The organism is Novosphingobium sp. SG751A (assembly GCF_013149295.1).
In the GTDB taxonomy this organism is placed as follows: domain Bacteria; phylum Pseudomonadota; class Alphaproteobacteria; order Sphingomonadales; family Sphingomonadaceae; genus Novosphingobium.
Window position 1 is genome coordinate 1 of sequence record NZ_JABGCB010000006.1, and the last position, 57,028, is coordinate 57,028.

At 62.7% G+C, this 57,028-nt stretch carries 49 protein-coding genes and 1 pseudogene (1 of these 50 cut by a window edge); 20 read left to right on the forward strand and 30 right to left on the reverse strand.

Going from position 1 to position 57,028, the window contains the following annotated elements; genetic code table 11:
- Positions 1–238: pseudogene (locus FHW96_RS26710) on the forward strand (hypothetical protein); the annotation flags it as partial.
- A 163-nt stretch (positions 239–401) separates the two neighbouring features.
- Here FHW96_RS26710 and FHW96_RS09265 read toward each other — a convergent pair.
- The gene (locus FHW96_RS09265; protein WP_172340283.1) at positions 402–1,238 is read right to left on the reverse strand and encodes a nitroreductase family protein; all 837 of its coding nucleotides are present in this window, start codon (positions 1,236–1,238) and stop codon (positions 402–404) included.
- Between the two features lie 222 nt (positions 1,239–1,460).
- Here FHW96_RS09265 and FHW96_RS09270 point away from each other — a divergent pair, with 222 nt between their 5' ends.
- Genes FHW96_RS09270 through FHW96_RS09280 form a run of 3 tightly spaced genes read left to right on the forward strand, consistent with a single transcriptional unit; the run spans position 1,461 to position 4,728 of the window.
- Positions 1,461–2,795 (forward strand): LLM class flavin-dependent oxidoreductase, encoded by a 1,335-nt coding sequence (locus tag FHW96_RS09270; protein ID WP_172340284.1) that lies wholly within the window; start codon positions 1,461–1,463, stop codon positions 2,793–2,795.
- On the forward strand, positions 2,792–4,369 hold the full coding sequence (locus FHW96_RS09275) for an FAD-binding protein (protein ID WP_371815679.1): 1,578 nt from the start codon (positions 2,792–2,794) through the stop codon (positions 4,367–4,369). The genes FHW96_RS09270 and FHW96_RS09275 overlap by 4 nt, the downstream gene beginning before the upstream one ends.
- Positions 4,366–4,728: a ferredoxin family protein gene (locus tag FHW96_RS09280; RefSeq protein ID WP_172340285.1), complete on the forward strand. Its 363-nt coding sequence runs from the start codon at positions 4,366–4,368 to the stop codon at positions 4,726–4,728. The genes FHW96_RS09275 and FHW96_RS09280 overlap by 4 nt, the downstream gene beginning before the upstream one ends.
- Before the next feature lie 44 nt (positions 4,729–4,772).
- Here the strand turns inward: FHW96_RS09280 and FHW96_RS09285 are convergent, their stop codons facing one another.
- From FHW96_RS09285 to FHW96_RS09315, 7 genes are read right to left on the reverse strand one after another with little or no spacing between them, the layout of a single operon-like run.
- Positions 4,773–5,741 carry an ABC transporter substrate-binding protein gene (locus tag FHW96_RS09285; protein ID WP_172340286.1) on the reverse strand — a complete coding sequence of 323 codons (969 nt, stop codon included), beginning with the start codon at positions 5,739–5,741 and terminating at the stop codon, positions 4,773–4,775.
- Positions 5,738–7,072: an LLM class flavin-dependent oxidoreductase gene (locus tag FHW96_RS09290; protein ID WP_172340287.1), complete on the reverse strand. Its 1,335-nt coding sequence runs from the start codon at positions 7,070–7,072 to the stop codon at positions 5,738–5,740. The genes FHW96_RS09285 and FHW96_RS09290 overlap by 4 nt, the downstream gene beginning before the upstream one ends.
- A 35-nt stretch (positions 7,073–7,107) precedes the next feature.
- Positions 7,108–8,214 (reverse strand): LLM class flavin-dependent oxidoreductase, encoded by a 1,107-nt coding sequence (locus FHW96_RS09295; RefSeq protein ID WP_172340288.1) that lies wholly within the window; start codon positions 8,212–8,214, stop codon positions 7,108–7,110.
- A 17-nt stretch (positions 8,215–8,231) separates the two neighbouring features.
- On the reverse strand, positions 8,232–9,464 hold the full coding sequence (locus FHW96_RS09300; RefSeq protein WP_172340289.1) for a rhodanese-like domain-containing protein: 1,233 nt from the start codon (positions 9,462–9,464) through the stop codon (positions 8,232–8,234).
- Complete coding sequence (locus FHW96_RS09305) at positions 9,461–10,069, reverse strand: cysteine dioxygenase (protein ID WP_172340290.1); 609 nt, start codon at positions 10,067–10,069, stop codon at positions 9,461–9,463. The genes FHW96_RS09300 and FHW96_RS09305 overlap by 4 nt, the downstream gene beginning before the upstream one ends.
- On the reverse strand, positions 10,066–10,866 hold the full coding sequence (locus FHW96_RS09310; RefSeq protein WP_172340291.1) for an ABC transporter ATP-binding protein: 801 nt from the start codon (positions 10,864–10,866) through the stop codon (positions 10,066–10,068). The genes FHW96_RS09305 and FHW96_RS09310 overlap by 4 nt, the downstream gene beginning before the upstream one ends.
- Before the next feature lie 3 nt (positions 10,867–10,869).
- Positions 10,870–11,661 (reverse strand): ABC transporter permease, encoded by a 792-nt coding sequence (locus FHW96_RS09315; protein ID WP_172340292.1) that lies wholly within the window; start codon positions 11,659–11,661, stop codon positions 10,870–10,872.
- A 287-nt stretch (positions 11,662–11,948) separates the two neighbouring features.
- Between FHW96_RS09315 and FHW96_RS09320 the strand changes: the two genes are divergently transcribed.
- Both FHW96_RS09320 and FHW96_RS09325 read left to right on the forward strand, forming a co-directional pair.
- Positions 11,949–12,782, forward strand: coding sequence for a LysR substrate-binding domain-containing protein (locus tag FHW96_RS09320; RefSeq protein ID WP_172340293.1), 834 nt, complete (start codon positions 11,949–11,951; stop codon positions 12,780–12,782).
- 106 nt (positions 12,783–12,888) lie between these two features.
- A complete protein-coding gene (locus FHW96_RS09325) occupies positions 12,889–13,566 on the forward strand; it encodes a peroxiredoxin-like family protein (protein WP_172340294.1) in 678 nt (225 codons plus the stop codon).
- A gap of 39 nt (positions 13,567–13,605) precedes the next feature.
- On the opposite strand, the gene FHW96_RS09330 is transcribed toward FHW96_RS09325, so the two are convergent.
- Entirely contained in the window at positions 13,606–14,316 is a 711-nt protein-coding gene (locus FHW96_RS09330) for a c-type cytochrome (RefSeq protein WP_172340295.1), read from the reverse strand.
- A gap of 188 nt (positions 14,317–14,504) precedes the next feature.
- On the opposite strand from FHW96_RS09330, the gene FHW96_RS09335 reads away from it, so the two are divergent.
- From FHW96_RS09335 to FHW96_RS09350, 4 genes are read left to right on the forward strand one after another with little or no spacing between them, the layout of a single operon-like run.
- Positions 14,505–15,356 (forward strand): hypothetical protein, encoded by an 852-nt coding sequence (locus tag FHW96_RS09335; RefSeq protein ID WP_172340296.1) that lies wholly within the window; start codon positions 14,505–14,507, stop codon positions 15,354–15,356.
- Positions 15,353–15,781 carry a DUF6152 family protein gene (locus FHW96_RS09340; RefSeq protein ID WP_172340297.1) on the forward strand — a complete coding sequence of 143 codons (429 nt, stop codon included), beginning with the start codon at positions 15,353–15,355 and terminating at the stop codon, positions 15,779–15,781. Before FHW96_RS09335 ends, FHW96_RS09340 begins: the two co-directional genes overlap by 4 nt.
- Entirely contained in the window at positions 15,778–16,596 is an 819-nt protein-coding gene (locus FHW96_RS09345) for a hypothetical protein (protein WP_172340298.1), read from the forward strand. Before FHW96_RS09340 ends, FHW96_RS09345 begins: the two co-directional genes overlap by 4 nt.
- Before the next feature lie 12 nt (positions 16,597–16,608).
- Positions 16,609–17,013, forward strand: a complete 405-nt coding sequence (locus FHW96_RS09350) for a DUF6152 family protein (RefSeq protein WP_172340299.1) — start codon at positions 16,609–16,611, stop codon at positions 17,011–17,013.
- 95 nt (positions 17,014–17,108) lie between these two features.
- Here FHW96_RS09350 and FHW96_RS09355 read toward each other — a convergent pair whose 3' ends face one another.
- The 6 genes from FHW96_RS09355 to FHW96_RS09380 form a co-directional block, all read right to left on the reverse strand.
- Positions 17,109–17,585, reverse strand: coding sequence for a hypothetical protein (locus FHW96_RS09355; RefSeq protein WP_172340300.1), 477 nt, complete (start codon positions 17,583–17,585; stop codon positions 17,109–17,111).
- Positions 17,586–17,612: 27 nt separating this feature from the next.
- Complete coding sequence (locus FHW96_RS09360) at positions 17,613–18,119, reverse strand: DUF6644 family protein (RefSeq protein WP_172340301.1); 507 nt, start codon at positions 18,117–18,119, stop codon at positions 17,613–17,615.
- A gap of 11 nt (positions 18,120–18,130) precedes the next feature.
- Entirely contained in the window at positions 18,131–20,632 is a 2,502-nt protein-coding gene (locus FHW96_RS09365) for a TonB-dependent siderophore receptor (RefSeq protein ID WP_172340302.1), read from the reverse strand.
- A 124-nt stretch (positions 20,633–20,756) separates the two neighbouring features.
- Positions 20,757–21,311, reverse strand: coding sequence for an alpha/beta hydrolase (locus tag FHW96_RS09370; RefSeq protein ID WP_172340303.1), 555 nt, complete (start codon positions 21,309–21,311; stop codon positions 20,757–20,759).
- A complete protein-coding gene (locus FHW96_RS09375; RefSeq protein WP_172340304.1) occupies positions 21,308–22,303 on the reverse strand; it encodes an ABC transporter substrate-binding protein in 996 nt (331 codons plus the stop codon). Before FHW96_RS09375 ends, FHW96_RS09370 begins: the two co-directional genes overlap by 4 nt.
- Positions 22,304–22,394: 91 nt before the next feature.
- Positions 22,395–24,680, reverse strand: a complete 2,286-nt coding sequence (locus FHW96_RS09380) for a TonB-dependent receptor (RefSeq protein ID WP_172340305.1) — start codon at positions 24,678–24,680, stop codon at positions 22,395–22,397.
- Positions 24,681–24,857: 177 nt separating this feature from the next.
- On the opposite strand from FHW96_RS09380, the gene FHW96_RS09385 reads away from it, so the two are divergent.
- The 4 genes from FHW96_RS09385 (at position 24,858) to FHW96_RS09400 (ending at position 31,697) form a co-directional block, all read left to right on the forward strand.
- The gene (locus FHW96_RS09385; RefSeq protein WP_172340306.1) at positions 24,858–25,898 is read left to right on the forward strand and encodes a nitronate monooxygenase family protein; all 1,041 of its coding nucleotides are present in this window, start codon (positions 24,858–24,860) and stop codon (positions 25,896–25,898) included.
- Between the two features lie 125 nt (positions 25,899–26,023).
- Complete coding sequence (locus tag FHW96_RS09390) at positions 26,024–27,160, forward strand: efflux RND transporter periplasmic adaptor subunit (protein WP_371815680.1); 1,137 nt, start codon at positions 26,024–26,026, stop codon at positions 27,158–27,160.
- A gap of 3 nt (positions 27,161–27,163) precedes the next feature.
- Positions 27,164–30,325 carry an efflux RND transporter permease subunit gene (locus FHW96_RS09395; RefSeq protein ID WP_172340308.1) on the forward strand — a complete coding sequence of 1,054 codons (3,162 nt, stop codon included), beginning with the start codon at positions 27,164–27,166 and terminating at the stop codon, positions 30,323–30,325.
- Positions 30,318–31,697, forward strand: a complete 1,380-nt coding sequence (locus FHW96_RS09400) for an efflux transporter outer membrane subunit (RefSeq protein ID WP_172340309.1) — start codon at positions 30,318–30,320, stop codon at positions 31,695–31,697. The genes FHW96_RS09395 and FHW96_RS09400 overlap by 8 nt, the downstream gene beginning before the upstream one ends.
- On the opposite strand, the gene FHW96_RS09405 is transcribed toward FHW96_RS09400, so the two are convergent.
- The 7 genes from FHW96_RS09405 to FHW96_RS09435 are packed head-to-tail and all read right to left on the reverse strand — an operon-like array spanning position 31,692 to position 39,962.
- Entirely contained in the window at positions 31,692–32,723 is a 1,032-nt protein-coding gene (locus tag FHW96_RS09405; RefSeq protein WP_172340310.1) for a diguanylate cyclase domain-containing protein, read from the reverse strand. The two genes, FHW96_RS09400 and FHW96_RS09405, sit on opposite strands and share 6 nt — an antisense overlap.
- On the reverse strand, positions 32,720–33,745 hold the full coding sequence (locus tag FHW96_RS09410; RefSeq protein WP_172340311.1) for a chemotaxis response regulator protein-glutamate methylesterase: 1,026 nt from the start codon (positions 33,743–33,745) through the stop codon (positions 32,720–32,722). Before FHW96_RS09410 ends, FHW96_RS09405 begins: the two co-directional genes overlap by 4 nt.
- The gene (locus tag FHW96_RS09415) at positions 33,742–36,036 is read right to left on the reverse strand and encodes a hybrid sensor histidine kinase/response regulator (RefSeq protein WP_172340312.1); all 2,295 of its coding nucleotides are present in this window, start codon (positions 36,034–36,036) and stop codon (positions 33,742–33,744) included. The genes FHW96_RS09410 and FHW96_RS09415 overlap by 4 nt, the downstream gene beginning before the upstream one ends.
- On the reverse strand, positions 36,033–36,689 hold the full coding sequence (locus tag FHW96_RS09420) for a chemotaxis protein CheW (RefSeq protein WP_172340313.1): 657 nt from the start codon (positions 36,687–36,689) through the stop codon (positions 36,033–36,035). The genes FHW96_RS09415 and FHW96_RS09420 overlap by 4 nt, the downstream gene beginning before the upstream one ends.
- Positions 36,689–37,933, reverse strand: coding sequence for a protein-glutamate O-methyltransferase CheR (locus FHW96_RS09425; protein WP_172340314.1), 1,245 nt, complete (start codon positions 37,931–37,933; stop codon positions 36,689–36,691). Before FHW96_RS09425 ends, FHW96_RS09420 begins: the two co-directional genes overlap by 1 nt.
- Positions 37,930–38,349, reverse strand: coding sequence for a chemotaxis protein CheW (locus FHW96_RS09430; protein WP_172340315.1), 420 nt, complete (start codon positions 38,347–38,349; stop codon positions 37,930–37,932). Before FHW96_RS09430 ends, FHW96_RS09425 begins: the two co-directional genes overlap by 4 nt.
- A gap of 32 nt (positions 38,350–38,381) precedes the next feature.
- The gene (locus tag FHW96_RS09435) at positions 38,382–39,962 is read right to left on the reverse strand and encodes a methyl-accepting chemotaxis protein (protein WP_172340316.1); all 1,581 of its coding nucleotides are present in this window, start codon (positions 39,960–39,962) and stop codon (positions 38,382–38,384) included.
- Positions 39,963–40,221: 259 nt separating this feature from the next.
- On the opposite strand from FHW96_RS09435, the gene FHW96_RS09440 reads away from it, so the two are divergent.
- The 5 genes from FHW96_RS09440 to FHW96_RS09460 all read left to right on the forward strand — a co-directional run bounded on the left by FHW96_RS09440 (position 40,222) and on the right by FHW96_RS09460 (position 45,708).
- Complete coding sequence (locus FHW96_RS09440) at positions 40,222–42,117, forward strand: EAL domain-containing protein (protein WP_172340317.1); 1,896 nt, start codon at positions 40,222–40,224, stop codon at positions 42,115–42,117.
- A gap of 210 nt (positions 42,118–42,327) precedes the next feature.
- Complete coding sequence (locus tag FHW96_RS09445; RefSeq protein ID WP_371815681.1) at positions 42,328–43,041, forward strand: CoA transferase subunit A; 714 nt, start codon at positions 42,328–42,330, stop codon at positions 43,039–43,041.
- Entirely contained in the window at positions 43,038–43,682 is a 645-nt protein-coding gene (locus FHW96_RS09450; protein ID WP_172340319.1) for a 3-oxoacid CoA-transferase subunit B, read from the forward strand. Before FHW96_RS09445 ends, FHW96_RS09450 begins: the two co-directional genes overlap by 4 nt.
- Positions 43,679–44,881: a 3-oxoadipyl-CoA thiolase gene (pcaF, locus tag FHW96_RS09455; protein WP_172340320.1), complete on the forward strand. Its 1,203-nt coding sequence runs from the start codon at positions 43,679–43,681 to the stop codon at positions 44,879–44,881. The genes FHW96_RS09450 and pcaF overlap by 4 nt, the downstream gene beginning before the upstream one ends.
- A gap of 56 nt (positions 44,882–44,937) precedes the next feature.
- Entirely contained in the window at positions 44,938–45,708 is a 771-nt protein-coding gene (locus tag FHW96_RS09460; RefSeq protein WP_172340321.1) for an IclR family transcriptional regulator C-terminal domain-containing protein, read from the forward strand.
- A 56-nt stretch (positions 45,709–45,764) separates the two neighbouring features.
- Here the strand turns inward: FHW96_RS09460 and FHW96_RS09465 are convergent, their stop codons facing one another.
- The 3 genes from FHW96_RS09465 to FHW96_RS09475 form a co-directional block, all read right to left on the reverse strand.
- On the reverse strand, positions 45,765–46,808 hold the full coding sequence (locus FHW96_RS09465) for a ParB/RepB/Spo0J family partition protein (RefSeq protein WP_172340322.1): 1,044 nt from the start codon (positions 46,806–46,808) through the stop codon (positions 45,765–45,767).
- Between the two features lie 45 nt (positions 46,809–46,853).
- Positions 46,854–48,056, reverse strand: coding sequence for an AAA family ATPase (locus FHW96_RS09470; RefSeq protein ID WP_172340323.1), 1,203 nt, complete (start codon positions 48,054–48,056; stop codon positions 46,854–46,856).
- A 182-nt stretch (positions 48,057–48,238) separates the two neighbouring features.
- Complete coding sequence (locus FHW96_RS09475; protein ID WP_172340542.1) at positions 48,239–49,342, reverse strand: replication initiation protein; 1,104 nt, start codon at positions 49,340–49,342, stop codon at positions 48,239–48,241.
- Positions 49,343–50,155: 813 nt separating this feature from the next.
- On the opposite strand from FHW96_RS09475, the gene FHW96_RS09480 reads away from it, so the two are divergent.
- Positions 50,156–50,431, forward strand: a complete 276-nt coding sequence (locus tag FHW96_RS09480) for an HU family DNA-binding protein (protein WP_172340324.1) — start codon at positions 50,156–50,158, stop codon at positions 50,429–50,431.
- Between the two features lie 309 nt (positions 50,432–50,740).
- Here the strand turns inward: FHW96_RS09480 and FHW96_RS09485 are convergent, their stop codons facing one another.
- From FHW96_RS09485 to FHW96_RS09505, 5 genes are all read right to left on the reverse strand, one after another.
- Positions 50,741–51,100 carry a hypothetical protein gene (locus FHW96_RS09485; protein ID WP_172340325.1) on the reverse strand — a complete coding sequence of 120 codons (360 nt, stop codon included), beginning with the start codon at positions 51,098–51,100 and terminating at the stop codon, positions 50,741–50,743.
- A gap of 232 nt (positions 51,101–51,332) precedes the next feature.
- Positions 51,333–53,042 (reverse strand): arylsulfatase, encoded by a 1,710-nt coding sequence (locus FHW96_RS09490; protein ID WP_172340326.1) that lies wholly within the window; start codon positions 53,040–53,042, stop codon positions 51,333–51,335.
- A 75-nt stretch (positions 53,043–53,117) separates the two neighbouring features.
- Entirely contained in the window at positions 53,118–55,394 is a 2,277-nt protein-coding gene (locus FHW96_RS09495; RefSeq protein WP_172340327.1) for a TonB-dependent receptor, read from the reverse strand.
- A gap of 142 nt (positions 55,395–55,536) precedes the next feature.
- A complete protein-coding gene (locus FHW96_RS09500; protein ID WP_172340328.1) occupies positions 55,537–56,589 on the reverse strand; it encodes a LacI family DNA-binding transcriptional regulator in 1,053 nt (350 codons plus the stop codon).
- A gap of 61 nt (positions 56,590–56,650) precedes the next feature.
- Positions 56,651–57,028, reverse strand: the 3' portion of a protein-coding gene (locus tag FHW96_RS09505; RefSeq protein WP_172340329.1) for a LysE family translocator. The gene runs 249 nt beyond the window's last position; only the last 378 of its 627 coding nucleotides appear in the window; the start codon falls outside the window, past its right edge; it ends in the stop codon at positions 56,651–56,653.

Sequence of the window (57,028 nt, forward strand, 5' to 3'; positions counted from 1 at the left end):
ATCCTGGACCGGTCTTCACAGGCACGCCTTGATGACGATGATCGCCTACGCCTTCTTGCAATATCGCCGCCTCGCTCAGGCGGGACGGAAAAAAAGAGTCCCCGGCCCCCCACCTCAACCCAGCCTGCCAGCAGTCCGACAAGCCATTCTTGATAATCTGGATCGACCACCGATCCTACTCTGCCCGAATTGCCGATGTTTGTTGTCTGGCACCGAAATCACTTTTCTGCCAAAGTAGTGTTAGCGAAGCTTCCTTGAGAGCCCGTGCCATATCGTCTGCCCAAAGCCGCCGAATATCTGTCGAATATTTACCGGCGTACGGTAGTGGGCCATGAAGCAGCAGCTAAATCGAATTGTGCCCTCGACGAACGGCACGGCCTCGCTGAGAAATCATCCGGTCCCTACTTCAAGCCAAAACCAAGCGCACGCAAAGCCGCCTTCAACCTGTCACGCCCGTTCAGCGCGGCCGCCGATGCCCCCCGCGCCAGCACAAGGGCGCGCCAGCCCACCGGGTCCTGACCCTGCTCTTCCTGAAACGCGCGTGCGTCGCGGTCATACTCGGCAATCGCCACGCTTTGTCCGGCCAGATCATAGGCCTCGCGGTGCAAAACCACCGATTGCGGCAGGCGCGGCTTGACCGCGGCAGGGCGGGTGGCATCGCTCCACCCCACCACCAGTCCGAACACCACGGCCGCGCGCGGCGGCAGACCGGCCAGTTTGGCCACTTCCTCGGGATGATTGCGCAGCGCGCCGATATAGACCGTGCCCAGCCCAAGCGATTCCGCCGCAATCACCGCATTTTGCGCGGCCAGCGCGGCATCCACCGCCGCCACGGTAAAGCTCTCCAGATATTCGAACCCTTCCTTGGGCGCCCCCACCTCATCGGCCACCAGCCCTGCCCGTGCCAGATCGGCCACGAACAGCAGGATCAACGGAGCATGTTCGATATGCTTCTGCCCGCCCGCCAGCCGGGCCAGTTCCTTGCGCTTTTCCTCATCCTCAATCGCCACCACGCTCCACAATTGCAGGTTGGACGAGGTGGCCGCGCTCTGGGCCGCAGCAACCAGCGTCGGCACCAGATCGGGCGAGAGCGGATCGGGGCGAAACCCACGCACTGTGCGATGATCGAGCAGACGGGCGATCGTGTCATTCCACAGGATGCGTTCGGGCGCGGCGGAACGATAGCGGCGGGTCAGCGCCGCATTGGCGGCCAGCGAAACGGGGTCTTCAAGCGCCATGGCGCATCTCCTGAAATGGAACCTCAACGCCATGGGATAGCGCCCGGCGCCTCGCCCGTCTTATGATGCCGACCTGCGTTCCTATTGAGATTTCTGTGGTCATCCCGCCTGTCGGCCAATCGCGCGGACACTTCTCATAAACCTATCAGCAGCTCTCGTTTTTATCGCGCCCCGCCCGGCCCTTATCCTTGGCGCCACACAGCAATCGCGAAAGAACCACCTATGAGCCAGACCCGCCAACTTCATTTGGGCGCCATTCTCGAAGGCGTCGGCACCGATCAGAACAGTTGGCGCGATCCGGCTCTGCCCTCGGACGCCAGCATCAATATCGACTGGTATATCGAGAATGCGAAGAAGGCTGAGGCTTCGCTCTTCGACCTCGTGTTCATCGTAGACAGCCCCTATATCACCCCCGACACCGCGCCCCATTTCCTCAACCGGCTCGAACCGCTCACGCTGCTCTCGGCGCTGGCCACGCATACCAGCCGGATCGGTCTGGTCGGCACGCTGACCACATCCTATTGGGAGCCCTATAATGTCGCGCGCCAGTTCGGCAGCCTCGACCATATCAGCCGGGGCCGCGCGGGGTGGAATGTGGTCACCACCGGGCTTGAGGGCGCGGCGCGCAATTACGGGCGCGAAGACCATTTCGACCATAGCGAACGCTATGACCGCGCTCTGGAATTCGTCCGCGTGGTGCAGGGCTTGTGGGACAGCTATGAGGACGATGCCTTCGTGCGCGACAAGGCGGCGGGCGTTTTCCTCGACAAGGCCAAGCTGCACAAGCTGAACCATAAGGGCAAATTCTTCCGCGTCGATGGCCCCCTCGCCCTCCAGCGCAGCACTCAGGGCCAGCCGGTGATCTTTCAGGCGGGCGACAGCGATGCGGGGCGCAACCTTGGCGCCCAAATCGCGGACGGCGCCTTTGCCGCCGCGCAGGACTTCGAGGCGGGCCGGCAATATTACGCAGACCTCAAATCCCGCGCCGCCGCGCTGGGCCGCAATCCCGATCATATTGTGGTCCTGCCCGGCCTCTTCCCCACTTTGGCCGATACCGATGAAGAGGCCCAGCGCCTTCACGCCACGCAGGAAGAAGCCCTCAGCCTCGACAAGCTGCTGGTGCAACTGGGCCGTGCCTTCAATTATCACGATTTCCGCCAGTATGACCCCGATGCCCCCTTCCCCGATCTGACCGGCGTCACGCTCAACAGTTACAAGGGCCATGCCGAAAAGATCATCCGCGTGGCGCGCGAAAAGGGCTATACGCTGCGTGAGGCGGCATGGCACCTTGGCCGCTGGAAATCGCCCTTCATCGGCGGGCCGGAAACCGTGGCCGACGAGATCGAGCGCTGGTTCACCGGCCGCGCTGCCGACGGGTTCAACCTGCGCGTCACCAACCCGCGCGATTTCCAGATCTTCCGCGAGCGCGTGGTCCCGATCCTGCAAAAGCGTGGCCTGTTCCGCACCCGCTATGAGGCGGACACTTTGCGCGGCCATCTGGGCATTCCGGTGCCCGAAAACCGCAACGCCGCCCCTCTGGCCGAGGCGGCGGAGTGAGCATCGGGGTGACGCTGCAACTGGAAACCGATGTCCTGATTATCGGCGGGGGCATGGCGGCGGGATGGGCCGCCATTGCCGCCGCGCAGGGCGGCGCGCGCGTCATCATCGCCGACAAGGGCTATATGGGCACCAGCGGCGTCACCGCGATGGGCGGCCCCAACCACTGGTGGATCGGCCCGGACAAGGCGCGACGCGAAGAGGCCATCGCCCGCCAGAGCGAGAAGGCGCAGGGGCTGGGCGATCCGGAATGGATGGCGCGCATTCTGGACCTTACATGGCGCACTCTGCCCAGCCTTGCGCCGCACTATCCCTTTGGCAGCGACGGGGCGGGCGGCACTTATTATTCGGGCGTGAGAGGGTCGGAATATATGCGCGCCATGCGCCTGGCTGCTCTGGAGGCTGGCGTGACGGTGCTTGACCATCACCCCGCGCTCGAATTGCTGCGCGATGATGAAGGCCGGGTCGCCGGTGCGCGCGGCCATGCCCTGCGCGCGCGGCAGGATTGGGAAATCCGCAGCCATGCCACCATTCTGGCCACCGGCGGAAATGCCTTCCGCTCCGGCCTGATCGGCAGCCATACCAACACCGGCGATGGCCAATTGATGGCCGCCGAGGCGGGCGTGGCCCTGTCAGGCATGGAGTTTGGCCCAAGCTGGTCGATCTCGCCAGCATGGGCCTCGACCCGCACGTTGCCCTATACGGGCGCGGTCTATTACGACGCCGATGGGCGCGAACTGGACATTCCGCCCAGTCGCGCGGCAGGCCATGCGCATCATCGCGCGCTGGGCCATGCGATGCTGGCAGGGCCGGTGATGGCCGATCTGTCCCATGCGCCCGAAGCCCTGCGTCCGATCCTGCGCCATATCCAGCCCTTTACCCCCGCTCCCTTTGAGCGGCGCGGGATTGATCTGTTTCGCGATCGCTTCCCGGTCAAATTGTTTGGCGAGGGCACGATCCGGGGCACGGGCGGCCTTGATCTGGCCGACGACGAATGCCGCACCAGCGCGCCGGGCCTGTTCGCCATTGGCGATGCGGCCACGCGCGAACTCGTCGCGGGCGCGAGCAGCGGCGGCGGCGCGGTCAATTCGGCTTGGGCGCTTTCCTCTGGCCGGATTGCAGGCACGGCGGCGGCGCGCGAAAGTTTGGCGCGCAAAGGCGCCTCGGCCCCCGTCCATGGGCTTGGCCGTATCGCCATCGCGCCGCATCAGGCTGATCGCGCCATCGATGCCGCCGCCATCCACCGCGCCGTCGATCATGAAATCCACGGCTATGCCCATGTCTTTACGCGCGATGAGGCCAGCTATGCCGCCTCAGGCGAAAGGCTGGCGGCCATCTGGGGCGAATTGTCCGCCCATGGCCGCGCCAGAGGCGCAGCGCTGGTTTCCTTGCGCGAAACCGCCGCTCTGGTGGCCGGGGCGCGATGGACCATCGCGGCGGCGCGCGGGCGCAAGGAAAGCCGGGGCCTGCACCAACGCGCTGATCACCCCGAAGCCACCGGGCCGACCCATCGCCAATTGGTAAGCGGGCTGGACACGATCCGCATCAACACACAACAGGCCGAATTCGCATGATTGCCCAGATCCTTGCCGACAAATGCAACAATTGCGCCCAATGCGTGAATGTATGCCCCACCTTTGTGCTGGATGATGGTCCGCACGTGCCCGTGGTCGCGCGCCTTGATGCCTGCCAGACCTGCTATATGTGCGAGCTCTATTGCGATCAGGACGCGATCTATGTCGCACCCGATCAGTTTGCGGTCGAACCTGGTGCCGATCCGCTGCCCCATCTGGGCGTAATCCGCCGCGATCATGGCTGGGACCGGCCCGGCGAGGCGGGCCATCTGGATGAATATCGCAAACTTGGCCCCCTGCTGGGCGCGGGGGTGGAAATCGCCGCGAGGCGGTATCAGGCGCAGCGCAGGAGCGTCTGACGGCGTTTGTGGAGACGCCAATGCCCGGCGTCTCCACAAACTTCCTATGCTTTGGGCAATTGCGATGTCAGCACATAGCCGTCCACCACGGGCCGCTTGGCCTCCAGCGCCCCGGCGCGCACGAAAGTGTCCAGAATACCCTGTTGCCGCGCCACCAGTTCGGGCGTGACCGGGCCATCCACCACCAGCGAACGCTCCGCCGTTTCCTGAGCAATCGGCAAAGGCAGGCCGGTTTCCTTGGCCAGCACTTTGGCATAGTCGGCCACATGGGCCTTGCGCCATTCCATCGCGCGCGCCTCGCGGGCCAGAAAATCGACGAGCAGGTCAGGCTTGTCGCGCAGCACATTTTCATGGACCACGTCGAAAGAGCAGGCGTCGAACAGATCGCTGCCATCGGCCAGAATGCGGTCGCCCGCAGCCTGTCCGGTGGGCACATAGGGGCCCCATGTGCTCCACGCATCCACCGCGCCCGAGCGCAAGGCCGCAGCCGCATCCGATGGCGTCATGAAGATCAACTCGGCCTCGCCCGGCTTAATCCCGGCATTCTCAAACACTTTGAGCGCGAGGAAATGGCCGATGCTGCCCCGCCCCGTCACGATCTTGCGCCCTTTGAGATCCGCCGGTTTCCGCACCGGCGATGCCCCCGGCACCAAAATCGAGAGAATGCCTGCCGGGCGCGGATGCGAAACCCGCGCGGCCACGGCCTTCAAGGGCTTGCCGGTCTGATAGGCAAAGAGGAAAGGCGCGTCACCAATCAGCCCGATGTCGACCGCATCCGACCCCAAGGCCTCCAGCAAATGCTGGGCGGCGGGAAATTCGGACCATTCAACGCGATAGGGCGCGCCATCCAGCACGCCTGAGGCCAGCACCAGCGCCTTGGTCCCGCCCTTTTGCGAGCCGACGCGCAGCACCTTCTTGCCTTCTCCGCGACAACCGGCGAGCGCCAAAGCGCCCGCCCCCAATCCCAGCGCGGCCAGAGCGCCGCGCCGGTTCCACAAAGACGTTTCGATCATGCCGCGCTGCGCTCCGATCGCGCGGCGGTATAGCGGTTGACCGGCTTGTCCAGCCCCAACCCTTCGCGGAAGGTGGTGCCGGTGTAGTCGGTCTTATAGATCCCGCGCTCCTGCAGGATCGGCACGACCTGATCGACGAAGACGTCCAATTGGCCGGGCAGGGATTCAAACAGGTTGAACCCGTCCGAGGCGCGCGTTTCCAGCCATTGCTGGAAACGATCCGCGATCTGTTCGGGCGTGCCGGTAAACTGGCTGCGCGGGGTGGCGGCGCGCAGGGCGATCTGGCGCAGGGTCAGGCCTTGCTTGGCCAGCTCCAGAATGCGCTCGGAAGCCGACTGGTTCGATTTATAGCCCTCGACCGCCACCTCGACCGGGAAAGCGCCATCGGGATCATAGACGCTGAAATTATGGTCGTTGAATGAGCGGCCCAGTGCGCGCAGGGCGTTTTCGAGGCTGACCAGACCAGCCAGTTCCTGATGCAGGCGCTGGGCTTCTTCTTCGGTGCTGCCCACGATCACGCGGGCGCCCGGCACGATGAAGAGCTGATCGGGATCGCGGCCAAAGCCGCGCGCTCGCGCCTTGACGTCGGCGTAAAAGCTCTGGGCTTCCTCGATATTTTCCTGATGGGTGAAAATCGCCTCGGCCGATTTGGCGGCGAAATTGCGCCCGTCCTCCGAGGATCCGGCCTGAAAGATCACCGGCTGTCCCTGCGGGCTGCGCGAGATATTGAGCGGGCCTTTGACCGAGAGGAACTCGCCCTTGTGATTCAGCTCATGCAGCTTGTCGGGATCGAGGAACTGGCCGCTCTCCTTGTCGCGCACCAGCGCATCATCTTCCCAGCTATCCCACAGGCCCTTGACCACATCGAGATATTCCGCCGCCAGACGATAGCGCGTGTCATGGGCCAGATGCTCGGCCTTGCCGTAATTGGCGGCACTGCCCTCCAGCCACGAGGTGACGACATTCCAGCCCGCACGCCCGCCGCTGATATGATCGAGGCTGGCGAACTGGCGCGCCAGATTGAAGGCCTCGGTATAGGTCACGGTCGCCGTGCCGACCAGACCGATATGCTCGGTCACCACCGCCATAGCCGACAGGATGGTCAGCGGTTCAAAGCGGTTGAGATAATGGGGCGAGGAACGGGCGTTGATCGAAACGCTGTCGGCCACGAACAGGTAGTCGAACTTGCCGCGCTCGGCCAATTGCGCCTGACGCTTGTAGAAGGACAGGCTGGTGGAGGCATCGACCTGCGCATCGGGGTGGCGCCAGTCGTCCCAGCCGGGGCCGACGCCGTGAAGGATGAAACCAAGGCGGAGTTGACGTTTGGACATAGAAGTATCCTTTACGGGAATGCGGGGGATTGAGTTCAGCCTGCCAGCGCAGCGGTTTGGCCCACGCGCTGTGCGACCTTGGCGCGCACCAGCGGCAGCAATTCGCGGCCATAGAGCAGCGCATCATCGAGCGGTTCAAAGCCGCGGATCAGGAAATGATCGATGCCGATGTCGAAATAGTCGAGCATGGCGTTGGCCACCTGTTCGGGCGTGCCGACAAGGCCGGTCGAATTGCCCTGCGCGCCGGTCAGCGCGGCAACGCCGGTCCACAACCGGCCATCGCGGCGGTGGCCCTGCGCGGTCTGCAACAGGCGCAGCGAGCCTTCATTGGGCGGGCGGTGGCCGGTGGTGGGCAGACCTGCGGCCTCGCGATGGGCGCGGACCTGATCCTCGATTTCGGCAGCGCGCTTCCATGCGGCCTCTTCGGTATCGGCAATCACCGGGCGCAGCGAGAGCGAGAAGCCGGGGCGGCGACCATGCTTTGCCGCCGCATGACGCACCGCCAGCACATTCTCGCGCACCTGTTCCAGCGTTTCGCCCCACAGCGCATAGACGTCGGCATGACGCCCCGCCACCTCGATGGCTTCCGGCGAGGAGCCGCCGAAAAAGACCGGCAGATTGTCAGGCTTGATTGAGGAGAAAGCCCCGCGCGCCTCGTAAAACCGGCCCTTGTGGTCGAAGGGCTGAGCCTCGGTCCATTCACGGCGCAGGATGTCGATATATTCGTCGCTGCGCGCATAGCGCTCGGACTTGACCGTGTTCACATCGCCATCGCGGGCCATTTCCGCGTCCGCCCCGCCTGTGATGATATGCACCGCGATGCGCCCGCCCGACAATTGATCCAGCGTGGCCAATTGCCGCGCGGCCAACGTGGGCTGGGTAAAACCGGGACGATGGGCAACGAGGAAGCCGAGCTTGCTGGTGATCGCGGCGGCATGGGCGGCCACAATCTGGCTCTCCGGGCTGTTCGATCCGAAGGGGATCAGTACGCGGTCAAAGCCGACTTCTTCCTGCCCCCGCGCAGCGGCGTCGACATAGGCGCGGTCCAGGGCGCGGCTCTGCAAGGGCCCGTGGATTTCCGAGGCATTGTTAAAGCCGATATAGCCGATGAACTTAACGGCATCAGTGGGGTTTTCGGACATGGATGGTCTCCGCAAATTTAAATGACGTAAAAGCCGTGGGTGCCGTCGCGCTCCAATTGGGCGACAAGGCCGTATTCCCAGTCGAGATAGGCCTGCATGGCGGCAGCCGCGTTGTCGGTGCCTTCATAGGGACGCTTGTAGCGCCCCTCTTGGCCGCGCGGGGCGGGGGCGGCATCGGGGCCGGTTTCGAGATCGCCCTGCGGGGCGCCGGCCAGCACGTACACTTCCCAGCCCAACTGGGCGAGCCAGCTGGCGGTCATGTCGGCGCGGGGGCCTAGATCATCGGCCAGAACGATGCGCGCAGCCCGGACCGGAGCGAAATGGTCGGTTTCCTGCACCAACTGCCCGCCCTGCGCATTGCGGAAGCCGGGGATATGGCCTGCCGCATAATCCTCGGGCAGGCGCACGTCATATTGGTAAAGTGTGCGCGTTTTGTCGGCGCGCAGATGGTCCAGTTCCTCCGGCGTGATCCGCTTGACGCCCGCGCGATAGGCCACCTCGCGCGCCTTGGCGCGGGCCTCGTCCACCAGCGGCGCATCGGGCAGGGCGGCGCGGCGCTGCTGCCCCGTTTCCAGCCCCTGCCCCGCCAGCGTCCAGCCGATCGTACCATTGCGCAGCGCATAAACCCGGTTGGGCAGGCCCGCGTTGACCAGCGACTGCGCGCCGATGATGCTGCGCGTGCGGCCTGCGCAATTGACGATGATCGTGGTGTCGGGATCGGGCGCGGCGGCGCGCGCGCGCAGAACCAGTTCGGCGCCGGGGCTGGAAATGCCGCCCGGAATGCTCATCGTTGCATATTCATCGAACCGGCGCGCGTCGAGGATCGCAATATCGGCCTTTTCCTCGATCAGCGCCTGCACATCCTGCGCGGGCAACGAGGGCGTATGGCGGCGATGCTCGACCAGCTCGCCAAAGGCCTTGGAGTAGCTGTTCACATCCTCGAACAGCTCGTAACCCGCGCTCTTCCAGCCCGACAGGCCGCCCGCCAGCTTCTCGACTTGGGTAAAGCCCAAAGCGCGCAGATGGACCAGCGCGGCCTCGGTCAGATCCTCGCCATTGTCATAGACGACGATGCGCGTGTCCTTGCGCGGGATGCGCCATTCGGCTTCGGTGTTGATCCGGCGCAGGGGGATCTGCGCGGCAAACAAGGGATGGCCCAGCGCGAAATCGGCCTCTTCGCGCAAGTCGATCAGCGCGATTTCCTCGCGCGCGATCAAGGCCTTGCGGATGTCCTTGGCGGTAACACTCATTTGGATCGGTCCCACAGATTGGGCACCAGCGCATTGGCATAGCCCGAGATGAACAATTTGGCCGCGCCATCGGCGGTAAAGGTCGAGCGGTGGACCGCGCCGATATTGGCACCGTAAACATGGATCGAGATCGATGGGGCATCGGCCAAAGCATTGCGTACCTGATGGATGTCGCCATGGGCCGGGCTAAGGGCCTCCACCTCGCCGGGATCTAACGAGAGCGGAGGCCCCTCCGGGGCCAGCGAGCCATCACTCTGGCGGCGGAAGTTTTGGGATTCCTCGCGCCCGCGCAAAACGCCGACAAGGCCCCAGACGGTGTGATCGTGGATCGGCGTGCCCTGCCCCGGCCCCCAGACGAAGGAGACAACCGAAAAGCGTTCAGCGCTGTCGCAGTGGAGCAGATATTGCTGATAACGCTCGGGCGAAGGCGCGGCGAAGGCATCAGGCAGCCAGTCGTCATGGGCCACCAGATCGCCCAGCAACGCGCCGCCCTTTTCAAGGATTTCAGCCTCGTCCGAGGTACGGTCGAGCAGATCGGCCAGCGCGGTCACGAAATCGCGCAGGCGTCCGGTGTTGACCGGGCGTTCCAGAACCGCCGCGCTCATGCCGATGCCCCTTGCGGGAAAGGCACGATGCTGGCCCCCACATCGACGGCCGACAGAAAGTGTTCAGAGGTGACTTCGCAGCCCAGATGGCCCAGCAGGCGCTGGCGCAACACGCGGCCCACATCGCCGCGTTCGCCGCGTTGGACGGTGATATGCTCCTCGGCCACGATGCGACCTGCGTCGAGCACGAGGATGCGGTCGGCCAGAGCGACGGCCTCGTCCACGTCATGCGTGACCATCAGGATCGCCGGGCGATGCACCCGCCACAATTCCAGCACCAGCGCATGCATCTTGATGCGCGTCAGCGCGTCCAGCGCGGCAAAAGGCTCGTCGAGCAGCAGCAGTTTGGGTTCGCGCACCAGCGCGCGGGCCAGCGCGACGCGCTGCGCCTCACCGCCCGACAGAGTCAGCGGCCATGCGTCGATGCGGTGGCCAAGGCCGACCTCGTTCAAGGCCGCCTCGGCGCGCTCGCGCACCCCCGGCCCTTTCAGCCCCAGCGCGACATTGCGCCACACCTTTTTCCACGGCAGCAGGCGCGCATCCTGAAACACCACCGCGCGGCTGCTGGGGATCAGCACATCCTGCCCCTGAACACTGTCCAGTCCCGCCAGCGTGCGCAGCAAGGTCGTCTTGCCCCCGCCAGAGCGGCCCAGCAGGGCGACAAATTCCCCCGGCGCGATGGACAGGTTCAGCCCGTCGATGACCGTGTTGGCGCCAAAGCTGCGGCTGAAATCGCGCAGCCGGACGACCGGTTCGACAACAGGAAAGGCGGCGGTAAAATTGGTTTCGGCCAGCATGATTTAAGCCTCCGCAAGATTGGGGCGCCAGGCCAGAGCCCGGCGTTCGATCAGCCGCACCAGCCCGTCCGCGCCAAGACCCAGCGCCGCATAGACCAGCAGGCAGACCACGATGATGTCAGTGCGCATGAAGTCGCGGGCATTGTTGACCAGATAGCCAAGCCCGGCAGACGCATTGATCTGTTCGGCGACAACCAGCACCAGGATTGATACCGACAGCGAATAGCGCAGCCCTACCAGCAGCGAGGGCAGCGCGCCGGGCAGGATCACGTGCCAGATCACCTCGGTCTTGCTCAGACCAAAGCTGCGCGCGCCCTCGATCAGGCGCACATCGACCCCGCGAATGCCCGAATAGAGGTTGAGATAGACCGGGAAAATCGAGGCAAAGGCGATCAGCGCCACTTTGGGCGTCTCGCCAATGCCGAACCACACGATGAACAAAGGCGTGAGCGCCAGCGTGGGGATCGTGCGCTTGATCTGCATGATGGGGTCAATGGCCGCCTCGCCCTGGCGCGAAAGCCCCGCGGCCAGCGCCAAAGTGATGCCGATGGACAGGCCGATCACCAGCCCCGCCGCCACGCGCAGAAAGGACACAAACAGATTATCCGGCAATTCCCCGGTGGCCAACATCTCGACCAGAGTACCGATCACCGCCGAGGGCGCGGCCAGCGTGCTCTTGGGAATCAGGCCAAGGCGCGAACCGGCCTCCCAGAGGATGAGAAAGACCACGGGCGAGACCCAATGGCCTGAAAACAAAGAGGCAATGCGCCGGTGAAGCTGGGTGGATTTGGGCATGATAAAGCTCGTCGTGGCGGGGAGGGCTTCACCAGAACCCTAAAACTCTACTCGATCAATTGAGTTATTAGCGCGACGTATAAGCATTGCTCATATGAGACGTTTCCGACGCAAATCATTCTGATTTAATGACTGTTTTTCAATATTTTGAACCCTTTCAGAAGGCGGAATAGATTTGCTTTTGCATGAGTTATCTCTACTATTTTGATTGACAATAAGAGGTCAGGCATAAGATCCCTCAATTCCCCCCGGCGGCCCCGCCCGCCCACCATCTTCCGAGGATGCCCATGCCCGTCAATTTGCCCACAAACCTGCTGCGCAGCTTCGTCGCCATTGTGGACACGGGCTCGATGCTCAACGCCTCGGAAAAGGTGTTCGTCACGCAAAGCGCGCTTTCGCTCCAGATCAAGCGGCTGGAGGAATTGCTGCAACAAAACCTGTTTCACCGCGAAGGCCGCCGCCTTTCGCTGACGCAGGCGGGCGATCTGATGCTCGATTATGCGCGCAAAGTGCTGATCCTGCATGACGAGGCGGTCTCAGCCATCACGGCGGGCCATTTCTCCGGCCCCGCGCGCATCGGCATGGTTCAGGACTTTGCCGAAACGCTGCTCTCGGGCCTGCTGGCGCAGTTTGCCGAACTGCACCCCGATGCCCAGATCTATTCGCGCATCGCCGGCACCGCCGAATTGCTGGCCCAGCTGGAGCGCCGCCAGCTTGACATCGTGCTGGGCTTTGCCGCCGCCAACGATCCCAATGCCATCGCCTATGCCGCGATGGAATGGTATGGCAAATCCGACCTGCTGCGCCAGAACGTGCTGCCGCTGGCCGTGCTGGAGCCGCCCTGCCGTTTCCGCGAAGCGGCGATCCGCACGCTTGAGGATGCGGGCGTGCCCTACCGCATCACGGTCGAAACGCCCAATCTGACCACGCTGCGCGCGGCGGTCGATGCCGGGCTTGGCATCACCTGCCGCACCCATCTGTTCCTCAATGAAGAGCCCCTGCAGATCGAGCATCTGGCCCCCCTGCCCCGCGTTTCCTGCGTGTTGCAGACCGCCGCCAGCCTCGATCCGGCCACCGCGCGCCTCGCGCAACTGGCGCGTGAGATCGTGGTTGCGCTTTGAACGCTTATTATAAATCTTAAACCCTCGCGCCCCGCTTCTCACTGTCCGCAGGCGGGGCGCCGGGACTATCGCTGAACGCCTCGAACCGCAAAAGAGGCAGATCAGCATGGCCCAATCCACCCTTCACCAACTTTATGCCGAGCTTCAGGCCGAACGCGAACGCACCTGGGCGCCCGAGCAGCTTGAACGCAACGCCGGCCAGCGCCGCTCGCTGGTCGCGCGTTTCGATCCCGCCGCCCATCCGCAACCCGGCGATGCGGTGGCGCCTTTCACGCTGGTCGATCAGGATGGCAACACGCTGACCCGCGATGAACTGATCGCTCATGGTCCGGCGGTGCTGGTGTTCTTCCGCTTTGCGGGCTGTCCGGCCTGCAATCTGGCGCTGCCCCATTATAATCGCGCGCTGTGGCCCGCGCTCAAGGCGGCGGGCATCCCGCTGGTCGCGGTCAGCGCGCAAAATCCGGTGGATCGCGGCATCATCGACCGCCATGGCCTGACCTTCCCGGTGGCGGCCGATCCCGATTATGCGCTGGGCCGGGCGCTGGGCATCACCTTCCTGCCCGATGAACAACCCGCGGTGAAGCCGGGCGACAACTGGATCGGCGCGACGCTTGGCACCAACAGCTATGAGATCGACCAGCCTGCCGTGCTGATTCTGAACCGCGATGCCACCTTGCGCCGCCTGATCGTCAGCCCCGACTGGCTGGACCGCCCCGAGAGCGAGGCGATCCTCGAATATCTGCCCGAAACGCGATCCGGAGCATTGGCGGCCAACGCAGCCTGATGGCAAAGGGGGCGCGATCCTACGTCGCGCCCCTTCTTTTCAATTGTAATGCAGCGTTTTGGCCCGCGACAACACATAGGCTGACAAGATTTTGGCATCCGTCGCGCTGATCTTGCCGGCAAAGGCGGGCGAAGAATTGACCCTCCCTTCACGCACGGTTTGGGCCACCGAGGCGCGATCCCGCCCGAACAGCCACGTGCGCGGCCGCGTCAAATCCGCCGCCCCGGTCGCCGGATCGCCCCAGCCCTGCAACGTGTGGCAATCATAGCACCCGCCCTCAACCTCGAACGTCTCTTTGCCCAGCGGGATCTGTTTGGCGTCAAAGGGCTGGCCGGAAAGCTTCAGCACATATTCGGTGACCGCCGCGATCTCATCCGGCTCAAGGCTTTGCCCCACCCCGCGCGCAGGCATCGTGGGCCAGTTCCGCGTTTTGGGATCGGGCGCGCGGATGCCGTGCAGGATCGTCTGCTCGACATCGCTGGCCTTCATGTTGAACGTGTCAATGTCATCGCCGCCAAACAGCCAGCGATCATCGGTCAGATCGGGCACATGCGCCCCTGGCGCCCCTTTCAGATCCGCGCCATGACAGGACGCGCAATGCCGGGCAAACAGAGGCGGGGCCAGCCTGATCGCCTCGGCGCGCAGCTTCGGATTATCCCAGATCGCATTGGCCGAGGCCGCCTCCAGCGCTCCGCTGGGCCGATCCGCACTGCAGGCGGCCAAAGCCGCAAGGCCGGCGAGGGCAAGCATGGATCGGGCATGGTGCATCATCGCATATTCTTTCATCACTTTGGAAAATTTGCCCCGAACGCTAGGGCGCAGGACCGGCGCGTCCACCAAGTTTTCCTCATTAGCTTCGATGAAAATCTGAATTCACCTTGGGCGCGGGATCGTTAAAGCGATATTCTCAATTATTGTGATAGAGTTTAGGCCCGCCCATGCTCCCTCTTCTTTCCACGCTGCTGTCCGCGACCTTGGCCGCCGCCCCGCCGCCCGAACCGGTCAACCCGGCCCCCACCCGCACTTCTCTGGCCGCGATTGCCGACCAGCCCGATCTGTCGGGCGTGTGGACGCCGGGTCCGCTGGACAAATATGCGCCGGGCAACAGCACCGAGCCGAAGTGGCGAGCCGAAATCGCCCCCATCTATGCCCGCCTCAAACAGCTCGACGCCGATGGCAAGCCCCAGAATATCTGGGTCAACTGCCTGCCCGAGGGCCTGCCCTCAAGCTGGACCCAGACGCTCAACTCGGTCGAATTCCTGCAAACGCCGGGCCGCATCACCATTCTGGGCGAGCTGGACGGCAACCGCCTGCGCCGCGTGTGGACCGATGGCCGCCCCCATCCCGCCGATCCTGACCCCACCTTTTCGGGCCATTCGATCGGCCATTGGGAAGGGCAGACGCTGGTGATCGACACGGTGGGATTTCTGCCGCAGGTGTTCATTTCTACCGGGCAAGGCGTTGGCATACCCAACAATGGCGACATGCATGTGGTCGAGCGCATCACGCTGACCGGGCCGGATACGGCGCGGGTCGATCTGGTGGTCGATGCGCCCCATGTGCTGGCCCAGCCTTGGCACGCCACCCGCCTGCTCAACCGCCATCGTGAGCGCAAATTCGATCTGGTCGAAAGCTCGTGCCGCCAGGGCGATTTTATCGAAAGCACCGACAAGGACGGCCTCGCCATCTTTGCCCCGCTGCCCAAGGACGAAGGCGGGGCCACCCTGCCGCCCGATCAGGCCGGCCCGCTGGTGGCGTCAAATCCGGCGGCCCCCAAGGAGAAGAAATGATGAGTTCTCGCCGCCTTCTGGGCTGCATCGCCGCGCTTGGCCTTGCGCTAGGCACGGGCTTGACCCCGGCCATCGCCCATCACAGTTTTTCGATGTTCGATCCTTCCAAGCCGATACAATTCGAGGCCACCGTCCAGACATTCCAATGGACTGCACCCCATGCCGTGCTGTGGGTTCAGGCCGGACAGGTGGGCGCCTATGCGCCGGGCCTGTGGTCGCTCGAATTGCCCACCAGTCCGGCCAATCTGGCCAAGATGGGCTGGAGCCGCAATGTGGTGAAGCCGGGAGACAAGGTGATCGTTTCGATCAACCCGATCCGCGATGGACGCCGCGCGGGCCAGTTCAAAAAGCTGACCATCGCCGCCACGGGACAGGTGCTTGAAGCGCTCAACATCCCCGGCGCGTCACAGCAGCCGCCCAAATGATCCGCGCGCCCTTCTTTGCGCTGGCGCTGACGCTGAGCCCGCCCGCTTTGGCCGCTCCGGCCGATGATCCGATCACGCCCGCCCCCACGATCAAGGACTGGCTGGAGCTGGCCCATCGCCCGGACTGGAGCGGTTCCTGGTTCCCCGTGATCTCGGATCAGTTCGCGCAGGTGAACACCAATCCGCCGCCTTGGAAGCCCGAGGTGCAAAAGCAGATCGACCATTGGGATGCCGAGGAAAAGGCGGGCCGCCCGCGCGGCCTGCTGCTCGATTGCCTGCCGCATGGCGTGCCGACCTTCTATCTCATCACCCATAATTCCATCGAGATCCTGTCCACACCGGGCCGCGTGACCATTCTGGGCGAGAGCGACGGCAACCGTCTGGTGCGGATCTGGACCGACGGGCGCAAGGCCCCGGCCGATCCTGACCCCAGTTTCCACGGCTATAATATCGGCGTCTGGCAAGGCGATACGCTGGCGGTCTCTACCACCGCGATCCTGCCGCAAACGTGGCTGGCCGTGTCCGAAGCGGTGGGCATCGCCATTGGCGAGGGCGCGCATGTCGACCAGAAATTCCACCTGATCGGCCCGGATACGCTGGCGGTCGATCTGACCATCACCGCGCCCGCCGTGTTGACGCGGCCATGGCAGACCCGCCGCCTGTTCACCCGCAAGCGCGCACGCAGCTATGAGATCGTCGAGGGCGTGTGCCGTCAGGGCGATTTTGAGGAAACCACCGACCAATGGGGCAATCCGGCATGGCGCCCGGTGGCGCAATCGGCCGATGGCAACGTGCTGGCCGCCCCGGCGAAATAAGGAGCAATGGCGATGTTGAAGAAGATCCTCTCCGCAGGCGCGCTGGCCGCCACACTGGCCTTATCGGCCCCCTCGCTGGCGCATCACAGCTTTGCCATGTTCGACCAGACCAAGGTGATCAATCTGCGCGGCACGATCAGCAGCTATCGCTGGGTCAACCCGCATGTCTCGCTGTTTGTCGAAGTGCAGGATGGACCGGTCAAGCATGGCGTCTGGGCGGTGGAACTGACCAGTCCGGGCAATCTGACCCGGCTGGGCTGGAGCCGCCAGTCGCTGAAAGTGGGCGACAAGGTGGACATCGAGGTCAACCCGCTGCGCGATGGCGCGTTGGGCGGAGGTTTTCGCAAGGCGACGATCCTGTCCACCGGGCAGGTGCTTCAGGCGCGGCTGGTCGAAATCGAGAAGCCGGGGGGCTGAAACCACGCGATCCCTCACGCGGCGCGGTTCTTCTCTTTCCCGCGCCGCGTCCCGCTTGGGGCGGATGCCACACCGGCATCCGCCCCTTTTTTGCGTCACAGCGTGTAGCCGATCCAGCGCCCGGCAATTACAATGCCCAGCCACAGGCTCAGCGAAATCGCGCCCGAAATACGCGGGATCACCGAGCCCGGCTCGGCCAGTTTGCGCTGGGCAAACAGATGGAACACCAGCGCATTGATCCCGGCCAGCGCCAGCAGGCTGAATTTGGCGGCGAACCAGAAGTTTTCCGAATAGCCGATCGGATTGGCGAAAAGCAGCACGCTGCCGCTGGCCAGAGCAAAGCCGAAGCCGACCAGCGTGAAGGGCACCAGCCGTTCGAGCACCTCCTGCGCGCTCCCGCGCGCCGGGCCAACCCCGATCAGCCGCAGATCGACCAGCGCGATCGAGCCGATCACCAGCGTCAGCGCCGCGACATGCAGCGCCTCGACCGTGCCGAACAGCCAGTTTGAATCCGCCAGTTCCAAAGCCAGCGGCGTTTCCGAAAGCCACAGGGCCACAGATTGAAGAGACATCAGGATAACCTTTCGAAAACAGATGGTTCAGGCAGGCGCCCCGGCCCAGGCATCGGCATAGGCTATCCAGCGGCCCGCATAGATCACCGCCAGCCAGACCAGCAGCGAAGCCACCGCCAGCACGCGTTGCGCTGGCGCAACCGCCACGCCGCCCGTGTTGTACCGCAGCGCCAGCGGCCCCTGCGCCCAAGTGCCGACCGACGCCGCCGTGACCAGCGCCAGCTTGACCCAAAAGACGGTGCGGAACATCGCGCGGGTCGGCTCGCTGGCGATCAGCAGCAGGCCGGTGATGGCCAGCACGCCCAACGCGCCCCACAGGATCGGCAGGAAGCGAGCCGCCACCTGCTCCTGCGCAACATCGCGCTCCAATACATTCAGCGCGCGCAAATGGATATGCAGCGAGGCGATCAGCACCCCCGCCACGGCCAGAATATGCACCACCTGAATGGCCGGAACCAGCCAGTCGTGGCCGATGACCAACGCCGAGAGCGACGTCGTGCCCAACCATGCAGCGAAATCGACGAGAAGTGTCATGAAAAGACCTTTCAGAATTTCACGCCAAGGCGCGCGTAATAAAAGCCGCCGCTCAGGCCAAAGGGGGCGAAATTGCCGTAAAGGCCCGAGCCATCCGAGGCGACGATGCCGTTCTTGTCGGGATAGACATCGAAGAGATTGTTGGCCCCCACCGCCAGCGAGACGCGGCGCGAGAGGTCATAGCCCACCTCCAGATCGGTGATGACCTTGGCGCCGAAGGTGCGGTCGCCCGATGCGACATTGCTGCTTTCGGTATATTGGCCATAGCGCGTGGCGCGCAGCAATGTGTGCAGGCGGGACCAGCTCCAATCTCCGGTCAGCACGACCTTGCTGCGCGGCGTGGCCACCAGCAGATCGCGCTGGGCCTGACGCCCGAACAGCGTGACCGACAGGCCCGAGAGCGCGGCGGGATTGGCGGCGATGCGGCGGATCTGGGTTTCGTTATAGCTATAGGCCGCGCTCAGGCGGAAATTGCCGATGCTGGCCGTGCGCCAGTTATATTCGCCCACCACATCGACGCCGCGCGTGCGCGTGTCGATGGCATTGGTGAAGAATTGTGCGCTGTCGACGCCCGTGATGCCATTGGCGACAAGGATAGCCTTGATCGCGCTGCCGCCATTGGCCGCCGTGCCGAGGAATTCGGTTTTGACGATGCGATTGTCGACATCGATCTGATAGGCATCGACCGTGAGGCGCGCCCCGCCCCGCTCAAAGGTCAGGCCTGCGGTAAAATTCAGCGATTTTTCCGGCTTCAACGGCGTCGCGCCAAGGGCAATCGCCGCCGCGCTGTCCACGGGCAGGAATTTCGACGTGGTGGAAAGCCGGTCATTGCCATTGACCGTCACGGTGTTCTGCGTGGTCGAAAAAGCGGTCTGGGCCAGCGATGGGGCACGGAAACCGCTGTTCACCCCGCCGCGCAGCGCAAGGCCGGGCGCAATTTCATAGCGGGTGGAGAATTTGCCCGAAACCGTGTCGCCCGCACTGTCGGTGTAATGTTCAAACCGGCCTGCAACGCCGACGTACCATGCCTTGACCACATTGGTGGACAGATCGACATAGGCCGCGACATTGCCCCGGCTGATGGAGCGCGCATCGGCGGGCGAGGTGCCGGTAAAGGAGACCAGCCCCGGCGAGGGCGAACGCCCGCCATAGAGCGTGCCGAAAGGAGTGCCGTCAGCCGGGATGATATAGCCGCCGTCGCGATAGGAATCCGGCTCGCCCGCCTGATTCTGGAACTTTTCCCAGCGCTGTTCGACGCCCACCGCCACCGAGAGCGGCGCGGCCAGACCCACCGAGAAATCGCGGCTGAGGTCAAGGTTGCTCACCCACAGCGTCTGTTTCTGACGGCCCATATAGAAGCTGGTCTTGCTGCTCGGCCCCAGCGAGGGGTTGAGCGCGTTTTCCGCGCCCAGTTTCACATTGTCTGTGCCATAGCTGGTGGACAGATCCGCCGCCCATCCGGCAACATCGCCCTTGATGCCCAGCGTGGTCTGATAATCCCATTCCCAGATCCGGCGATAGGCCTGATTGCCCGAAGGATAGATCTGGGGCAGCACCGAAACGCCGCTGGTGTTGGCCTGTCCGCCATAGCCGGTGGCCGCGGCAAAGAAGGCCCCGCGCGCATCCTTGATGTCGCGATAGGACAGGGTCGAGAACGTATAGGCCGTCACCCCGCCCAGCGGCAGTTCGGCATTGATCGAGGTGTTGATGATCTTGTCGCGGTTCGACCGGCCATAACCGCCCGCGATCAGGTGATTGGCATTGGCCTCACGTGGATCGGGCGCGCCATTGACCAGCGGATAGATGGTCGGCACCGGCAAGGCCGAACTCTTGGCCGAATCGTGATATTTGCCCTCGGCCGAGAGGTGGACAAAGCCGCCGTCGCCAAGGCCCGCGCCCCATGACAGGGTCTGCTGCAACAGCGCCCCGCCCTTTTCATAAAGCTGCCCGGCGGTCTGGGTGAATTCGCCGCCCTGTTTGCCGCTGTCCAGGATAATGTTGATGACGCCCGAAATCGCGTCCGAGCCATATTGCGCCGCCGCACCGTCGCGCAAAACCTCGATCCGGCCCACGCCTGCGGTCGAGATGAGGTCGATGTCCACCGGGGTCGAACCGCCCGACACGCGCGAGAGATTGTTGATGAGCGAGGTGGTATGGCGGCGCTTGCCATTGACCAGCACCAGCAGATAGTCGCCCGACAGGCCCCGGATCGAGATCGGGCGCACGCTGGCCGAAGTGCCGCCCCCGCCCAGCGCGGGCATGGTCAGCGAGGGGATGAGATTGCCCAGAATCTCCTTTAGACCCGTGCGACCGGTGGCTTTCAGCTCCTGCGGGCCGATCACGTCAATGGGAACCGGGCTGTCGGCCACGGTGCGGCGCGGGGCGCTGCGTGTGCCCGTTACGATGATCGGCGCGCCTTCAGGAGCATCGGCGGCCTCTTCGGCATGGGCGGCCAGCGGAAGGGCAAGAGAAGCGCCGGCCAGCAAGCGCGACAGCCAAGAAATATTACGCATGGAAACCCCCAATGATTGCGGGGTTCAGCGATAGCGGCGCGGCGCGGCGGTGTTTAACAAGGATTTGGAATTTTCATTGATGAAATCAGATATTTAGATTTCTCAATCTGCTTATTGGCAATGCTCAACCATTGCCGTGCAAAAACCGCGTCAGGAAATGCTGACCCAGCGATTGCACCGGGCTGGCCGAAGGCACACGCAGCACATCAGGCCCGCCCACCGTATCGAAATTGCACCGCCAGTCGCGCGCCAGCAACCAGAGCGCGCGCAATTCCTGCTCATCGCGCGCGCGCGTGGCCAGCAGGATCGCGGCAAATGACAAAGGCCCGCGCGGTACCGGCATGAGGGACAAAAGGCGGCGGTCGCTCTCGGGCCGCTCAATATCGGGCGGATCGATCAGCAAGGCGCCCTTGACCGCGCCGCCCGCCGCCTCGGGCTCATAGGCCGCCCACCATGCCAGCGCGATGCAGGCCAGCCCCTCGGCCACCACCACCGCAGGCCCCTGCCCGCCATTGAGCGCATGGTTGAGCCGGTTGATCCATGTGTTGCGGTGGGGCCTGTCCCACAGGCCCAATTCGATGGCCTGCGCCTGAGGATAGCGCCATTGCCAGTCGCGCAGCCAACGCCGCGCAAAGCGATCATCATCGCCGCGCAGCAGCAGGAGCCGTGGTTCGCTCACTTGCCATCCACAGGGAAGGAACTGTCAAAGGCTCCGTTCAGATCGGGCAGGGTCTTGATGATCCCGGCGCGCTGGTAACGCCCGAGAATGGCCAATTGCTCCTCCTTCAACCGATCATCCACCGGCACAGGCGCGGTGATAAGATCGCCAATAGAGAATTTCGCCACATCGACCGGCAGCCCCGTTTCCTTAGCCAGTACGGCGGCATATTGGTCCTGATGCCGCGCCACCCACAGCCGCGCGCGCGCCAGCCGCCGGGTGAAATCCGCGATCTGCGCGTGCTTGTCGGCAATCGCCTTGTCGGTGGCGGCAAAGAAACCGGCACCGGCGGGCAATTGCGAGCCATCGGCCAGCGCGCGCTGATGGTCTTTCAGCAAGGCATATCCGGTATAGGCCCCCCATGTGGACCATGCATCGATCGAGCCATGGGCCAGCGCCGCCTTGGCCTCGGCATTGTTGAGGAAAACCCACTGCACATCGCTTGCACTCAATCCATGGCTTTCGAGCAATTGCAACGCCAGATCATGCCCCGCCGAGCCCCGGATCGTCGCCAAACGGCGTGTTTTCAGATCCTCGACCCGGCGCAGCGGCGAATTGGCGGCCACCACAATGGCCGAGGCATGAGAACTGTGCCCTGTGACCGCCCGCCCGGCATAGACCACCTTGATCTTTGCGCCCGAGGCATAGGCAAAGGCAAAAGGCTGCCCGCCGATGCCGCCCAGATCCACCGCCCCTGAATTGAGCGCCTCGAGCAAAGGCGCGGCGGCGGGGAACAGCGCCCATTCGATCCGGTAGGGCACATTGTCCAGCTCTCCCGCCGCCTTGAGCAGTGCCTGAACCCCGCCGCGCTGATCCCCCACGATCAGCGCGGCGCCAAGCGGTTTCGGGCCGCTGCCTGCCCCGTGCTGGCCCCGGTGCTGCCCCCACCACCAGCCGCCGCCGATCAGCAGCAAAAGCGCCAGCAACCAGAGGGCGGATTGTTTCCTGCTCATCGTGACGGACTCCTTGGATATCAGGATCAAAGGAAGCCGCGCAAACAAGGCGGCGTCCAACGGGGATTTCTCAAGCCAGAGCGGGCTGGCTTCAGAAATTCTTGGTCAAGGTGATGTTGAAGGTGCGCGGCTCGTTATAGGCCAGATAGTAATAGGGATATTGCCCGGCATTGCTGGGCGAGTAGCCGCCGAATTGCGCCCGGCGCAGGTTGAACAGGTTGCGCACATTGGCCCCGATGCTCCAGTTGCCCTTATCCGCGGCAAAATTGATCGTGCCGTTCACATAGGTCTGTGAACGGACCAGCAATTGCGGCGTGTTATAGAGATCGGCATAGCGGCTGCTCTCATATTGCACATCGCCTCCGATCCGCAGCGCGCCGGGCAGATCGACCGGCACCCGGTAATTGACCGAGGCGCCGAATTGCCAGCGCGGCGCATAGGGAAAGTCCAGCCCGACCAGCGTGGTCCGCCCCGCGACATTGGCGGGCAAGGTGGCGGTAAAGGTGCGATATTTGGTTTTCAGATAAGCCGCGCTGCCGGTGATGGTCAGATTGTCGGTAGGGGCGAGCGTCAATTCCGCCTCGCCGCCCCAACTGGCCGCCTTGCCTGCATTGATCAACTGGTTGGTCACCACGCCCAGCGCCGCCGTGCTGGTGGCGCGGACCTGAAAATCGGAAATGTCATTGTAATAGGCGGCCAGATTGAAGGTCGCCTTGCCGCCAAACAGGCGGGTCTTCAGGCCCGTTTCATAGGTCGTGGTGATCTGGGGCAGATAGGGCGTGACCGAACCGATGGCCGTGACCGAGCGCAGGTCATAGCCCCCGCTCTTGAAGCCCTGCGACCATGAGACATACTGGAAGATGCCCTTGGACCAGTCATATTGCAGCCCCAGCTTGGGGGTGAACCGACTGAAGCGCTTGGGGTCGGCGGTCACATCGAAGGAGGTGAGCGAGGAGGCCGAACTGGTGCCGGTGGGATATTTGACGAAGAAATAGTCGGGGTCGTAATTCCACTCCTGCGGATCATGCAGACCCCAGCTGCGCCCGGTCTGGCCGATATTGCGGAATTTGCGCAATTCGGTGGTCCAGCGCCCGCCCACGGTCGCGGTCAGCCGATCGGTCAGATGAATGTTGGCCTGTCCGAACACCGCCCATGCGGTGGTGCTCAGCCAGTTGTTGGTGTGGGTGACGGTGCCGACATTGTCCACTGCCGCGCCTGCCGATTGGCTCAGGCGGTGGTTGTGGAACCCTTCGGAGAAATAATAGAGGCCCGCGACGAAATTCCAGTGGTCGAATTCGCCGTTGAGGTTCAATTCCTGCGTAAACTGATGCTGCCAGAACTGGGCCAGACTGTCGCCCTTGATCGCGGTCACGCCGTCATTGTCGTAATAGATCGGGCCGTGCAGCCCGCGATAGGCGGTCACCGATTTTATCGTGAACTGCTTGTTGATCTCCCACGCGATCGTGCCCGATCCGCCATAGGAGGTGGTGCGGTTATAGGGCAGCGTGGAGGACCATGTCAGGTCCGGGTTCGTGGGATTGCCGGTGTTCGGGATGCCGTCGGGCTGGTTGACGGGGGTGTAATAGGACTGGGTCGAGCGGTCGAACATCGCATCGCCCGCCAGCGTGATCGTCAGGCCCGGCGTCAGCTTGCTTTTCAGCTTGCCGCGCAGCACGGTCAGATCCGTGTCATTGACATCGCGGTTCAAGGGAATCGAATGCTGCCAGCCCTTGCGCGTATGGCGGATCACCGTCAGCGCGCCGTTCAGCTTGTCATCGCCCAGGATCGCGCCATTGATCCGCGCTTTCAGATCGACATTCTGGTAGGATCCATAAGTGGCGCTCAAACTGGCCGAAGGCTTGGCGGTGGGGTCTTTGGTGATGAAGCGGATCGCGCCCGCGCTGGAATTGCGGCCATAGAGCGTGCCCTGCGGCCCGCGCAGCACCTCGACCCGTTCCAGATCGGGCGTATCGTAAAGCGAGCCGACCGTGCGCGCCAGATAGACATCGTCGATATAGACCGCCACGGCCGGTTCAGGATAGGTGTCGGTCTCGCCAATGCCGCGGATCGAATATTGCTGGGTGGTCTGCGCGGTCGAACGCTTGGGCGCCAACAGGCCCGGCACGCGCCCACCCGACAGGTCGCGGAAGGTCGAGATCTTCAACTGCTCGATGGAATCGCCGCCGATCGCGGTCACGGCAATCGGTGTGCGCTGCAAAGGCTCGGCGCGTTTTTGCGCGGTCACGACAATATCGCCCACCCCGCCGCCATCGGCTTCCGCAGGCGTTTCGGCGGCCCATGCAGGATAGGCGAGCGCAATGGCGATAATACCGCCAAGAGGCAGCAAGGCATTGGCAGTCAATCGAGGAAACGCCATATCAACTCCGAAAATTTCAGTATTTCGTGTGATGGCGGGTAACCCAGACCCATGATTTACATTAACGAGGATTGCTAAACCGGGTCGATTAATAGAAATATGATTTTATTTGTTATTTATATTTGATGCCCTCAACTGCCCCTTTACCCCTGCTCCCCACGGGACCATAATCGCGCCATGGACCTGCTCTCTCGCCTCGGCCTGTCGATCCCGCTTGTTCAGGCGCCCATGGCCGGAGTTTCCACGCCGGAAATGGCGGCGGCGGTGTGTAATACCGGGGCGCTGGGCTCGATTGGGGTGGGGGCCACCGATGCGGCGGGCGCGCGCGCGATGATCCATGCCTTGCGGGCGCAGACCAAAGCGGCGTTTAACGTCAACCTCTTCGTCCATGCCACGCCGCAACCCGATCCTGCGCGCGAAGCGGCATGGCTCGATACGCTGGCCCCGCTGTTTGCCGAATTTGACGCGCCGGTGCCCCCCGGCCTGCGCATCGTCTATCGCAGCTTTGCCGACGATCCCGATATGCTCGCCATGCTGCTGGCCGAAAGGCCCCCGGTGGTCAGCTTTCATTTCGGCCTGCCCGCCCCCGATGTGCTGGCGGCGCTGCGCGAAGCGGGATGTTTGCTGTTGGCCAGCGCGACCAGCCCCGCCGAAGCCGCGATCATCGAGCGCGCCGGGATCGATGTGATCGTCGCGCAGGGGATCGAGGCGGGCGGTCATCGCGGCATGTTCGATCCCGATGCGCCCGATGACGGGCTCGGCACTTTCGCCCTCACCCGCCTGTTGGTCAGGCAAACCCGCCTGCCTGTGATCGCGGCAGGCGGCATCATGGATGGCGCCGGGGTGCGCGCGGCGCTTGAACTGGGCGCGGCGGCGGCGCAATTGGGCACGGCCTTCATCGCCTGTCCCGAATCCAGCGCTGACATTGCCTATCGCGCAGCCTTGATGAGCGATGCGGCACAGCACACGCGCTTTACCTCGGCGATTTCAGGGCGTCCGGCACGCTGTCTGGCCAATCGCTTTTCTACGCTGGATAGCGACGCGCGCCCGGCGGCCTACCCCATCGCCTATGATGCGGGCAAGGCGCTGAACGCAGCGGCCAAGCAGAAGGGCGAGCATGGCTTTGGCGCGCAATGGGCGGGGCAAGGCGCGCCGCTGGCCCGCGCCATGCCTGCGGCCAAGCTGGTCGAAACCATCAGACAGGAAATCCAACGTTAGGTGCTGCATCGCACAAATTGTTACATTTGACAGCATTTTGCGACCTTAAAAAATTTGTGCGCCGCAGCACAATCTACCATCTGGAGCATTGCCCCCTACGTCAATTGCCTTCAGGAGTTGCCCCCGTGCCTGTGCCCTTCCGCGCAAAAAACCTGGTCTTTCCCTTGCTTTCGCTTTCCCTCGCGCTGGGGGCATGCGGGGCGCAGGACAAGAACAAGGCGCCGCCGATAGTCGATGTGGGGGTGGTGACGCTGGCGACTCAACCTGTGACCATCGAAACGCAATTGACCGGGCGGACCGCCGCCACCACCACGGCGGACGTGCGACCGCAGGTCGATGGCATCATCCAGAACCGCCTGTTTGCCGAAGGCTCGATGGTGAAAGCCGGACAGCCTTTGTATCAGATCGACGCCCGCCTCTATCGCGCTTCGGTCAATTCGGCAGGCGCGCAATTGGAAAGCGCGCAGGCCACGCTGGCCAATGCCGAGGCCAAGGCGAAACGCTATCAGTCGCTGAACGACCCCACCGCCGTCAGCCGTCAGGATCTGGACGATACGCTGGCCGCCGCGCGCACCGCGCGGGCCAATGTCCATCTGTATGCCGCCACGCTGGCCACGGCGCGGGTCAATATGGGCTTTACCCAGGTCTATGCGCCGATTTCGGGGCGCATCGGCCGCTCCAGCGTCACCAAGGGCGCGCTGGTCTCGGCCGCGCAGACCACCGCTCTGGCCACGATCCAGCAACTCGATCCGATCTATGTCGATATCACGCAAAGCTCGACCGACCTGCTGCACCTGCGCATGGCGCTGGCCAAGAAGGATGTTCTGCCCACACAGGCGCAGGTGAAGCTCCAACTGGAGGACGGCACCGCCTATCCCCTCTCGGGCACCGTGGAATTCAGCGAGGTCAATGTCGACGCCACCACCGGCAGCGTGACCCTGCGCGCGCGTTTCCCCAATCCGCACAATCTGTTGCTGCCGGGCATGTTCGTCAAGGTCATCACGCCGCAAGGCACGCTGCCCAATGGCATCCTTGCCCCGCAACAGGGCATCACGCGCGATGCGCGCGGCAATGCCACGGCGCTGATCGTCAATGGGCAGAACAAGGTGGAATTGCGCAACGTGACGGTGGCGCAATCGGTCGGCCATAGCTGGCTGGTGACCAAGGGGCTGAAGGCTGGGGATCGCCTGATCGTGGAGGGCACGGACAAGGCGCAGGAAGGCGCCAGCGTCCACCCCGTTGCGGTCAAGGTCGAGGGCTAAGCCATGGGGGTCAGCAAGTTCTTCGTCGAGCGCCCCGTTTTCGCATGGGTGATCGCCATTGTCATCATGCTGGCCGGGATCGGCTCGGTCATGTCGCTTCCCATCGCGCAATATCCCGATGTGGCGCCGCCCTCCGTCTCGGTGTCCGCCACCTATCCGGGGGCCAATGCACAAACACTCGAATCCTCGGTCACGCAGATCATCGAGCAGCAATTAACCGGCATCGACAACCTCAGCTACTTCTCCTCCACCTCGGACAGTTCGGGCAGCGCGCGCGTCACCGTGACCTTTGAAAAGGGCACAGACCCCGACATTGCCCAGGTTCAGGTGCAGAACAAGGTCAATCAGGGCCTCACCCGCCTGCCCAGCGCGGTGCAGCAGGCGGGGCTGACGGTCACCAAATCCAATGCCGATTTTCTGATGCTGGTGGCTCTGTACGACAAAACGAACCGGGCCAGCGATTCCGACATTGCCGACTATCTCGTCTCGAATATGCAGGACGCGATTGCCCGTGTGAACGGCGTGGGCCAAATCTCGGTCTTCGGCACGCAATATGCGATGCGGATCTGGCTCGATCCGGTCAAACTGGCCTCGCGGCAATTGATGCCCTCGGATGTGACCAGCGCACTGACCTCGCAGAATGTCGATCTCTCGGCGGGCCAATTGGGCGCGCGCCCTTCCGTGCCGGGGCAGATGCTCAATGCAGTGGTGCTGGCCAAATCGCGGCTGCAAACGCCGGAGCAGTTCGCCAATATTGTGGTCAAATCCTCGACCGACGGCTCGGTGGTGCGCCTCTCGGACGTGGCGCGCGTCGAATTGGGTCAGGAAAGCTATACGACCACCTCGCGCCTCAATGGCCATCCTGCCGCCGGGCTTGCCTTGCAGCTTGCGCCCGGCGCCGACGCCTTGAAAACCGCCGCCGCCGTCAAGGCCAAGGTGGCCGAACTGAGTCAATCGATGCCCAAGGGCTATTCGATCGACTATCCGCGCGACACGACCGATTTCGTCAAACTCTCGATCAAGGAAGTGGTCGAAACGTTGCTGATCGCCATCGTGCTGGTGGTGATCGTGATGTATGTTTTCCTGCAAAGCTGGCGCGCGACGCTGGTGCCGGCCATTGCTGTGCCGGTGGTCCTGCTGGGCACCTTTGGCGTGCTGGCGCTGTTTGGCTATTCGATCAACACGTTGACTTTGTTCGGCATGGTGCTGGCCATCGGCCTGCTGGTCGATGACGCCATCGTGGTGGTGGAAAATGTCGAGCGGCTGATGTCGGACGAAGGGCTGGCGCCCAAAGAGGCGACGATCAAGTCGATGGACGAGATCGGCTCGGCGCTGATCGGCATTGCGCTGGTGCTCTCGGCGGTGCTGCTGCCCATGGCGTTTTTCGGCGGATCGAGCGGGGTCATCTATCGCCAGTTCTCGATCACCATCGTCTCGGCCATGGTGCTGTCGGTGATCGTGGCGCTGGTGCTTTCGCCCGCGCTTTGCGCCACGCTGCTGCGCGCAGGCGATGATCCGCACAGCCACACGACCGGATGGGCGGGTAAATTCAACCTCTGGTTTGATCGCACCACGGGCCGCTATGTCAATGCCACGAAAAGCGTGGTGGGGCGCCGGGGCCTGCATTTCCTCGTCTATGGCGGCATCGTGGGCGTCATGACGCTGCTGTTCCTGCGCCTGCCCACCGGGTTTCTGCCGCTGGAGGATCAGGGGCAGGCGATGGTGATGTTCACCCTGCCCGCGGGCGCCACCGATGAACGCTCCAGCGCCGTGCGGGCCCAGATCGGCAAATATTTCCTCAATCAGGAGCAGAAGAACACGCGGTTGGTGATGGCGATCTCGGGCTTCTCCTTCTCCGGCTCGGGCCAGAACACCGGCATGGCCTTTGTCGGCCTGCAACCGTGGGACGACCGCAAGGGCAGCGAAAACAGCTCGACCGGGATCATCAACCGCGCGGGCAAGTTCTTTGCGGGCCTGCGCGACGCCACGATCATCCCGATGAACCCGCCCGCCATTTCAGGTCTGGGCCAATCCAATGGCTTCACCTTCGAATTGCTCAACAGCGGCCACCTGAGCGCCGAGCAGTTCAAGGCCGAGCGTGACAAGCTGCTCAAGGCGGCGGCGCAGAACAAGATCCTGACCCGCGTGCGCGCCACCGCCCTGCCCGATGCGCCCCAGATGCGGATCACGTTTGACGACGCCAAACTGGCCATGCTGGGGCTGAGCGAGAGCGATGCCACCGATACGTTGAGCAAGGCTTGGGGTGGGGCCTATGTGAATGATTTCGTCGACCGCGGCCGCGTCAAGCGCGTCTATATGCAGGGCGATGCGCCCTATCGCATGCAGCCCGAAGACCTGTCCAAATGGTTCGTGAAGAACAGCACGGGCACGACCAGCGTGGGCAGCAGCACGATCTCGGGCATGGTCCCCTTCTCGGCCTTCACCTCGATCGGCTGGGAAAAGGGCGCCAATTCCCTCGCGCGCTTCAACGGCCTGTCCTCCTATGAGATCAGCGGCGAGGCGGCCGACGGCTATTCCTCGGGCGATGCGATGGCGCAGATCGTCAAGCTGCAACAACAGCTTGCGCCGGGCACCACTTACGCATGGTCGGGCCTGTCCTATCAGGAAAACAAGACCAGCGGGCAGGCAGCCTATCTCTATGCGATCTCGATGCTGGTGGTCTTCCTCAGCCTTGCCGCGCTGTATGAAAGCTGGTCGGTGCCTTTTGCCGTGCTGCTGGTGGTGCCTTTGGGCGTGATCGGGGCGGTGCTGGCGGTGTCGGTGCGGGGCCTTGAAAACAATATCTATTTTCAGGTCGGCCTGCTCACCACCATCGGCCTGTCTGCCAAGAATGCGATCCTGATCGTCGAATTTGCCGAAGCGGCCTATCGCAAGGGAGCCTCCGCCTTTGACGCGGCCATCGAGGCGGCACGCCTGCGCCTGCGCCCGATCCTGATGACCTCCTTTGCCTTTATCGCGGGCGTGGTGCCGCTGGCCGTCGCCAGCGGGGCCGGGGCCAACAGCCGGATAGCCATCGGCACGGCGGTGCTGGGCGGGATGATTACCGCCACAGTGCTGGCCATTTTCTATGTGCCGATGTTCTTCATCGCGGTCACCAAACTGACCGAACGCGCGACCCGCAAGAAGGGCGAGAATCATGCGTAAACTGATCACGGCCAGCCTGCTGGCGCTGGCTCTGGGGGGCTGCAACATGGCCCCCGCCTATGTCCGCCCCGCCGCCCCCGTGGCGCCGCAATGGCCGCAAGGCGCCGCCTATGCCCCCGCGCAGGCCGGAGAGGCAGGCATGCCATGGCGCAAGGTCATCACCGACCCCAAGCTGACCCAGGTGGTCGAAATGGCGCTGTCGGACAGCCGGTCCCTGCGCGAGCAGGTGGCCGCCGTGGCGCAGGCGCGAGCGACTTATCGCATCGCCCGCTCCGCCCAATTGCCCACGATCAGCGCGGGGGCCGACGCCAGCCTGTCGCGGGGCCTGTCGAACAAGGGCCCGAACAGCAACAGCTATGACGCCAGCGCGGGGATGAGTTCCTTTACCATCGACCTGTTCGGGCGGCTGCGCAATCAGACCAAGGCGGATTTCGAATCCTATCTCGCCTCGCAATCAGGCCTGCGTTCGGCCCGGCTGACCTTGGTGGAGGAGGTTGCCACCGCCTATGTCACCTACGCCTCGGACAGCAATCTGCTGGCTTTGGCGCGCGAAACGGTGAGCAGCGGCGAGAGGACATTGGCGCTGACACAATCCCTGTTCCAATCCGGCCTTGCCAATGGATCGGATGTCGAAAGCGCGCGCACCGTGGTGGAAAGCGCGAAGTCCGATGTCGCCGGCTATACCACTGCGGCGGCGCAGGATCGCAATGCGCTCGATCTGCTGGTGGGGCGGCAGGTGGGCGATGAATTGCTGCCCAAGGCGCTGGAGGATCTCGATCCCGCCATCGCCAATGTGCCCGCCGGTCTGTCCTCAGCCGTGCTGCTGCGCCGCCCCGATGTGGTCGAGGCCGAGCATCAGCTGATCGGGGCGAACGCCTCGGTGGGCGCGGCGCGGGCGGCCTTTTTCCCCACGATCTCGCTGACATCGACCATCGGCGTGGCCAGTACCGCGCTTTCCAGCCTGTTTACCGGCGGCGCGGCCAGCTGGAACCTCGTCCCCAACGCCAGCGTGCCTTTGCTGGGCGGCAGTAATCGCGGCAATCTGGCCTATGCCAAGGCAACCAAGGATTATTATCTGGCCGCCTATGAAAAGGCCGTCCAGACCGCGTTCCGCGATGTCGCCAATGGACTGGCCCGGCGCGGCACCATCGGCGATCAGCGCGCCGCGCAGGAGCGCTATGTTGAGGCCGCCCGCAAGGCATGGGTTCTGGCTCAGGATCAGTTCAAGGCCGGGATAGGCACCTATCAGACCGCGCTGACCGCCCAGCGGACCTATTATGTCGCGCAGCAAAGCCGGATCGCCACGCTGACCACCGATCTGTCGAATCGTATGGCCTTGTATGGCGCCATCGGCGCGGATGACAGCCTATAGGCCGCGATCAATCACCGCCCGATTGCGGCCGGAGCGTTTGGCCTCATAAAGCGCCTTGTCCGCCGCCTCCATCAGCGCGAGGCGGCGGTCCTCGCGGTCGGGCTGGCATCCCGCGCCCCCCACGCTGATCGTCACCCGGTCAGACACCGGCGAAGAGGAATGAGCCAGATCAAGCGCCTCAACCGCATCGACAACGCGCTGGCCCAGCATGGCCAGATGGCTCATCGGCGTGGCGGGCAGCACGACGACAAATTCCTCACCGCCCAGCCGCACCACCAGATCCTTGGGACGGCGGAATGCGGCCTGAACGCACTGCGCCACTTTGCGCAACACTTCATCCCCGGCCAGATGGCCATAGGTGTCGTTGAACTGCTTGAAGTGGTCGATGTCGATGATGAGCAGCGACAAAGGCTGGCGGTCGCGCGCGGCCTGACGCCATTCGGTCTCGAAATATTCGTCGAAATATCGCCGGTTGCTCAGCCCTGTCAGCCCGTCGACATTGGTTAACCTTTGCAGCGCGAAATTGGCCTGCATCAGCTCCTGCTGGCTCTTGCGCAGCGCACGATAGGCCTCGTCGCGCTGAATCTGCGAAAGATAGGCCGCCGAATGATAGCGGATGCGCGCGATCAGTTCGATCCGGTCGGGCAATTTGACCAGATAATCGTTGGCCCCTGCGCGAAAGGCATCGCTCTTGACGCTGGCTTCTTCCTTGGTGGACAAAACGATGATCGGAATGTTGCGCGTGTGCGGATCGGTGCGATATTGACGCACCAGATCCAGCCCGTTGACCGAGGGCATCACCAGATCCTGAAGAATCACCGTAGGCTGCACCGTGCGGGCAATCGCCAGCGCGTCAAGCGGGTTCGAGCAATAGTGAAACTCGATCCCCACCTCATCCAGCAAGGCCCGGCGCACCGCCTCGCCCACCATAATCTGATCATCGACCAGCAGGACCATAATCGACTGGTTGGGTATCGGCTCTTCGGGATCGCCCATATCCGGATCGACCGAAACCTGGGGGTTCATTCTGACAATCCTTTCGTCGAAAGCCGCAGGCCGGGAAGCTCTGTCAACCGGCGTGCTATCTGTTCGAGGGGAAGCACTTCGCGCGCAGCATCAAGCTGGAGCGCGGCCTTTGGCATACCATACACCGCGCTGGAAGCCTTATCCTGCGCAATGGTTAAATGCCCCTTGTCGCGCAGCTCCTTCAATCCACGTGCCCCATCCGCGCCCATGCCGGTCAGGAGCAGGCCGGTCAGCGCCCCGGGCCAGAACTGGCCGGCGCTGCGGAAGAAAACGTCGATCGAAGGGCGATAGGTGTGATCGGATGGTGCACTGGAATAACCCAGCCTTTCTGGCGACTTGAATACCAGATGGTCGTCTGTGCCCGCTACCAGAACCTCGCCGGGCCGCACCCGGTCGCCTTCCTGCGCCAGACGCACCGACAGCGCGCATTGATCGTCGAGCCATTGGGCCAGCCCCTGGGCAAATCGCGCATCGACATGCTGGACAATGACAATCCCGGCGGGAAATCCGGCAGGCAGCGCTTTCAGGATCGCGGCCAGCGCCGCCGGACCGCCCGCCGATGCGCCAATGGCGATCAACTGGCTGGTGGCGCCGCGCTCAATGCCTTTGGGCGCAGGAGCGCTGCTTCCGGCATCAATCAACCTGCCCACCGCCTCGATCTTGGTCAGCAGCGGATGTTTGCCCCGCATCGGCGCGCCATGCAGCAAAGGCGTATCGACCGCATCAAGCGCGCCCTTGCCCATCGCGGCAAAGACCTGCGCGGCATTGCTTTCGATATCCGATGTCACCACCAGAATCGCACAGGGCGCCTCGGCCATGATGCGGCGCGTGGCCTCCACCCCGTTCATGCGCGGCATCACCAGATCCATCAGAATGATGTCGGGCCGGTCGCGCAACGCCATCTCCACCGCCTCCATCCCATCGGCCGCGGTCCATGCCACCTGATGCTGGGGCGCCTGCGCCAAAACCCGGCGCAATGCCTCGATCGCCAGCGGTAAGTCATTGACGATACCAATTCTCATGCCGCACCTTCCCCGATCAGGTCTATCACGGCATCGATCAGAGCGTCATTCTGGAAACTACCTTTGGTCAGGTAATAATCGGCCCCCACTTCCAGCCCGCGCAACCGGTCTTCTTCGCGGTCCTTATAGGACAGGATCATCACCGGCAGGGCCTTGAGCACGGGGTCGTGGCGGATGCGGCGCACCAGTTCGATGCCGTCCATGCGCGGCATGTCGATATCGCTGACCACCAGATCGAAACCGCCCTGACGCAGCGCATTCCAGCCATCCATACCATCGACCGCCACTTCGACATCATAACCGTGATGATCGAGTAATTTGCGCTGCAATTCACGCACGGTGAAGGAATCGTCCACCACCAGCACCCGTTTGCGCCGCGCCCCGCTTTGCGTGCCGATTTCGCGCCCGACCGGGGCCAGACGGTCCGTCGCCGCCAGCTTTTCCAGCGAGCGCAGCATGTCCTCGACATCGATGATCAGCAAAGGTGCGCCATCCTCGGTCAGCGAGGCTGCGCTGATATCCTTGATCTTGCCCAGACGCGGATCGAGCGGCTGCACCACCAGTTCGCGCCCGCCGGTAAAACCATCGACCACCAGCGCAAACATATGGTCCCCTGCACCCAGCAGGACCACGCAAAGCTCCTCGGGCGTGCCATCGGGCGCCGTGCAGCCCAGCACCTGATGCGCGCCCACCAGCCCCACCGCGGCGCCGTCGATCAGGATGTGCTGGCGCCCCTCGACCGTGCGGACCCGATCGGCGGGCACTTTCATCGCACCGGCAATATGGGCAAAGGGAAAGGCATAGGGCTCGCCGCCAATATCGACCAGCAGCGCGCGCACCACTGAGAGCGTGAGCGGCAATTCCAGCCGGAACCGCGTGCCCTCGCCCTGGCGCGAGATGATCCGCACCCGCCCGCGCACCTGACGGATCATGTCCTGAACAATGTCCAGCCCCACACCGCGCCCCGAAATCTCGGTGACATCGCTTTTCATGGTAAAGCCGGGCAAGAACAGGAATTCGAGCAATTCGGCCTCGCTCAGGCGGGCCACCGTGTCCTGCGCGGCCAGACCGCGCGCCGTGATCGTGCGGCGGATCGCGTCCAGATCGATGCCGCGCCCATCATCCGAAACGATGATCTGCAAGGCGCCCGCCTGATGGCTGGCCTCCACGCGCACGAAGCCCTCGGCAGGCTTGCCTGCGGCGCGGCGCTCATCCGGGGTTTCCATGCCATGGTCCAGCGCATTGCGCAGCAAATGGCCCAGCGGCGCGTCCAGCTTTTCCAGAATGTCGCGGTCAACCTGGGTGCGTTCGCCCAGAATTTCGAAGCGGACTTGCTTGCCCAATTCGCGCGCAATATCGCGCACCATGCGGGGAAAAGCGCCCATACCATCGCCGAAGGGCCGCATCCGTACCATAAGCGCCTGATTATACAGGCGATGAGCCAGATTGGTCGTGCGATGGTTCGAGGCTTCAAGCTCATCGAGTCCGCCCGACAATTGCCGACGGCAATCCATCAATCGCCGCCGCGCCTCTTCCAAAGCCGATGCGGCGCGTTCGTCCAGCATGTTGACCGGCAGCGCCGCCTGCAAGGCGTCCAGCGCAGCGGCGGCCTGATGATGCATCCGCTTGAGCCGCAAGAGCGATTGTTCTAGCGGGGCCAGACGCCGGGTTTCAACCAAGGATTCCCCGGCCATATCAAGCAGACGGTTCAGGTTTTCCGCGCTGACCCGCAAGGCGCGATCCCCCTCGCCCGCTCTTTCGGGCAGCAGCCTTTCGGGCGAAGCCGCAGGAGGCGTTTCGGGCAGGATTTCCGGCACGGCGGGCACGATTGCTACCTGGCCCGCCACCGATACCTCTTCAGGCACGCGATCCTCATCGACCGCAGCCGCAGGAGTCGCCGTCAGCGCGGCGGCAAAGCGCTCCGCGTCGGCCTGCCAGATATCCTCATCAAACCCGTTCTCGCCCTCGCCTTGCCCGGCCAGCGCCGAGAGCAGATCTACCCCGCTGAGCAGCAGGTCGATCTGGGCCGGGGCCAGACGCACCCGCCCGCCCTGCGCCAGAACGAAGAGATCCTCCATCGCATGGGCCACCGTGACCGCCGGATGGATGCCCACGATCCGCGCCGCACCCTTCAGCGAATGAGCCGCCCGCATGCAGCATTCCAGCATATCGCCCTGACAAGGATCCTTTTCCAACGCCAGCAGGGCGTCGGTCAGAGCCTTGGTCTGCTCTTCGGCCTCGATCCGAAACAGATCGCGCAGCGAGAGCGATGAAGGGTCCAGATGCCTCATGCCAAAAACCGCTCCATGGCTGCAAAGACCAGATCCTCGTCCAACCGCCCCACCTGCACCCCCTGCCAGCCCAGCAGGCCGCGCGTATAGGCCGAGGCCGAGCGGGCCAGCGTGGCTGGAACGGCGCGCAACCGGCGCGTGTCATGGTTGCGCAAATGCTGCACCTCATCGACCGGAAAGGCCAGACGGCGGCCATCATGGCGCACCACCACCAGCCGCCCATGTTCGCCCACCGCCATCGGCCCGATCAGAAGCTGGGCGATCGAGACGCAGATCACCAGCTCGCCGCGCACATTGACCAGGCCCATCAGACCCGGATGCCCCCGATGCGGCAGCGTATGGACCGGGCGCAGGCGCAAAATCTCATCCAGCACCAGCGTCGGCAGGGCAAACCATTCGGGGCCAAGACGAAAGACCATCACCGATTCCCCGCCGCCATGGTCGGCCTGCCTCTCCGCCTTTGCGACCGGAGAGGCATCATGATCCACCGGCAGATCGCGGTCGAGCAGCATGGCCGCCGCCTGCGAAAAGCGGGGGCAATTGCGGCAATGGGAATGGCGCGGCAATTCGGGACAGGACTTATCCCCCTGAATCCCTATGATTTTCCAGCAGGCGTCAATCTGCGGCCCGGTCGCGGAACGATGCTGTCCCATCAGCTAGTCCGTTCATCGCGGCGGCGCATCCGCTCGTCGAGCAGCCGTGCCCCGGCATGATCGCCCTCGCGGCGCAGCAAGAGCGCAAGATGACCCAGCGCCTCGACATTGCCCGGATCGAGATAGAGCACCTTGCGGTAATAATGGGCGGCCGCCTTGCCCTGCCCGCCTGCATCGCTGATCAGGCCCAGCAGCAGCAGCGCATCGGGCGAAGCGCCATTGTCGCGGATATGGGCCTGGGCGCCGCGCTCGGCTTCCTCCACGCGGCCATCGTCGGCCATCCGGCGCAAAGTGGCCAGATCGGGCACCTTGGCAGCGGCGGGACGGACGATGGCCTGACGAACCGGCCTGTCGCGCTCCATCACGCGCGCAGGGGCTGCTCGTTTGGGCACGACGGGGCGTATGGCGGCGCGGGCCGGAACTGCTATGGTTGGCGCAACGGGCGCCGCCTCCGGCGCGCGGCGAAAGGCAAAGGACATGGCCATGCCCGCCGAGACGAAACCTTCCTCGCGCATCAATCCCGCCTCGGAATGGCCGACGAACAGGGTGCCATCGGGAGCCAACAGGCGCCGCAGCACGGCAATCGCTTGTTTCTGGCGAGGTATATCAAAGTAAATCAGCATATTACGACAAAAAATGACATCAAAACTGCCCGCCTGCGCCATAAAGCCGGAGGCGAAAATATTGCCCTGACTGAAGCGGACCGGGGCGCGAACCTCTTCACGCAGCGCCCAGCCATGAGGGGCAGCATCGAAATAGCGGTCGCGAAAGCCAAGCTCATGGCCGCGAAAGGAATTGCGGCCATAAACCCCTGCGCGCGCCATATCGATGGCATGTTGGCTGATATCGACCGCCTCGATGTTGAAGCGATGCGGGGCAATGCCGCTCTCCATCAGCGCCATGGCCATCGTATAGGCTTCCTCACCGGTCGAGCAGGGCAGGCTGAGCAGGCGCGCGCAGGCCTGCGGATCGGCGCGCAGGCGCGGGCCCAGCACATCGCCCTCCATTGCGCGAAAGGCCTGAGGGTTGCGGAAAAACCATGTTTCGGGGACGACAACGGCTTCGATCAGTTGCTGCACTTCGGCAGAGGAAGCCTGCAACAGCGCCCAATAGGCGTCGGTATCGCGGCATGCGGTCTCGCGGCGGCGCGTCTCGACCGCGCGTTCAATCGCGCCCGGCCCGATGGTGGCCGCGCTCAGACCCATCACCCGTTCGAGCAGGTCGGCAAAGCGGGTGTCGTTCATGGATGAGCCTCTATGCGCAAGGCCCCATCCAGCATTTCAGGCGGCAGCAGATCGGGCAGATCGACCCGCTGAATCAGCCCTTCCGGCCCGGTGGCAAAGGGCGCGAAATCTTCCGGTTCAAGCCGCAGCATCGTGGTGGCATTTTCCGCGATCAGGCCCAGCAGGGCATTGTGATGGCCCACCACGATGATCCGCGTGGACAATCGCCGCCGCGCCGGGCGCCCCAGATCGATCTGGCACAGATCGATCACCGGCACGAATTGTCCACGATATTCAAAGGTCTGATCCGTGGGCACGTCGGCGGTGTCGGGCCCTTGCCGGATCGTCCGCAGGGGCGCCAGCGGCACGATCTCGACAATCCGATCAGCCGCCAGCGCAAAGCTGCCTTCACCGATGCGGAAATGAAGAAAGAGCATGAGCCGCAGATCCTGTTGTTACGCGCCCCTCATCAGGCCGATGTCAGTTTGAAACGGGCGATACTGCCGTGCAGATTGGTCGAAACAAGGTTGAGCTCTTCGATGGCCGAGGTCGACTGGCGCAGGGATTCAACCGTCTGTTGGGTCGCCTCGCTCAATTGCACCAACGCCTCGCTAATCTGTTCGGCGCCCGTGGCCTGGGTCTGCATCCCCTCGTTCACGCTTTCGAAACGCGGGGCAAGCGCCTGAACCTGCATGATAATGTCGGAGAACTTGTCGCCAATGGCATGCACGTCATGCATCCCCCGGCGCACTTCCTCGGAAAACTTGTCCATGCCCATCACGCTGGCCGAAACGGCGGATTGGATGTCCTTGACCATCTGTTCGATGTCATAGGTGGCAACGGCGGTCTGATCGGCCAGACGGCGGATTTCCGAGGATACGACCGCAAAGCCGCGCCCATATTCGCCCGCTTTTTCCGCCTCGATCGCGGCATTGAGCGAGAGCAGGTTGGTCTGATCGGCAACCTTGGTGATCGTGGTCACCACCTGATTGATATCGCCTGCTTTTTCGTTCAGCACCGCCAGCTTGGCATTGATCGAATTGGCCGCTTCCATCACCTGCGCCATCGTGTCTTCCATCTCGGCCAGACCGCTGCGCCCACCCGAGGCAAGGGCGGCCGCAGCCTCGGATACGGCGGCCACATCGGTCATCGTGCGCACCAGTTCCTTGGACGTAACGGCGATTTCGCGTGAAGTCGCGCCGATCTGGGTGGTGGTGGCGGCCACTTCGGCGGCGGTGGCCTGTTGCTGCTTGGACGTGGCGGCGATCTCGGTCATCGAGGTGCTGACGCGGATGCCCGAGCGCTGCACCTGCCCGACCAGCTCCATCACCTCTTCGGCCATGCGGTTGAAGCCTTCGCTCAGGTCGCCCAGTTCATCGTCGCGCATGATCGGCATGCGCTGGGTGAAATCGCCCTGACGCATCGTGTCCATCAGGCCCGTCAGGCGCTTGAGCGGCGGAATGATCGCGGAAAGCAGCATATAACCGGCCAGCAAAGCCACAGCCAACGCGATCAGGAAGCCGACCGTCATCGAATTCTGCAAGGATACGATCTGCCCGCCGATCTCGCCGATTCTTTCCACCGCGCGCTTCTGATTGCCCTGCGCCAGCGCGCCGGTATCGTCATAAGCGATTTTATAGCGCGAAAGCAGGACATCGGTCTGCCCCGTGCCGGCATAAACGTTCTGCTCGGCGTTGCGATAGGCGGCGTAATCGCGCTTAAAGCGGGCAAAGGCCTCGCGGTCGGTTTCAGTGAAGATCGTCGGCTCATAGGCCGCGATCATCGGTTCGACCGAGGATGGCGGGGTGTCCACGCGGTTGGCGCCCTTGCCTTGGCCGACAACCTCACGCGCCTTAAGGAAATCGGCCACCAGAGCATCCTTGAGCAAGGCGCTCTGGTAAAGCCCGGCCACAGCATCGTTGTTCAGCGCAACGGCATGGTCCTCGGTCATCGCCAGTCGCGAATGGGCAAACAGGCCAACGATCAGGATCGTCGCCACAATTCCGGTAAATCCCGCCAAAATCAGGGTGCGAATATTAAACTTGACCATGATCACCCTCTCGAAGCGCAAGCGTAAATCCCGACGCCTGATATAAACGACTGACTACGGAAGCTTCCAACAATGTTCCGGCCCCGAAACCCTCCGGGTTTTTCCCAGCGACCCCTATTGGCTAAAACCCCATTTTGGCTAAGATAGTCTTAATAGAGGTGTAAATCCGTCGAATCCATCGCCGCCGGGAAGGGATTGATTAATCCTACCGGCGATATGGTAACCCCAGAGAATAAGAGCTGTTGCGAGGGATGCCCGGGTGATCGATCTCAGGGTTACTACGCTGGAACACATTGCCCGCGGCGACTCGCTCGAACGCGTGATGGACCATTTGTGCCGGGCGTTTGAGGCCAATTTTCCCGAGGTGATCTGCTCGGTGCTGATGGTGGACCGGGGTGGGATGCTCCATCCGCTGGCCGCGCCCAGCCTGCCCGATGCCTATAGCGCGGCGCTCGACAATGTGGCCATCGGGCCCAATGTCGGCTCCTGCGGCACGGCGGCCTATATCCGCGCGCCGGTCGAGGTGCGCGATATTGCCGCAGATCCGCGCTGGGCCAATTTCCGTGATGGCGCGCTGCCGCTCGGGCTGAGGGCGTGCTGGTCCTCGCCCATTCTCGATCCCTCGGGCCTCGTGCTGGCCACTTTCGCGCTCTATTTCCGCCAAAGCCGGGGGCCGACGCCCGGCGAGCGGCAATTGGTCGAAATCTGCATCCATTTGTGCGAACTGGCCATGGCGCGCCATTTGCGCGTCACCGAGCGCGAGCGCAGCGCGAATATGGATGCGCTGACCAATCTGCCCAATCGGCGCAGTTTTGAGCAGACGCTGGCCCATCTCGATTGCGATCTGCCCGGATCATGGGCGCTGATGCTGGTCGATCTGGACAATCTGAAGACCACCAATGACACATTCGGCCATGAGGCGGGTGATCGGCTGCTCCAGGAAACCGCCGGGCGACTGGCCCATCTGGCCGCGCCCGACCGTGCCTTTCGCATCGGCGGGGATGAATTCGCCATCCTGATCGTAGCGCCCGAAAGGTTGAGCGCGCTGGAGGCTTTTGCCGATCATATACTGGCGCATATGGGCGCAACAATCGATTTCGCCACCTTCTCGATCCTTCCCGAGGCCACCATCGGCTTTGCCGCGTTAAGCGATCAGGATAGCAATGCGATCGATACGCTGCGCAATGCCGACCATGCGCTGTTTCATGCAAAATCGGTGCATCGAGGCGGATTTCTGCGCTTTACCCCGGAAATGAGCGATCCTGTGGCCGCCCGCCTGTCCTCAATCTCGACGGTTCAGGCCGCGATGGCTGAGGGGCGCCTGCGCGCATGGTATCAACCCATCGTCCGGTTGAGCGACCGGCGCATTGTCGGGCTGGAGGCGCTGTGCCGCATGGTCACGCCCGAAGGCGCGATCATTCCCGCAGGCGCCTTTGCCGAAGCCACCATCGCCCCCGGCATCGCCAGCCAATTGACCCGTGTCATGCTGGAAATAGTGGCCGCCGATCTGCGCATGTGGCGCGACGCGGGCATTCCCCCCATTTCGATGGCGGTGAATGTCACGGCGACCGATCTGCGCGGATCGCGGCTGTTGCAGGTTATCACACAGGCCTTTGCGGGCGATCGCGATCTGATCGGCCAACTGGTGCTGGAGGTCAACGAAAGCGTCTATTTCGACCGCCACGACCGCAATATGGCGACGACCATTGAGGCCCTGCGCGAACAGGGTATCGGCATCGCGCTTGACGATTTCGGCACCGGCTATGCTTCGCTGACCCATCTGCTCGATTTTCCCTTCGACAGTCTCAAAATCGACAAATCCTTTATCGACCGCCTGACAGTGGACGATCTGAGCAGCACGATCATTGCCGCCCTGCTGGCGATTGCCGATAAACGGGGCGCGACCGTCACCGCCGAAGGGATCGAACATGCCCAGCAGGCGGCAAGGCTGAGCGAAATGGGCTGTCCCTTTGGTCAGGGCTATCTGTTTTCTCCCGCCGTCGACCGGTCCGAAACCGCCCGCCTGTTGATCCAGCATGCCGCCAGCGGGCCGATCAGCGCACCTATGCCGCTGGTCGAAGTGCATGCAGGCAAGAGTCCGCCCTCGGCTAGCTCCTTTCCCGCCGCCGGTGGAGTACGCCAAAACAGCGCCTGAACGGCCCGCTGAGCCCACTTGCTCCTCAGCGCCGACGCCCCCCACCCTCCCGCTGCCATTTTGCGCCTCTACGCCTTCCTGAGCGCCTCAGGGGGCCATTCCGCCTGCCTAGCATCTTTGTTGCGGGGTTTGACCGCGTGCTTCGAATCGATTATGAAACGATTATTGTACTTCATGTCCGATTATCGTTCACATTGGAAAGGTAGCAAGGTGTCCGGAAAGATATTTCCCAACCCCGCAGCGGCTTTGGAGGGCCTGCTGTTTGACGGAATGACCATCATGTCGGGGGGCTTTGGCCTCTCGGGCAATCCAGAGAGCCTGATCCCGCAGATCCGCGCCAGCGGCGTGCGCGATCTGACGGTGATTTCCAACAACGCCGGGGCCGATGGCTTTGGCCTGTGGATGCTGCTGGAAAGCCGCCAGATCCGCAAAATGATCTCCTCCTATGTGGGCGAGAACAAATTGTTCGAGCAACAGTACCTGAGCGGTGAACTCGAGCTGGAACTGACCCCGCAGGGCACGCTGGCCGAACGTATTCGCGCCGGGGGCGCGGGCATTCCGGCCTTTTACACCAAGACGGGCGTGGGCACCGTGGTGGCCGAGGGCAAGCCGACCGAATTTTTCGAAGGCGAGGAATATGTCCGCGAAACATGGCTGCGCGCCGATGTGTCGATCATCAAGGCATGGCGGGCCGATCCGGCGGGCAATCTGATGTTCAACAAGACCGCGCGCAATTTCAACCCCAACATGGCCACCGCCGGTCGCGTCACTGTGGTCGAAGTCGAGGAAATCGTGCCTGCGGGCACATTCGATCCTGATTGCATCCACACGCCGGGGATTTTCGTCGACCGCATCGTGCTGTCCACCATCAATGAAAAGCGCATCGAGAAACTGACCACCCGCGAAAAGGAGGCCGCAGCATGAGCTGGACCCGCGATCAAATGGCCGCGCGCGCGGCAAAGGAACTGCGCGACGGCTATTACGTGAACCTTGGCATCGGCATCCCCACGCTGGTAGCCAATTATGTGCCCGCAGGCATCACCGTCACGCTGCAATCGGAAAACGGTATGTTGGGCATCGGCCCCTTCCCCTATGAGGGCGAGGCGGACCCTGACCTGATCAATGCAGGCAAGCAGACCGTGACGGCGCTTCCCACCAGCAGTTTCTTTTCCAGCGCCGACAGTTTCGCGATGATCCGGGGCGGGCATATCGACATGGCTGTTCTGGGAGCGATGGAAGTGGCCGCCAATGGCGATCTGGCCAACTGGACCATTCCGGGCAAGATGGTGAAGGGCATGGGCGGAGCGATGGATCTTGTTGCCGGGGTCAAGCGCATCGTGGTGGTGATGGATCACTGCGCCAAAAACGGCAGCCCCAAGATCCTGCCGCAATGCACTTTGCCGCTGACGGGGCGCGGAGTGGTCGATCTCATCATCACCGATCTGGCCGTGATCGCGGTGGACAAGAAAGTGGGCGGATTGACGCTGGTCGAATGCGCGCCCGGAGTTTCGGTGGATGATGTGGTGGCCAAGACGGGCGCGCCCTTGAAGGTAAGTGCAGCATGACGCAGGCTTTTATCTGTGACGCGATCCGCACGCCCATCGGGCGGCTGAACGGCTCGCTTTCGACCATCCGTGCCGACGACCTTGCCGCGATCCCGCTGCGTGCGCTTATGCTGCGCAACATGGGCGTGGATTGGGGCGCGGTGGATGACATCATTCTGGGCTGCGCCAATCAGGCGGGCGAGGACAATCGCAATCTGGCCCGCATGGCAGGCCTGCTCTCCGGCCTGCCCAAGGAAGTGCCGGGGACGACCGTCAATCGCCTGTGCGGATCCGGCCTGAATGCGGTAGGCATCGCGGCCCAGGCGATCCGCAGCGGGGACGCCGACCTCATCATCGCGGGCGGCGCGGAAAGCATGACCCGCGCGCCTTATGTCCTTGGCAAGGCGGGCAACGCCTTTGGCCGCGATCAGAAGATCGAGGACACCACGCTTGGCTGGCGCTTCATCAATCCGGCGATGAAGGCGACATGGGGTGTTGATACGATGCCGCAAACGGCGGAAAATGTCGCCTCCGAATGGAATGTCTCGCGCGAAGATCAGGACGCTTTTGCCCTGCTCAGCCAGCAGAAATGCGCCGCCGCACAGGCCAATGGGCGTCTGGCGGCGGAAATCGTGGCGGTTGAAGTCCCGCAGAAAAAGGGAGAACCCCTTGTTTTTGCTCAGGATGAACACCCACGCGCGACCACATTGGAGGCTCTGGCCAAGTTGAAACCCGTGGTGCGCGCCGATGGCACGATCACGGCGGGTAATGCCAGCGGTTTGAACGATGGCGCCGCCGCGATGATCATCGCCAGCGAAAATGCAGCCAAAACCCATGGCCTGACCCCGCGCGCGCGGGTGGTAGCGATGGCCAGCGCAGGCGTGGCACCCCGCGTGATGGGCATCGGCCCGGTCGAGGCGGCCCGGCGTCTGTTCGCCCGGACAGGCTTGGCCATGGCCGATATGGACGTGATCGAACTCAACGAGGCCTTTGCCGCGCAGGGCATCGCCACTTTGCGCGATCTGGGCGTCGATATGGGTGATCCGCGCGTCAATCCCAATGGCGGGGCGATCGCATTGGGGCATCCCTTGGGTATGTCGGGCGCGCGCATCACGCTCTCGGCGGTCGAGGAATTGCAGCGGACGGGCGGTCGTTATGCCCTCGCCTTCATGTGCGTAGGCGTGGGCCAAGGCATTGCCGCGATTGTCGAGCGGGTCTGAACCTCGACAGGCATGGCGGGGGCTGTCATAGGCCCTCGCCTAAAGGAGATGCGCGCATGAGCCAGTCAGACCCCGATTTCATGCAATCTCTGGCCCGCGGCCTGATGGTCATGGAGGCCTTTGTCGAATTGGGCCCGGATCAGTCCATCGCCAGCCTTGCTCGCCACACCGGCCTGCCGCGCGGGGTGGTGGCGCGTTGCCTGCATACGCTGGTGATGACCGGCTATGTGGCTCAGGATGAAAGATCTTTTTCGGTGCGGCCCAAGGTCTTGGGGCTGGCGCGCGCCTATCTTTCGGACCGCTCCCTCTCGGCGATTGCTCAGCCCTTGCTGGAAAATCTGCGCGATAGGCTCGGGGAATCCTGTTCTCTTGGGGTGCTGGACGGGGCCGATGTGCTCTATGTCGCACGGGCCTCGCACAGCCGGATCTTGGCGATCGGCCTGCATGTCGGCAGTCGTCTTCCGGCGTGGTGTACGTCCATGGGCCGTATTTTGCTCTCCAGCCTGCCGCTGGAGCAGCGCGAGGCTTTGCTCCCCCCTGCCCCCCTGCCCTCGCGCACGCCCCATACGGTGGCTTCTCTGGAGGATCTGCGCGCGATTCTGGACGGGGTCGCCCGTGATGGGCTGGCCATTGTCGATCAGGAGCTTGAGGTTGGGCTGCGCTCGGTCGCGGTGCCGGTGCGCAATGCCAAAGGTCTGGTGATCGCGGCGCTCAATGTCGGCGTCAATGCAATGGAGCATAGTGTCGAGCATTTGCGCTCGAATATCGCTCCTGCCCTGATCGAAACGGCGCGGATGGTGGGGCTGGCCAGCGCGTCGGGGCTGTAATTTCAAACCGTTGCCCCGGAATGGCCTGCCCTTTGGCCATTCCGGGGTTCTACCGCTTAGTCTTCCCAGTAACGGTCGAGCAGATCGCGCAGCGCCGTTTCAACCTCTTCCTTGCTGCCGCCATCCTTGGGAAACAGCGTCAGGCTGATGCTCTTGCGATCCTTGCCCTCGATACGCAGCAAGGGCACGCCGGCCCCGTTACGCAGGATGATCTGATCCGATCCTGACTTCTTGGGGGCTTTGACCAGCGCGGTTTTCTTACGCGCTTCGGCTTCTTTATTGGCCACAGCGCCAAAGGCGCGGATGATATCAGGCACGGTCGCGGGCAGGTCCTCTTCGCCCATGCGCCGCCCTTCACGGATGCGCCGCGCCTCGGAAAGCACGGCTGCCCGGCAGTCATCTTCCTTGAGCAGCGGCTTGATCGCGCCAATATGCGAGATCTTGAGCTCAAACGGATCGGCAAAAGAGCCCAGAATGTCGCTCGGCAGGCGCGCCAGATCGAGATAGCGGCTCAGCCATGCCTCGGACTGGTTCAAACGCTTGGCCATGTCTTTCTGACGGCCGTTATAATAGAGGCCCAGCGCCTGAAGATAATCGCGCGCGCGCTCGATATCGCTCAGATCTTCACGCGCACGATTTTCCAGATCCGAAACACGGAAAGCCTGCTCGTCAGTCAGATCGCGGATTTCCACCAGATAGCGGATTTCCGGGTGATTGTTGGCCCGCAGCCATTTGACGCACCAGTGCCGCCGCGCGCCGCAAATGACCTCATAATCATAGTTCGGGTCATTATGGACGCGGCGGACAATGGCGGGCACTTCCTGCTTGCCCTGCGCCAGAATGCTCTCGATCAGGTCCGAGCAGCGGGTTTCATTGAGCGCGGCATAATCGCGATTGTGCCGTATCCAAATCCGGCAACGATCAGGATCGACCAGTTCCTGCGGATTATTGACCACAGAGCCCGAAGCCAGTTCGGCAAGCCGGTTGTTGCGCCCCGAAAGCACGCCCACGCCAAGGCGCGAGGGACGGCTGCCTGCATCAGCAACCGGTTCAACAACCGAGGCCAGATCGGCCATGAAGCTCTTGTTTTTCGAGCTCATCTTACACGTTCCCTTCACAAATTGCAGGGCTGCAATTTTGGCGCATTACGCCAGTCCTTCCTTGCGCAAACGGGCCAGATGGCTGGGCCATGTGCGGCGAATATCCACCTCGATTTCCCCGCAAACCCCGTCCAGATAGGTCAGGCAGCGGTCGCGCACCTGCTTGCTGGTCATCGGCCCCGACAGTTCATAAACCGTCATCAGACGCGCGGTGGCGTTGTCGATTTCGGCGGAATCCTTGAGCGGTGTACGGATCATCGCATTGCCGTAAAGCTGGCGCATCAAATCAAGCAAGGCGCGATGCATCGACTTGTTTTCATCGACCTTGGAGGCAACGAAACGCAGGAAAGCCAGCTGGGGCGCCAGATCATATTGCTGGAGATCCTGGATCGTTTCATCCAGCATCGCCAGAAACGCCGCGGTCGAGGAAAAGTCCATCACCGTGGGCGGCACCGGTACCACCAGCGCATTGGCCGCGCGCAGCACGGAAAGCGAGATCGCGCCCAGCGCCGGCGGCGGATCGAGGATCACCACATCATAGAGATCCTGCACCGACTGGATGCCTTGCGAGAGGCGGTTGAGCAAAGCCCCCTGCCCGCGCGCCATACGCGCGGCCAGTTCATATTCGGACTGAAACAGACGCAGGTTGGCCGGAATCAGGTCAAGCCCGTCGAAGTGGGTCTTCTTGATCGCATATTCCAGCGTCTGGCGCTCGCCCTCGCGCAGGAAGGGATAGAGCGTGTCCTCCTCGCCCAGATCGAGATCGGGGATATAGCCGAACAGCGTGGTGGCCGAGGCCTGACTGTCGCAGTCGATCAGCAGCACCCGATAGCCATGGATCGCCAGATATTGCGCCAGATGGACCGAGAGCGTCGATTTGCCCACGCCGCCCTTGAAATTCTGGACCGCCAGAATCGAACAGGGGTCTTCAGGCGCGCGCCATGGACGCGTGCCAAAAGTGCCGCGCATGTCGTTAAGCTGGGCCAGCGTATAGCCCAAACGACGGTTGTTTTCGCCGCGTGGTGGTGCTTCAAGGCGGCCATCGCTTTCCGCCTCGCGAATCGCGGCCGTGGTGCGTCCAACCAGTTCGGCCGCCTTGCCGATAGGAAAGGACGGCTCACGCCTTTCCTCGGCCCGCATATCGCGCGCAGAGGAACGTAGTTTTTCCAGAACTGAGGAAGAGCGATCCGCCAATGAGGCAACATCGAGCGCTTCTTCCATGCGAACTTCGTCAAGCGCGGAAGCCATGTGTGCTCCTTTCGAAAGTTAAATGGCACCTGCCCGATTTTCACTTTTTCGTCAAGCATCCTGCATAATTCGCAAAGGCGGAAATTTGCGGCTTGTAAAGCGAAAGTGGCGAGGTCTATCCTGACCTCGTGGGGGCAGATTTGGCGCCTCTGGGCTGCAATTGCAGCCCTGCAATTACGATTTCAGGGTCGGCCCCGGCGCGAGAAAAAGGCCTCGCAAAAACCGCGCCACGATTTTTCCAGCTTCGCCCCACGCAGCGAGCCCAAACGATCGCCCATCTGTTGACGATAGGCGTCGGCAATCACATCCATGTCCCAGCCGCCGCCATAGCGCAGCGCGACATCGCGAAAGGCGCTCTCCGCGGTGCCGTAACGCAGCGATCCTTCGGGAAATTTCTCCCAAGGGGTTGAAGGCGCAGCGGCAGCCCGCCTGGCCCGGGCAGGGGCCGGGGTGGGCGCGGGGATCGCCGCAGGGGCGGAGATCATTTCCACTTCTCCCTCGCGCCGCGCCTTGCGGCCCGAAGAATGGCGCTCCAGTTCATCAACGGTCTGAATCTGGGCCGGCGCGTCCTTGGGGACGAAGCGAAACTCGATCTCGGCCACCGCCCTGCCCCGGCGGATCTCTTTCCATTCCAGATTGTAATGGGCCAACTGGTCGATCTCGGATTGCGCGACCGTCAGCACCTTGCGGCGCAACTGAGCAAAATCGCCATACTTATCAGGATCAATGCCCAACGCCGCACGCAGGCCCAGCATATCGACACGCCAGATCGGCTGTCGACGGTGCAGCCGCAAGGCCCCTTCCTCATAGAGTTTTAGTGCATAGGCCGAACGGAAACCCAGCACCGCCTGACGGTTCATCACCGAATAAGTCTGCGATTCCTGAATGAGGCGGCGGGCATCGGGCGTAAAGCGCCACTCGATCCAGCCGGTCTCCTTATCGCCCTCTTCGACCTCCTCCCACGAGGATTCGATCAGACTGAAACGCTTGGTCGCCTTGCGCCCACGCCATGACGTGTCATCCTCAGCAAACAGGGTGCGGTGCAATTCCTCAAGCATATCAACGATACGCTCATTGCCTTTGTGGCCGCGGCGGATGTCGGCCTTGCGCAATTTATGCGATGTATCGCGCCATGCGTCGCCCCCAGCCGTCAGGATCATCAGCGCCAGCAGGCGTGAGGCGGTCAAACTGAGCGACTGGCCTTTAACGAAGCGGACCTCGACCAGCTTGCCGGGCTTCACGAATTCATCGCCGCCCTTGCGCGCCAGCGTGGCAGCCACGCGCATGGCCCGCGCGGTCCCGGCCGCGCCATTGTCCTCCACGCCATGATCCCCGGCACCACGATCCCCAGCGCGGTGATCGTCGACGCGATGATCCTCGACAATGTCCAGTTGCATTTCCTCAGCCATGAATCGGCGCCCTTGTTTCACCGATTGATGCCTGACCTGACCAGTCGGGTCAAGTCAGGTCAGTTTAGCCCCCAAAAGGACAGGATAGAGTTTCAGGAACGCAAATGCTGCTCACAAAGGCCTTGTCCGATTCGCATTCGAGAGCAAAGAATGAGACAAACACAACCGAAAATGTGCCTTTCCCTCATCCAGATCACCAATTTGACCTTATGCCCCCAAGGAGACAGGATACCCCAAGAGGTCAGCCAAACACCCCCAAGAGGACAGGTATCAGCCCCCATAAAGACAGGATAACACCCCCAAGCGGTCAGGAATGGTGATCTAAACTATTGAAAATACATCGCGAAACAGGCCTGAATCTAGAATCTTTAGAATCTGGAATCATCACGCCACCGCAAAAGCGGCGTCGTGCATTGGTAAAAATGTTTATTTTCAATATAATGGCTGAAATTCACGGAAAAATTGCAGGGCTGCAATTTCAGCTAAAAAACCAGAGGCCCTGGTTACTTCAATCCTTGCCGCAAAGAGGCCTGGATCTGATAACCTGCCACAAACGCCAATTTCGCTTCAAATGAGCGCAAAACTGTGGATGCATCGGGCAAATAGCCCCAAAAACCCCAAATCCCCGATAGATCCCGGCGGCAACACGCATTAGCAGAGGCCATCCATTTCACTTGAAGGACTGAAACCATGAACAATAGCGATCTCGCCGACAAGCTGGCTGCCTCGCAGGGCATCACCAAAGCTGACGCGCGCAAGTATGTGGATGCCGTTTTCGCCGCCATCGCCGATGCCGCTGCGGAAGGCGAAGAAGTTTCGCTCAACGGCTTTGGCAAGTTCAAGGTCAAGGAAAGCCCGGCCCGCGAAGGCCGCAATCCGGCCACCGGCGACACCATCCAGATCGCCGCTTCCAAGAAGCTGGGCTTCACCGCTGCCAAGGCGGTGAAGGACAAGCTGAACGGCTGAAGACACTAAGAGGGCAGGGGGGCTGCGGCTCCCCTGCGCTTGACGGCCCCGGTGGGGCCCCCCTTTTTAAAAGGGCCTACATATCGGACCGCGCGTTACCGGCGCCTGCAGGACCGAAACACTTCCAGATCGATTTGAAGCAGCTCGAACATAGGCTCCACCGCTACGCGCGCCCATGCGCGTGGCCCGATGAGCAAAGCTGGCGAAATTTCATGTTCCGCTTGTGGTGCTTCTGTACGGCTTAACTGGCAGAGGGTCGAGAACGGCTCCATCAAAGTTGGACGGCGGGCGAGATCGGATAAGCCAAACTTAGCCCATGGGGAGAAACGCCCGCTTCGGCGCTTCGTATGATCGTTTGCGCGGGCCAATATCCAGACCGCCCTGCGTTAGCTCACCAGAAGCGTCGGTTAAGGGGCATTTGTGCATCTGCGCCAGCCACGGCACGGTTGATGCCATGGTTGCGGCCAACAAAGCAGCCGCATTGACCGAAAAACTTTCACCAACCTCAGCCCGGTCCTGTTGCAACACTTTCGGACGCGCGGCAGCCTGAGGGGAGAAGAGCGCGCGACATGTCTCGTATGAAAGATGGCCCGGCGATCCGGCGGCAGGATCAGGTATCGGCACGCTTGGATAATCACCATCGCTGATCTGCGGCTTATATATCTTCAACGAAGAGGACTGGCCCAAGTGTGACGCGCACACTGACAAGCCCCGGTGCCTGTTTCGCGCCGTGGTAAAAAGTCTATGTCGGTTTTGCGCAAGAGGATCGCTATCCTGACCTCCTGGGGGGCAGGATGCAACGCTGCTGGACAGCGAAAAGAGCGTTCAGGACGCGGCGATGATGCCAAAGCCAGCGCAGAAGCGGCGCCGACATGGTTCAATCATGTCGGCACCACGCAAGCTAATGGGCGCGGTCGAACTGGTCGTGAGGCGCGCAGGTAAAGGGCACAGGCTGGGGCAGGGGGCGCCCGACATGGCGCTGCCATTCAGCCTCCCATAGGGCGGTCATTTTCCGCACAATATCGGGATGGCGCGCGGCCAGATCGGTGCTTTCGGAAAAGTCCCGATCGATGTTGTAGAGCTGCCATTTGTCTTGCGCATAGGGCGCGCCGCAATTGTGGATCGCCAGCGCGCGCCATGGCCCGTTGGTGATCGCCCGATTGCCGCGCAGCTCGAAATATTGCACCTGCCGCCCGGGCGCGGCGGGATTGCCCAGCGTGGCAAGGAAAGAGCGCCCCGCGACCGGCATCTGCACCACATTGCCCACGCGCGGCGCAAAGCCGGCGCCTGCGGCCTCCAGCAGGGTGGGGGCAATATCGACCACATCGACGAATTGCCGCCGAATATGCCCCGGATCGCGCACCATCGCGGGCCAATGCACGATCAACGGCGTGCGCGTGCCGCCGGAAAACGGCCAGAGTTTGTAGCGGCGCAGCGGAGTGGTCCCGGCATAGGCCCACGGCCTTGGATATTCAGCTTGGGTCTTGCCGGTGCCCAGTTCGTCGATCCGCGCCTTTTGCTGCGCCGGGGTCAGTGTATTGGGCTTGTAGAGGCCGTCGAACTCGCCTTCCTGTCCGGCTTCGGCCGCCGCGCCATTGTCAGAAATCAGCACGATCAGCGTATTGTCGAGTTGCCCAAGGCGGCGCAGAGAATCCAGCACCCGGCCGATCTGATGATCGCAATGTTCGATGAAACCGGCATAGACCGCCATATAGCGGGCAAAAACCTCGCGTTCGTCATCTGACAGGCTGGTCCAAGCGCGATCCTGCGCTTCGCGCGGGGGGAGGAGAGTTTCCTGCGGGATGATGCCCATTTTCTTCATCCGCTCATAGCGCGACTTGCGGATCGCATCCCAGCCTTGGGTGTAGAGCGCGTCATAGGGCCGCGACCATTCGCGCGGCACCTGAAGCGGGGCATGGGCCGTGCCAAAGGCGAGGTTGAGGTAGAAGGGCTTGTCTTGCGGCTGACGCTCAATCAGCGAAATGGCCCGATTGGCCAGATCGGCGGAGAGGTGATAGTCCTGCGGCAGGTCTGGATGGATATAGCCGTCATTTTCGACCAGTTCCGGCTTATATTGATCGGTCCAGCCGCGCGGAAAGCCGTAAAAATAGTCGAAGCCGCGCTGCAAAGGCCAATGTTCGCGCGAAGCGCCGGGGGGAAGATCGCCCATCGGGATCAGATGCCATTTGCCGATCGCCCATGTGGCATAGCCGCCATCGCGCAGCGCCTGCGCCACGGTTTGGGCGTTTTGCGGCATACGATAGAGGCGCTGGGCCTCGGGATCGCCGCGCATAACGCCTGCCACATCGGGCACATCGGGCATGTTGACGCTGTGGCTGTTGCGCCCGGTCATCAGCGCGGCGCGGGTGGCGGCGCAGACCGCCTTGGTGTCGAAGCGGACATAGCGAAGCCCGCCTTGCGCGATGGAATCCATGGCGGGCGTGCGGATTTCCGATCCGAAACAGCCCAGATCGGAATAGCCTACATCGTCCAGAACGATGGTGATGATATTGGGGCGCCGGGCCGGTTTAGCGCTTGCGGCGGCGGCAACCTGGCTGAGCGCGGAGGCGGCCATCAGCCCCCCCACGAAATGTCTGCGGGAAATATGCATGAAGGCGTCCTTGGAACAGGGGGTTCCGGCGGAAAGGCTTGAAGAGGGGGCCTTCCCGCCGGAGGAGGGGAGGCGTCAGAAGCGGAAACCGGCCTCTACGCCCACAGTGCGGAAAGCATCGGAAGTCAGCAGTTGCGTGTAGCCCGCGCCCGTGGCGGAGGTGTCGCGAAAGCCGGTGCCGATGCTGGTGGCGAAGTGCTGATTGGTCAGGTTTTTGGCCCAGAGCGTCAGGCGATAGCGCTTGTCGGCGCTCTCGAGGCTGAGCGAACCGTTGAGCAGGCCATAGCCCTTTTGCACCGTATTGGGGTCGGAATAGGCGAAAAAGACATTGGAGCGATAGGTATAGGACAGTGTAGCCTTGGCGCGCAGTTTATCATTGATTTCATGGGTATAATCGCCCGAAAGCGTGTAGGCCCATTTCGGCGCATTGGCCAAAGGCTGGCCCGAAACGTCCTGTGTGCTGTTGGCCGCGCAGCCTAGCGCAAGGGTCTGGCCGGGATAGCAGGCGATCACGAAACCTTCGACCTTGGTGTCGGTGTAGGCGACGTTGGCCGACAGATTCAGCCCCGGTGCGGCCCGCGCGATGGCTTCCACCTCGACGCCATTGGCCGTCAACTTGCCCGCATTGGCAAGCGTGAACGTGCTGAGCGCGGCATTGAAGGTCTGAGCCTGAAAATTGGTGAAAGTCTCGTGGAAACCGGTGACGTTGAGTGTCAGCTTGCGGTCCAGCATCTGGGTGCGCAGGCCGAATTCAAGATTGCGTGCGATTTCCGGTTTCAGGATCGCCTGCCCCGCATCGACAATCGACGAGGTCAGATTGTTGAGCAGGTTGATTGCCGGGCCCTTATAGCCGCGCGTATAGGTGACATAGGCCATCACATCGCGCGAGATCTTGTAATCCGCCCCCAGCTTGTAGCTGAAATCCGTGTTCGAGAAATGCAGCGTGGGCGAGGTGTAGACAGGCCCGCCAAGACCGGTGGCCGGGCCATTCGCGCCCGCCAGAACGCTGCGTGCGAAATTGGCGGTGGCGTTTTCGGCCGTATAGCGGAAACCGCCGATCAGCGAGAGCGCATCGGTGGGGTGATAGGTGAATTGGCCAAAGGCGGCGGCATTGTTATTGCGGATCGAACGATCGACCTGATTGCCCAGATATTGGCCTGAGGGCAGGGCGGTAAAGCCGGTCCCCTTGACCTGCGTTATCGTATCAAGGTTCTGATAAAAATAGAAAAGTCCCAGAACATATTCGAGCCGCTGTTTCGCGGGCGAGGTGATGCGGATTTCCTGGGTGAACTGCCTTTGATGCTGAAGCGCGTTGTTGACGTTGTAAACATCGACCTGCACGCCGTCGGCATCATTGTTGTCGAAGGTCTTGAAGGCGCGATAGGCGGTGACGCTGGTCAGTGTCTGGCCCAGGATTTCGGTGTTGAATTCGGCCGAAACGCCGCCTGCGCTCTGATTGCCGAAAGTGTCGCCATCCACATTGACCGTGCGGTTGAGTGGGCCAAGCTGTTGATTGGCGGTGAGTTGCGCGCGGGTTTGGCCGTTGTAATAGGTGGTGGTGGGCAGGATCGAGCGGATGGTCGAGACGCAGCAGCGGCGATTATTGGCCGAATAGTCGCCGATAATATAGAGTGAGCTGTTCTCGCCCATGTCCCACAGCAGCTTGCCACGCAGGCCCCATGTGTTGATATTGTTGAGGTTCTGGCCGTTATACAGATTGGTGATGACGCCATCAGCGGTCGAACGGAAACCCGACAGACGCAGACCCAGCGTACCATCCTTGAGCACCAGCGAGGTCGAACCCTTCAGGCGGAAATCGTTGAACGTGCCATAGCTGATCGTGCCATCCACGCTGTTGCGCGTCAGACTGGGCTTTTCGGTGACAAGGTTGATCGCGCCCGCGCTGGCGTTTTTGCCGAACAATGTACCCTGCGGTCCGCGCAGCACTTCGACCCGGCTGATGTCGCTGAAATCAAAGAAGGAAGCCGCCGAACGGCCAATCACCACGCCATCGATCACGGTCGAAACCGAAGGCTCCACCCCGTCCGAAAAATTGAGCGTGCCGATGCCGCGCACCGAAACGCCCTGGCCGCGGGTGTTGGCGCTGTTGGTGAAATTGACTGAAGGGGCGATCTGGGCGAGCTGTTCGATCCCTGCCACGCGGTTGGTGGTCAGCGCAGCACCGCTAAGCACTGAGATCGAGACCGGAACGTTTTGCAGGTTCTGTTCGCGCTTTTGTGCAGTCACGATGATTTCGCCGGGGGCGGGCTCTGCGCTTTGAGCATGAGCCTGCGTCATCGTGGCCATCGCACACACGGCGCCGGCCAGCAAAAGCTGGGGTCTTATCGTCATTTCCCTCTCCTCATGTGTGGCCGATTCCGGCCCGACAATCTGCTATGACAAGGTTGTCTTAAATGGGACAACCTTGTCTCAAGCGGACCGCGCCTGTCAAGAGAGGTGAGAAAATTCTAAATAAGGTGATGATGAAACAGGATTATTGCGCAGCGGGTGGGGCCACCGACTGGCGAATCTTCAATTCATAGGCGATGGGAATGGTCCGCGCCTCCAATTCCTGGTCCTCCATCGTCGCTGCGATCAGCGTGTCGGCGGCCATGCGTGCCATGGTGATGGTGGGCTGGCTGACCGTGGAAATGCGCGGCCATGTCGATTGGGAAATCAACAGCCCGCCGAAGCCGAAGATCGACAATTGCCCGGGCACATTGAGCCCCCGTTCGAAAGCAGCAGCCAGCACCCCGGCTGCCATTTCGTCATTGGCGGCAAAAATCGCGCTGGGAGGCGAGGGGCCATCGAGCAATTCACCCCCGGCGCGCTGGCCCGAAGCGAAGGTGAAGGCCCCCTGACAGACCTGTAATTGCGCGTCAGGCGCCTGCGCCATCGCCTCGCGAAATCCGTCGAGCCGCCCGGTATGCGCGAAATGCGACGCAGGCCCCGTAATATAGCCCAGCCGCCGATGTCCCTGATCCAGCAGATAGGCGCCGATTTCGCGCCCCGCCGAATGGTTGTCGATCACCAGACAAAGGCCGCGCCCCAATTGCGTGCCCGGATTCATCCGCGCATAGCGCACTTGCCGCGCGTCGAGTTCATCGAGCAGCCATCCCGTATCGCACAAAGGCGGCATCAGCAGCAGTCCATCGAAACTGACCGCATCGAAGCAATCGGCCAGCCATGCCTTGCCCGCCGCCTCGTTGCTGTTATCGATATTTTCGGTGACGAGATGGAAGCTGGCCGCCTGACAGGATTGCAGCATGCCGGTAATGATATCAGCAATATAGCTAGGCAGGCGGTTGCCTTCGTCGAGCGAATGGATTTCCGCGCCGCTGCTGACCAGCAGCCCCAGAATCGAGGAGCGCCCGCCGCGCAATTGCTGCGCAGCACGGTTGGGCTTGAAGTTCAGTTCGGCCATCGCCTGTTCGACTTTGACGCGATATTCCTCGCCCACCTTGGGATGTTTGTTGAGCACCCGCGAAACGGTCTTGAACGAGACGCCCGCGCGATTGGCGATGTCGATGATGGTGGGCCGGGACATAGGCGGCCATTATGTGCAGGATGTTGGCCCGACGAACAAGATGGTGCGCGGAATTTCCGGCTCAGCGGCTTGAGGATGTCGCCAGCCTGAGGCCAAAGGCGACGAACAGCCCGCCCGTCAGTCGGTCGAGCGCGGGCACCGCGCCGGGGCGCCGCAAAAAGCCTGAAAGCGGCACTGTTGCCGCGATCAGCAGCGCGAACCAGATAAAGGCCAGCAGTACATGCACCCCGGCCAGAAAGAAAGTATAGGCCGCCACCGACACGCCCGCAGGCACGAATTGCGGCAGGAAGGTGATATAGAACACGCCCATCTTGGGGTTGAGAATATTGGTGAGGAAGCCCCGGCGAAAGGCGTCCTGTCCGCTTTGCGGGGCGCTATCCGCGTTCATTTCCAAAGCTTTGCGCGGATGGATCAGCAATTTGACCCCCAGCCAGAGCAG

Excerpts from the sequence above, each read along its gene's own strand:
- FHW96_RS09270 (WP_172340284.1), top strand. The coding sequence starts at position 1,461 with ATGAGCCAGACCCGCCAACTTCATTTGGGCGCCATTCTCGAAGGCGTC.
- FHW96_RS09285 (WP_172340286.1), bottom strand. The coding sequence starts at position 5,741 with ATGATCGAAACGTCTTTGTGGAACCGGCGCGGCGCTCTGGCCGCGCTG.
- FHW96_RS09425 (WP_172340314.1), bottom strand. The coding sequence starts at position 37,933 with ATGAACGACACCCGCTTTGCCGACCTGCTCGAACGGGTGATGGGTCTG.
- FHW96_RS09310 (WP_172340291.1), bottom strand. The coding sequence starts at position 10,866 with ATGCTGGCCGAAACCAATTTTACCGCCGCCTTTCCTGTTGTCGAACCG.
- FHW96_RS09330 (WP_172340295.1), bottom strand. The coding sequence starts at position 14,316 with ATGCTTGCCCTCGCCGGCCTTGCGGCTTTGGCCGCCTGCAGTGCGGAT.
- FHW96_RS09460 (WP_172340321.1), top strand. The coding sequence starts at position 44,938 with ATGAGCCAGTCAGACCCCGATTTCATGCAATCTCTGGCCCGCGGCCTG.
- FHW96_RS09295 (WP_172340288.1), bottom strand. The coding sequence starts at position 8,214 with ATGTCCGAAAACCCCACTGATGCCGTTAAGTTCATCGGCTATATCGGC.
- FHW96_RS09475 (WP_172340542.1), bottom strand. The coding sequence starts at position 49,342 with ATGCGCGTGGCTGCCACGCTGGCGCGCAAGGGCGGCGATGAATTCGTG.
- FHW96_RS09335 (WP_172340296.1), top strand. The coding sequence starts at position 14,505 with ATGCTCCCTCTTCTTTCCACGCTGCTGTCCGCGACCTTGGCCGCCGCC.
- FHW96_RS09365 (WP_172340302.1), bottom strand. The coding sequence starts at position 20,632 with ATGCGTAATATTTCTTGGCTGTCGCGCTTGCTGGCCGGCGCTTCTCTT.
- FHW96_RS09305 (WP_172340290.1), bottom strand. The coding sequence starts at position 10,069 with ATGAGCGCGGCGGTTCTGGAACGCCCGGTCAACACCGGACGCCTGCGC.
- FHW96_RS09465 (WP_172340322.1), bottom strand. The coding sequence starts at position 46,808 with ATGAGCTCGAAAAACAAGAGCTTCATGGCCGATCTGGCCTCGGTTGTT.
- FHW96_RS09415 (WP_172340312.1), bottom strand. The coding sequence starts at position 36,036 with ATGAGGCATCTGGACCCTTCATCGCTCTCGCTGCGCGATCTGTTTCGG.
- FHW96_RS09495 (WP_172340327.1), bottom strand. The coding sequence starts at position 55,394 with ATGACGATAAGACCCCAGCTTTTGCTGGCCGGCGCCGTGTGTGCGATG.
- FHW96_RS09290 (WP_172340287.1), bottom strand. The coding sequence starts at position 7,072 with ATGTCCAAACGTCAACTCCGCCTTGGTTTCATCCTTCACGGCGTCGGC.
- pcaF (WP_172340320.1), top strand. The coding sequence starts at position 43,679 with ATGACGCAGGCTTTTATCTGTGACGCGATCCGCACGCCCATCGGGCGG.
- FHW96_RS09360 (WP_172340301.1), bottom strand. The coding sequence starts at position 18,119 with ATGACACTTCTCGTCGATTTCGCTGCATGGTTGGGCACGACGTCGCTC.
- FHW96_RS09315 (WP_172340292.1), bottom strand. The coding sequence starts at position 11,661 with ATGCCCAAATCCACCCAGCTTCACCGGCGCATTGCCTCTTTGTTTTCA.
- FHW96_RS09405 (WP_172340310.1), bottom strand. The coding sequence starts at position 32,723 with ATGAACCCCCAGGTTTCGGTCGATCCGGATATGGGCGATCCCGAAGAG.
- FHW96_RS09325 (WP_172340294.1), top strand. The coding sequence starts at position 12,889 with ATGGCCCAATCCACCCTTCACCAACTTTATGCCGAGCTTCAGGCCGAA.
- FHW96_RS09375 (WP_172340304.1), bottom strand. The coding sequence starts at position 22,303 with ATGAGCAGGAAACAATCCGCCCTCTGGTTGCTGGCGCTTTTGCTGCTG.
- FHW96_RS09430 (WP_172340315.1), bottom strand. The coding sequence starts at position 38,349 with ATGCTCTTTCTTCATTTCCGCATCGGTGAAGGCAGCTTTGCGCTGGCG.
- FHW96_RS09385 (WP_172340306.1), top strand. The coding sequence starts at position 24,858 with ATGGACCTGCTCTCTCGCCTCGGCCTGTCGATCCCGCTTGTTCAGGCG.
- FHW96_RS09490 (WP_172340326.1), bottom strand. The coding sequence starts at position 53,042 with ATGCATATTTCCCGCAGACATTTCGTGGGGGGGCTGATGGCCGCCTCC.
- FHW96_RS09450 (WP_172340319.1), top strand. The coding sequence starts at position 43,038 with ATGAGCTGGACCCGCGATCAAATGGCCGCGCGCGCGGCAAAGGAACTG.
- FHW96_RS09435 (WP_172340316.1), bottom strand. The coding sequence starts at position 39,962 with ATGGTCAAGTTTAATATTCGCACCCTGATTTTGGCGGGATTTACCGGA.
- FHW96_RS09280 (WP_172340285.1), top strand. The coding sequence starts at position 4,366 with ATGATTGCCCAGATCCTTGCCGACAAATGCAACAATTGCGCCCAATGC.
- FHW96_RS09320 (WP_172340293.1), top strand. The coding sequence starts at position 11,949 with ATGCCCGTCAATTTGCCCACAAACCTGCTGCGCAGCTTCGTCGCCATT.
- FHW96_RS09410 (WP_172340311.1), bottom strand. The coding sequence starts at position 33,745 with ATGAGAATTGGTATCGTCAATGACTTACCGCTGGCGATCGAGGCATTG.
- FHW96_RS09265 (WP_172340283.1), bottom strand. The coding sequence starts at position 1,238 with ATGGCGCTTGAAGACCCCGTTTCGCTGGCCGCCAATGCGGCGCTGACC.
- FHW96_RS09500 (WP_172340328.1), bottom strand. The coding sequence starts at position 56,589 with ATGTCCCGGCCCACCATCATCGACATCGCCAATCGCGCGGGCGTCTCG.
- FHW96_RS09480 (WP_172340324.1), top strand. The coding sequence starts at position 50,156 with ATGAACAATAGCGATCTCGCCGACAAGCTGGCTGCCTCGCAGGGCATC.
- FHW96_RS09400 (WP_172340309.1), top strand. The coding sequence starts at position 30,318 with ATGCGTAAACTGATCACGGCCAGCCTGCTGGCGCTGGCTCTGGGGGGC.
- FHW96_RS09340 (WP_172340297.1), top strand. The coding sequence starts at position 15,353 with ATGATGAGTTCTCGCCGCCTTCTGGGCTGCATCGCCGCGCTTGGCCTT.
- FHW96_RS09395 (WP_172340308.1), top strand. The coding sequence starts at position 27,164 with ATGGGGGTCAGCAAGTTCTTCGTCGAGCGCCCCGTTTTCGCATGGGTG.
- FHW96_RS09345 (WP_172340298.1), top strand. The coding sequence starts at position 15,778 with ATGATCCGCGCGCCCTTCTTTGCGCTGGCGCTGACGCTGAGCCCGCCC.
- FHW96_RS09380 (WP_172340305.1), bottom strand. The coding sequence starts at position 24,680 with ATGGCGTTTCCTCGATTGACTGCCAATGCCTTGCTGCCTCTTGGCGGT.
- FHW96_RS09420 (WP_172340313.1), bottom strand. The coding sequence starts at position 36,689 with ATGGGACAGCATCGTTCCGCGACCGGGCCGCAGATTGACGCCTGCTGG.
- FHW96_RS09355 (WP_172340300.1), bottom strand. The coding sequence starts at position 17,585 with ATGTCTCTTCAATCTGTGGCCCTGTGGCTTTCGGAAACGCCGCTGGCT.
- FHW96_RS09470 (WP_172340323.1), bottom strand. The coding sequence starts at position 48,056 with ATGGCTTCCGCGCTTGACGAAGTTCGCATGGAAGAAGCGCTCGATGTT.
- FHW96_RS09300 (WP_172340289.1), bottom strand. The coding sequence starts at position 9,464 with ATGAGTGTTACCGCCAAGGACATCCGCAAGGCCTTGATCGCGCGCGAG.
- FHW96_RS09350 (WP_172340299.1), top strand. The coding sequence starts at position 16,609 with ATGTTGAAGAAGATCCTCTCCGCAGGCGCGCTGGCCGCCACACTGGCC.